Annotated in this window: 47 protein-coding genes, 3 pseudogenes and 3 riboswitches (2 of these 53 cut by a window edge); of the genes and pseudogenes, 17 read left to right on the top strand and 33 right to left on the bottom strand. The window is 34.9% G+C overall.

The window, feature by feature from the left end:
- Positions 1 to 1,369, bottom strand: partial view of a methyl-accepting chemotaxis protein gene (locus AC1Q8L_RS25365; protein ID WP_492339515.1) — the 5' portion only. 374 nt of this gene lie to the left of the window's left edge; the window shows 1,369 of its 1,743 coding nt (coding positions 1–1,369); it begins with the start codon at positions 1,367 to 1,369; the stop codon falls past the left edge of the window.
- Between the two features lie 133 nt (positions 1,370 to 1,502).
- A riboswitch (cyclic di-GMP riboswitch) is annotated at positions 1,503 to 1,587 on the bottom strand.
- Positions 1,588 to 1,869: 282 nt separating this feature from the next.
- On the opposite strand from AC1Q8L_RS25365, the gene AC1Q8L_RS25360 reads away from it, so the two are divergent.
- Entirely contained in the window at positions 1,870 to 3,183 is a 1,314-nt protein-coding gene (locus AC1Q8L_RS25360) for an anaerobic C4-dicarboxylate transporter family protein (RefSeq protein ID WP_000498703.1), read from the top strand.
- Positions 3,184 to 3,299: 116 nt separating this feature from the next.
- On the opposite strand, the gene thiE is transcribed toward AC1Q8L_RS25360, so the two are convergent.
- Both thiE and thiM read right to left on the bottom strand, forming a co-directional pair.
- A complete protein-coding gene (gene thiE / locus AC1Q8L_RS25355; protein WP_000984531.1) occupies positions 3,300 to 3,959 on the bottom strand; it encodes a thiamine phosphate synthase in 660 nt (219 codons plus the stop codon).
- A 14-nt stretch (positions 3,960 to 3,973) separates the two neighbouring features.
- Positions 3,974 to 4,783: a hydroxyethylthiazole kinase gene (thiM, locus tag AC1Q8L_RS25350; RefSeq protein ID WP_001056117.1), complete on the bottom strand. Its 810-nt coding sequence runs from the start codon at positions 4,781 to 4,783 to the stop codon at positions 3,974 to 3,976.
- Between the two features lie 72 nt (positions 4,784 to 4,855).
- A riboswitch (TPP riboswitch) is annotated at positions 4,856 to 4,968 on the bottom strand.
- A 209-nt stretch (positions 4,969 to 5,177) separates the two neighbouring features.
- On the opposite strand from thiM, the gene topB reads away from it, so the two are divergent.
- Complete coding sequence (topB, locus tag AC1Q8L_RS25345; RefSeq protein WP_000047278.1) at positions 5,178 to 7,367, top strand: DNA topoisomerase III; 2,190 nt, start codon at positions 5,178 to 5,180, stop codon at positions 7,365 to 7,367.
- A 40-nt stretch (positions 7,368 to 7,407) separates the two neighbouring features.
- Here the strand turns inward: topB and AC1Q8L_RS25340 are convergent, their stop codons facing one another.
- The 4 genes from AC1Q8L_RS25340 to AC1Q8L_RS25325 all read right to left on the bottom strand — a co-directional run bounded on the left by AC1Q8L_RS25340 (position 7,408) and on the right by AC1Q8L_RS25325 (position 14,992).
- On the bottom strand, positions 7,408 to 10,383 hold the full coding sequence (locus tag AC1Q8L_RS25340; protein WP_000810094.1) for a YhgE/Pip domain-containing protein: 2,976 nt from the start codon (positions 10,381 to 10,383) through the stop codon (positions 7,408 to 7,410).
- Between the two features lie 305 nt (positions 10,384 to 10,688).
- Positions 10,689 to 11,480 (bottom strand): endonuclease/exonuclease/phosphatase family protein, encoded by a 792-nt coding sequence (locus tag AC1Q8L_RS25335; protein ID WP_000771989.1) that lies wholly within the window; start codon positions 11,478 to 11,480, stop codon positions 10,689 to 10,691.
- Positions 11,481 to 11,484: 4 nt separating this feature from the next.
- Positions 11,485 to 13,122 (bottom strand): PTS transporter subunit IIBC, encoded by a 1,638-nt coding sequence (locus tag AC1Q8L_RS25330; RefSeq protein WP_000705568.1) that lies wholly within the window; start codon positions 13,120 to 13,122, stop codon positions 11,485 to 11,487.
- A 205-nt stretch (positions 13,123 to 13,327) separates the two neighbouring features.
- Complete coding sequence (locus AC1Q8L_RS25325; RefSeq protein ID WP_001044701.1) at positions 13,328 to 14,992, bottom strand: glycoside hydrolase family 13 protein; 1,665 nt, start codon at positions 14,990 to 14,992, stop codon at positions 13,328 to 13,330.
- Between the two features lie 243 nt (positions 14,993 to 15,235).
- On the opposite strand from AC1Q8L_RS25325, the gene AC1Q8L_RS25320 reads away from it, so the two are divergent.
- Positions 15,236 to 16,570 (top strand): FAD-binding oxidoreductase, encoded by a 1,335-nt coding sequence (locus AC1Q8L_RS25320; RefSeq protein ID WP_000814906.1) that lies wholly within the window; start codon positions 15,236 to 15,238, stop codon positions 16,568 to 16,570.
- Between the two features lie 123 nt (positions 16,571 to 16,693).
- Here the strand turns inward: AC1Q8L_RS25320 and AC1Q8L_RS25315 are convergent, their stop codons facing one another.
- The 9 genes and pseudogenes from AC1Q8L_RS25315 to AC1Q8L_RS25275 all read right to left on the bottom strand — a co-directional run.
- Complete coding sequence (locus AC1Q8L_RS25315) at positions 16,694 to 17,377, bottom strand: hypothetical protein (protein WP_000619192.1); 684 nt, start codon at positions 17,375 to 17,377, stop codon at positions 16,694 to 16,696.
- A 156-nt stretch (positions 17,378 to 17,533) separates the two neighbouring features.
- Positions 17,534 to 18,223, bottom strand: coding sequence for a Crp/Fnr family transcriptional regulator (locus AC1Q8L_RS25310; protein ID WP_001081906.1), 690 nt, complete (start codon positions 18,221 to 18,223; stop codon positions 17,534 to 17,536).
- Positions 18,224 to 18,424: 201 nt separating this feature from the next.
- A complete protein-coding gene (gene arcC / locus AC1Q8L_RS25305; RefSeq protein ID WP_000113953.1) occupies positions 18,425 to 19,387 on the bottom strand; it encodes a carbamate kinase in 963 nt (320 codons plus the stop codon).
- A gap of 37 nt (positions 19,388 to 19,424) precedes the next feature.
- Positions 19,425 to 20,840 carry an arginine-ornithine antiporter gene (gene arcD / locus AC1Q8L_RS25300; RefSeq protein WP_000503413.1) on the bottom strand — a complete coding sequence of 472 codons (1,416 nt, stop codon included), beginning with the start codon at positions 20,838 to 20,840 and terminating at the stop codon, positions 19,425 to 19,427.
- Between the two features lie 99 nt (positions 20,841 to 20,939).
- Positions 20,940 to 21,938, bottom strand: a complete 999-nt coding sequence (gene argF, locus AC1Q8L_RS25295; protein WP_000930283.1) for an ornithine carbamoyltransferase — start codon at positions 21,936 to 21,938, stop codon at positions 20,940 to 20,942.
- A 30-nt stretch (positions 21,939 to 21,968) separates the two neighbouring features.
- A complete protein-coding gene (gene arcA, locus AC1Q8L_RS25290; RefSeq protein WP_000682331.1) occupies positions 21,969 to 23,201 on the bottom strand; it encodes an arginine deiminase in 1,233 nt (410 codons plus the stop codon).
- Between the two features lie 268 nt (positions 23,202 to 23,469).
- On the bottom strand, positions 23,470 to 23,919 hold the full coding sequence (argR, locus tag AC1Q8L_RS25285) for an arginine repressor (protein ID WP_000711826.1): 450 nt from the start codon (positions 23,917 to 23,919) through the stop codon (positions 23,470 to 23,472).
- Between the two features lie 146 nt (positions 23,920 to 24,065).
- Positions 24,066 to 24,638, bottom strand: a pseudogene (locus AC1Q8L_RS25280) (methyl-accepting chemotaxis protein); the annotation flags it as partial.
- A 369-nt stretch (positions 24,639 to 25,007) separates the two neighbouring features.
- A pseudogene (locus AC1Q8L_RS25275) lies at positions 25,008 to 25,193 on the bottom strand (HAMP domain-containing protein); the annotation flags it as partial.
- A gap of 374 nt (positions 25,194 to 25,567) precedes the next feature.
- On the opposite strand from AC1Q8L_RS25275, the gene AC1Q8L_RS25270 reads away from it, so the two are divergent.
- From AC1Q8L_RS25270 to AC1Q8L_RS25260, 3 genes are all read left to right on the top strand, one after another.
- Positions 25,568 to 26,290 (top strand): amino acid ABC transporter ATP-binding protein, encoded by a 723-nt coding sequence (locus AC1Q8L_RS25270; protein ID WP_000616921.1) that lies wholly within the window; start codon positions 25,568 to 25,570, stop codon positions 26,288 to 26,290.
- Between the two features lie 122 nt (positions 26,291 to 26,412).
- The gene (locus AC1Q8L_RS25265; protein ID WP_000823727.1) at positions 26,413 to 27,207 is read left to right on the top strand and encodes an ABC transporter substrate-binding protein; all 795 of its coding nucleotides are present in this window, start codon (positions 26,413 to 26,415) and stop codon (positions 27,205 to 27,207) included.
- Between the two features lie 118 nt (positions 27,208 to 27,325).
- Positions 27,326 to 28,018: an amino acid ABC transporter permease gene (locus AC1Q8L_RS25260; protein ID WP_000461535.1), complete on the top strand. Its 693-nt coding sequence runs from the start codon at positions 27,326 to 27,328 to the stop codon at positions 28,016 to 28,018.
- Between the two features lie 53 nt (positions 28,019 to 28,071).
- Here the strand turns inward: AC1Q8L_RS25260 and desB are convergent, their stop codons facing one another.
- Positions 28,072 to 29,157 (bottom strand): Delta(10) desaturase DesB, encoded by a 1,086-nt coding sequence (desB, locus tag AC1Q8L_RS25255; RefSeq protein WP_000661219.1) that lies wholly within the window; start codon positions 29,155 to 29,157, stop codon positions 28,072 to 28,074.
- Between the two features lie 581 nt (positions 29,158 to 29,738).
- Between desB and AC1Q8L_RS25250 the strand changes: the two genes are divergently transcribed.
- Both AC1Q8L_RS25250 and AC1Q8L_RS25245 read left to right on the top strand, forming a co-directional pair.
- On the top strand, positions 29,739 to 31,265 hold the full coding sequence (locus tag AC1Q8L_RS25250; RefSeq protein WP_000199984.1) for an FAD-dependent oxidoreductase: 1,527 nt from the start codon (positions 29,739 to 29,741) through the stop codon (positions 31,263 to 31,265).
- 143 nt (positions 31,266 to 31,408) lie between these two features.
- Positions 31,409 to 32,710 carry an MFS transporter gene (locus AC1Q8L_RS25245; protein WP_001183075.1) on the top strand — a complete coding sequence of 434 codons (1,302 nt, stop codon included), beginning with the start codon at positions 31,409 to 31,411 and terminating at the stop codon, positions 32,708 to 32,710.
- 13 nt (positions 32,711 to 32,723) lie between these two features.
- Here the strand turns inward: AC1Q8L_RS25245 and AC1Q8L_RS25240 are convergent, their stop codons facing one another.
- Positions 32,724 to 33,506 (bottom strand): nucleotidyltransferase domain-containing protein, encoded by a 783-nt coding sequence (locus AC1Q8L_RS25240; protein WP_001208235.1) that lies wholly within the window; start codon positions 33,504 to 33,506, stop codon positions 32,724 to 32,726.
- Positions 33,507 to 33,618: 112 nt separating this feature from the next.
- Positions 33,619 to 34,728 carry a PRK06851 family protein gene (locus AC1Q8L_RS25235; RefSeq protein WP_000147464.1) on the bottom strand — a complete coding sequence of 370 codons (1,110 nt, stop codon included), beginning with the start codon at positions 34,726 to 34,728 and terminating at the stop codon, positions 33,619 to 33,621.
- A 149-nt stretch (positions 34,729 to 34,877) separates the two neighbouring features.
- A riboswitch (SAM riboswitch) is annotated at positions 34,878 to 34,990 on the top strand.
- An 85-nt stretch (positions 34,991 to 35,075) separates the two neighbouring features.
- Here AC1Q8L_RS25235 and AC1Q8L_RS25230 point away from each other — a divergent pair.
- The gene (locus AC1Q8L_RS25230; RefSeq protein WP_000862979.1) at positions 35,076 to 35,708 is read left to right on the top strand and encodes a cyclase family protein; all 633 of its coding nucleotides are present in this window, start codon (positions 35,076 to 35,078) and stop codon (positions 35,706 to 35,708) included.
- Positions 35,709 to 35,736: 28 nt separating this feature from the next.
- On the opposite strand, the gene AC1Q8L_RS25225 is transcribed toward AC1Q8L_RS25230, so the two are convergent.
- From AC1Q8L_RS25225 to AC1Q8L_RS25195, 7 genes are all read right to left on the bottom strand, one after another.
- Positions 35,737 to 36,117, bottom strand: coding sequence for a hypothetical protein (locus AC1Q8L_RS25225; RefSeq protein ID WP_000424116.1), 381 nt, complete (start codon positions 36,115 to 36,117; stop codon positions 35,737 to 35,739).
- A 229-nt stretch (positions 36,118 to 36,346) separates the two neighbouring features.
- The gene (locus tag AC1Q8L_RS25220) at positions 36,347 to 37,573 is read right to left on the bottom strand and encodes an ATP-binding protein (RefSeq protein WP_001046109.1); all 1,227 of its coding nucleotides are present in this window, start codon (positions 37,571 to 37,573) and stop codon (positions 36,347 to 36,349) included.
- A 137-nt stretch (positions 37,574 to 37,710) separates the two neighbouring features.
- Positions 37,711 to 38,976: a hypothetical protein gene (locus AC1Q8L_RS25215; protein ID WP_000434729.1), complete on the bottom strand. Its 1,266-nt coding sequence runs from the start codon at positions 38,974 to 38,976 to the stop codon at positions 37,711 to 37,713.
- A gap of 239 nt (positions 38,977 to 39,215) precedes the next feature.
- Positions 39,216 to 39,884, bottom strand: a complete 669-nt coding sequence (locus AC1Q8L_RS25210; protein WP_001004268.1) for an LSm family protein — start codon at positions 39,882 to 39,884, stop codon at positions 39,216 to 39,218.
- A 161-nt stretch (positions 39,885 to 40,045) separates the two neighbouring features.
- Positions 40,046 to 40,495 carry a hypothetical protein gene (locus AC1Q8L_RS25205; RefSeq protein WP_000443836.1) on the bottom strand — a complete coding sequence of 150 codons (450 nt, stop codon included), beginning with the start codon at positions 40,493 to 40,495 and terminating at the stop codon, positions 40,046 to 40,048.
- A gap of 20 nt (positions 40,496 to 40,515) precedes the next feature.
- Entirely contained in the window at positions 40,516 to 41,025 is a 510-nt protein-coding gene (locus AC1Q8L_RS25200; protein WP_000051533.1) for a hypothetical protein, read from the bottom strand.
- Positions 41,026 to 41,260: 235 nt separating this feature from the next.
- The gene (locus AC1Q8L_RS25195) at positions 41,261 to 41,500 is read right to left on the bottom strand and encodes a helix-turn-helix domain-containing protein (protein ID WP_078385229.1); all 240 of its coding nucleotides are present in this window, start codon (positions 41,498 to 41,500) and stop codon (positions 41,261 to 41,263) included.
- A gap of 186 nt (positions 41,501 to 41,686) precedes the next feature.
- Here AC1Q8L_RS25195 and AC1Q8L_RS25190 point away from each other — a divergent pair, with 186 nt between their 5' ends.
- On the top strand, positions 41,687 to 42,055 hold the full coding sequence (locus AC1Q8L_RS25190; RefSeq protein WP_000235476.1) for a hypothetical protein: 369 nt from the start codon (positions 41,687 to 41,689) through the stop codon (positions 42,053 to 42,055).
- Positions 42,056 to 42,250: 195 nt separating this feature from the next.
- Here the strand turns inward: AC1Q8L_RS25190 and AC1Q8L_RS25185 are convergent, their stop codons facing one another.
- A complete protein-coding gene (locus tag AC1Q8L_RS25185) occupies positions 42,251 to 43,300 on the bottom strand; it encodes an NAD(P)/FAD-dependent oxidoreductase (protein WP_001078268.1) in 1,050 nt (349 codons plus the stop codon).
- 333 nt (positions 43,301 to 43,633) lie between these two features.
- On the opposite strand from AC1Q8L_RS25185, the gene AC1Q8L_RS25180 reads away from it, so the two are divergent.
- The 4 genes from AC1Q8L_RS25180 (at position 43,634) to AC1Q8L_RS25165 (ending at position 46,991) form a co-directional block, all read left to right on the top strand.
- Positions 43,634 to 44,554: an iron-hydroxamate ABC transporter substrate-binding protein gene (locus tag AC1Q8L_RS25180; RefSeq protein ID WP_000732564.1), complete on the top strand. Its 921-nt coding sequence runs from the start codon at positions 43,634 to 43,636 to the stop codon at positions 44,552 to 44,554.
- Between the two features lie 48 nt (positions 44,555 to 44,602).
- A complete protein-coding gene (locus AC1Q8L_RS25175; RefSeq protein ID WP_002153558.1) occupies positions 44,603 to 45,643 on the top strand; it encodes a FecCD family ABC transporter permease in 1,041 nt (346 codons plus the stop codon).
- The gene (locus AC1Q8L_RS25170; protein ID WP_000983749.1) at positions 45,640 to 46,647 is read left to right on the top strand and encodes a FecCD family ABC transporter permease; all 1,008 of its coding nucleotides are present in this window, start codon (positions 45,640 to 45,642) and stop codon (positions 46,645 to 46,647) included. Before AC1Q8L_RS25175 ends, AC1Q8L_RS25170 begins: the two co-directional genes overlap by 4 nt.
- A gap of 173 nt (positions 46,648 to 46,820) precedes the next feature.
- Positions 46,821 to 46,991 carry a hypothetical protein gene (locus tag AC1Q8L_RS25165; RefSeq protein WP_000644466.1) on the top strand — a complete coding sequence of 57 codons (171 nt, stop codon included), beginning with the start codon at positions 46,821 to 46,823 and terminating at the stop codon, positions 46,989 to 46,991.
- Between the two features lie 84 nt (positions 46,992 to 47,075).
- Here the strand turns inward: AC1Q8L_RS25165 and AC1Q8L_RS25160 are convergent, their stop codons facing one another.
- The 3 genes and pseudogenes from AC1Q8L_RS25160 to mtnK all read right to left on the bottom strand — a co-directional run bounded on the left by AC1Q8L_RS25160 (position 47,076) and on the right by mtnK (position 50,056).
- Complete coding sequence (locus tag AC1Q8L_RS25160; protein ID WP_000926568.1) at positions 47,076 to 47,717, bottom strand: L-fuculose-phosphate aldolase; 642 nt, start codon at positions 47,715 to 47,717, stop codon at positions 47,076 to 47,078.
- A 53-nt stretch (positions 47,718 to 47,770) separates the two neighbouring features.
- Complete coding sequence (gene mtnA, locus AC1Q8L_RS25155) at positions 47,771 to 48,817, bottom strand: S-methyl-5-thioribose-1-phosphate isomerase (protein WP_080451051.1); 1,047 nt, start codon at positions 48,815 to 48,817, stop codon at positions 47,771 to 47,773.
- 9 nt (positions 48,818 to 48,826) lie between these two features.
- Positions 48,827 to 50,056: pseudogene (gene mtnK / locus AC1Q8L_RS25150) on the bottom strand (S-methyl-5-thioribose kinase).
- A gap of 590 nt (positions 50,057 to 50,646) precedes the next feature.
- On the opposite strand from mtnK, the gene ahpC reads away from it, so the two are divergent.
- Positions 50,647 to 51,210, top strand: a complete 564-nt coding sequence (gene ahpC / locus AC1Q8L_RS25145; RefSeq protein ID WP_000924420.1) for an alkyl hydroperoxide reductase subunit C — start codon at positions 50,647 to 50,649, stop codon at positions 51,208 to 51,210.
- Between the two features lie 14 nt (positions 51,211 to 51,224).
- A complete protein-coding gene (gene ahpF / locus AC1Q8L_RS25140; protein ID WP_000599499.1) occupies positions 51,225 to 52,751 on the top strand; it encodes an alkyl hydroperoxide reductase subunit F in 1,527 nt (508 codons plus the stop codon).
- Positions 52,752 to 52,784: 33 nt separating this feature from the next.
- Here ahpF and AC1Q8L_RS25135 read toward each other — a convergent pair whose 3' ends face one another.
- Positions 52,785 to 53,390 carry an SAM-dependent methyltransferase gene (locus tag AC1Q8L_RS25135; protein WP_001005626.1) on the bottom strand — a complete coding sequence of 202 codons (606 nt, stop codon included), beginning with the start codon at positions 53,388 to 53,390 and terminating at the stop codon, positions 52,785 to 52,787.
- Positions 53,391 to 53,604: 214 nt separating this feature from the next.
- A complete protein-coding gene (locus AC1Q8L_RS25130) occupies positions 53,605 to 54,720 on the bottom strand; it encodes a M20 peptidase aminoacylase family protein (RefSeq protein ID WP_000853506.1) in 1,116 nt (371 codons plus the stop codon).
- 293 nt (positions 54,721 to 55,013) lie between these two features.
- On the opposite strand from AC1Q8L_RS25130, the gene nhaC reads away from it, so the two are divergent.
- Entirely contained in the window at positions 55,014 to 56,435 is a 1,422-nt protein-coding gene (nhaC, locus tag AC1Q8L_RS25125) for a Na+/H+ antiporter NhaC (RefSeq protein WP_000711502.1), read from the top strand.
- On the opposite strand, the gene AC1Q8L_RS25120 is transcribed toward nhaC, so the two are convergent.
- A protein-coding gene (locus AC1Q8L_RS25120; RefSeq protein ID WP_025118701.1) for a hypothetical protein crosses the window boundary here: on the bottom strand, positions 56,424 to 57,671 show its 3' portion. The gene runs 24 nt beyond the window's last position; 1,248 of the gene's 1,272 nt are visible here — the last part of the coding sequence; its start codon lies off the right edge, out of view — the gene reads right to left on this strand; its stop codon occupies positions 56,424 to 56,426. The two genes, nhaC and AC1Q8L_RS25120, sit on opposite strands and share 12 nt — an antisense overlap.

Genomic DNA, 57,671 nt, shown 5'->3' with positions numbered 1-57,671 from the left:
CACCAATTAATTTCGCTATATCTTTAGCAGACGCTTCCGTTTGTTCTGCTAATTTTCGTACTTCATCAGCAACAACTGCAAACCCTCTCCCAGCTGCTCCAGCACGTGAAGCCTCAATAGAAGCATTTAAAGCTAATAAATTGGTTTGATTTGAAATACCTGTAATTACAGTTACGATATCACTAATTTCTTTTGACCTTGTTTCTAACGAATAAATGATGGAAGATAAATCTTGTACTGCATTTTGAATTAAACTCATTTGATTAATAATTTGTCCAATCACTTCATTACCTTCAATTGAATGTTGCTCCATACCTTCAGAAGCAACCGCAACTTGTTTTGCAGCCCCAGTTATTTCTTCTACCTTATCTTCCATTCCATGTACAATTCCTAAACATTGTTGTACTGAAGTTTTTTGAGACTGTGCCCCTACTCTTAAACCTTCAATAGAACTTGCAATCTCTTGAACTGCCATGCTGTTTTCCTCTGTACTCGCCGACAATTCTTGTGAAGAAGAAGAAACTTGCTCAGCAGTTTGCCTTACTTTATCTATAATCCCTTTAAATTTTTCAATCGTGTTATTGAAATAAACATTAATAATTCCAATATCATCTGGTCTTTCTTTTAATTTAATACTCAAGTCACCTTCACCAATTTTACGTAACCCTTCTCGTAAATCTTTTAATGGCGCTAACGAGTGACGCACGATAAAGAATTGAGTAATAGTCGCAATCGCTAATGAAATAATGATAAAGAGTAAGCCCTGTATCATAAACTTCTCTTTTGTAATAGGAACAATGGAAGCATCTAAGTCAGCCGCAATAATTGCAACAATATTGTTTTCTCCATCTGTAATTGGTTCTAATATTGTTACCCACGAACCTATTTCATCTTCATATACTTCTGTCATTTGGGCCTTTTTCGTATCAATGACTTTATCGTATGCCTTCATCCAATGAGCGGGTTGTTCATAATAATCTCCCGGCTTTATAGGGAACGCATTTGTTAACTCTGTAGTCAAACCAACGAGTTGTAATTCTCGCTTTTCATTCGGCTTTGCTCCTGTAACATACGTTTGTCCAACACTTTTCAATTCTTTTGACACTTCATCTAATTTCTCTGTTAACTTTTCTTTTTTCACTTTTTCGGCTGTAGGATCTTTCGCCATGTCTCTAACTAATTCTACATCCAATTTTTTCAATACTATTTCTCCTGTTTCAATAGACTGCCTTTCAAATAAAGACATCATACTATTTTGAAACATGTTGAAACTTAACGCACCCATACTTCCAACAAGTGTCAAAATAACTAATACGGTTAATAAGACGTTCTTTTGAAGGAACGATAACTTATGCCAATATTTTTTCATTAATATCCACCTTCCTTAATTAACATAACAAAAAAACAAAATATACGAATATTTTGTTTGAAAATGATTCTCAATATATTCGAGAATAAAAAAAAGCCAATGTAAAAGCATTGGCCAAGACCAACCCTATCCGTCCGGTAACTGGCTAGCATAGCCTTTCGACCTTAGCTCCTGTAGTTTTGCGTCCTCATGTTTCCATCAGTTTGCCTTTCTCGCTGAACGAGTTGAACGATATGGGAGTTCTATGAGAATTAATTTATTCTCTTTCAAAGATTACAACATATAAATCAAAATGTCTACTTATTTAGAGATATAAATACAAATTTTTAATGCATTGCTTTTTCGAAATAATTTCAAAAAGTACGTGAATGTTACTTTTTTTGTGTTATATAATAAAAAATGTATAAATAACAAGGATTTCTTCGGGTATTTATTTAATTTTCATTCAAATTAAACTATTCGAATATATCTTAACTAATGAATTTCGGAGGTAGTTTATCATGTTTTGGCTACAATTTCTTACCTTGTTACTCTGTATTTTTATTGGTGCACGCCTAGGCGGAGTTGGTTTAGGAGTAATGGGTGGAGTTGGTATGGCAATACTCGTTTTTGTCTTCCACTTACAACCAACCGCGCCTCCTATCGATGTAATGCTTATGATTTTGGCAGTAATTACAGCCGCTGGTGCTTTGCAAGCTGCTGGAGGAATGGACTATCTTGTTCATCTAGCTGAAAAAGCATTGCGAAAAAATCCAAAGCGTATTACTTTTTTTGCTCCAATTGTTACTTATTTATTCACACTATGTGCAGGTACTGGTCACGTTGCCTATTCTGTACTTCCTGTTATTGCAGAAGTCTCTCGTGAATCAGGGATTAGACCGGAACGCCCAATGTCGATTGCCGTAATCGCTTCTCAGCAAGCAATTACAGCTAGTCCAATTTCAGCTGCCACAGTTGCTCTTTTAGCAATGTTAGCTGACTATAAAATCACTTTATTAGATATTTTAAAAGTGAGTATTCCTTCTACTTTCATTGCTTGTATGTTAGCAGCATTCGTTGCTAGTAAGATGGGAAAAGAATTAAATGAAGACCCTGAATACTTGAAACGATTAAAAGAAGGAATGATTCCTAAGCTTGAAGAGAAAAAAGAATTTGTAGGTATAAAGGGCGCTAAATTATCAGTTATCCTTTTCCTAGTAGGAACCTTCCTTGTTGTACTTCTTGGTTCATTTGAAACACTTCGCCCAGGATGGATAGTTGATGGAAAGTTAGCTCGTCTTTCCATGCCGAACACAATTGAGATGGTTATGTTAACTATCGCGGCTCTTATTATTATTTTCTGTAAACCAAATGTAGAAAGCATTGTGTCTGGTAACGTCTTTAAAGCAGGAGCAACAGCAGTTGTTGCTATTTTCGGTATCGCTTGGATGGGAGATACTTTCTTTAATGGAAACTTAAATATGATTCAAGGATCTATTCAGCATTTAGTAACAAGTGCACCTTGGCTATTTGCCATCGCACTATTCATTCTATCTATTTTACTGTACAGCCAAGCAGCAACAGTACGTGCCTTAATGCCACTTGGACTATCCCTTGGTATTCCACCAGCGCTACTGATTGCGATGTTCCCTGCAGTAAATGGATATTTCTTCATTCCGAACTATGGAACAATCGTTGCTGCCATTAACTTTGACCGTACTGGTACAACAGGTATCGGTAAATACGTATTAAATCATAGCTTTATGATTCCAGGCTTAATTGCAACATTTACTTCTATCGGCATTGGAATGCTTTTAATTTCTATTATGTTTTAAAGAAAAAGCACAAACCCTTATTTAAAAAGGTTTGTGCTTTTTTAATCAAATGTTTGTTTAAATTTTTTGGGCAGTCTACTTCTCGATGTAGCACTTAAAATACTACATGTCCTTTTCTACAAACTTCTCTTTACTTCTTCAGCTAATTTTCTCGTACTTTCATACGCAGATTCAGCTAAACTAATTGCTGAAATAACTGAAACACCGTCCGCACCCGCTTCTATAACTGCCGCTGTATTTTCAATTGTAATCCCACCAATACCAACGATTGGCACTGTAATTCCTTGTTCTCTAAAATAAGCTAATCCTTTCGTTCCTTGAACCGCTTTCGTATCTTTTTTCGTACTCGTTGGAAAAATAGGTCCAACGCCTAAATAATCTGCTCCATTTTCGATTGCAAAGCGTGCTTCTTCAATTGTATGAGCAGATACGCCGATAATTTTATCTCCCATTTTTTCACGAACAGATGTAATCCCTTCATCATCTTGTCCTACATGAACACCATCTGCATCTAATTCAATGGCTAATTCTACATCATCATTTACAATGAAAGGAACACTATATTCCTTACAAAGCGTCTGCAATTCTTTTGCAAAGCGCACTCTATCTCCTCCGATTAAAGAACCTTCCCCCTTCTCGCGAAACTGAAAAAGTGTCACTCCACCATCTAACGCTTCTTTCAATACAGCTAAAGGATCCCTCGTGCAGTTATTACTTCCCATAATAAAATACACTTGCAATAGGTTAGACATTTTCTTTGTTTCAATGCGCATCATGTGTTTCATCCCCCTTACTCTAACTCCTCAATCTTCCCATATTTCTCTATATCAGCTGAAGTTGTATTCGCTAATTGATTTAAAAATTCAATTTGGAAACTACCTGGCCCTTTTTCTACTGTTTTAGCAGCTGCCAGTTCCGAAGCTACACCATAAAACGTTAATGCTGCTACAGTTGCCTTTACATAATCTTTTTCAACTGCTACAAATGCTCCTATTACTGAAGTTAGTAAACACCCTGTTCCCGTAACTTTCGTTAAAATAGGGTGACCGTTTCGAATAAGAACAGTTCGCTCTCCATCTGTAACAACATCTTCTTTTCCAGTAATGACCGCAACTGTATTCAATTCGTCTGCTGCCTGCCTTGCAATGCTTACAACATTGCCCTTTCCAGTACCAGCGTCTACCCCTTTAATTTCCCATTTTTCATTAATAACATTTGCTATTTCAGCTGCATTTCCGCGGATAATCGCTAAATCGATTTCAGCCGGAATATGTCTCGCAACTTCTGTTCGATACGAAGTTGCTCCTGCACCAACTGGATCAAACAGTACTGGCACATTGTTCGCATTTGCTGATTTACTCGCGAGTAACATCGCTTCTACTTCTTCAGAACGAAGTGTCCCCATATTTAATACTAACGCTCCAGCAATGCTCGCCATTTCTGCTACTTCTTCTTTTGCATACGCCATTACAGGCGATGCCCCAAGTGCCAACAAACCGTTAGCAGTAAAATTTGTTACAACAACATTTGTAATATTATGAACGAGTGGATTAGATTCTCTCACCAAATCCACTACTTTACTAATTTCTTTCATATTCATCCTTTTCATCTCCTAACTATAATGATGGGAGATACACAAAAAGACACTTTGCGCGTACGCAAAGTGCCTGAACATGTGCTTTTACACTCTCCCTACGCTGGCATTATCCAACAGGTTCAAATGGTCAATGACGGACTAGTAGCCATACTCTCAGTTTGTATCCACAAACTCCCATGTGTTTCTTATTCATCTACTTCAAAGTCTACTCTTATTCTAGTAAAATAACAAGTTCTTTACTTTTCTATTTAATATAGAAGCAACTGATAAAGTGAAACTTTAATCAGTTGGGATTTTGTTCACTCCATTAAAAACAGCTCAAATATGGAGCGAAACTGAATCTCAAGAAGATGTATGCTATATTTAACTTATGGAAATTTGAAAGGATGTTTTTAATATGTCAAAAAGCGTTGTAATCGCTGAAAAACCTTCCGTTGCACGAGATATCGCTCGTGTACTGAAGTGTGATAAAAAAGGAAACGGCTATCTTGAGGGTAATAAATATATTGTAACTTGGGCTTTAGGTCATCTCGTTACATTAGCAGATCCAGAAAGTTATGATGTGAAATATAAAAAGTGGAATTTAGAAGATTTACCGATGCTACCTGAGCGTTTGAAATTAACGGTTATTAAACAAACTGGTAAACAATTTAATGCTGTAAAAAGTCAGCTACTTAGAAAAGATGTAAATGAAATTATTGTAGCAACAGACGCTGGACGTGAAGGGGAATTAGTCGCACGCTGGATTATCGATAAAGTTAAGCTAAATAAACCAATCAAACGTTTATGGATTTCTTCTGTAACCGATAAAGCAATTAAAGATGGTTTTGCAAATTTAAAACCAGGTAAGGCATATGACAATTTATATGCTTCAGCAGTTGCGCGTTCAGAAGCTGACTGGTATATCGGTCTTAATGCAACTCGTGCTTTAACAACTCGCTTTAATGCTCAGTTAAATTGTGGCCGTGTACAAACGCCTACTGTCGCTATGATTGCTAGTCGTGAGGATGAAATAAAGAACTTCAAAGCTCAAACTTACTACGGCATCGAAGCTCAAACAATGGAGAAGCTCAAACTTACTTGGCAAGATGCAAATGGCAATAGCCGTAGTTTTAATAAAGAAAAAATCGATGGTATTGTAAAAAGTTTAGATAAACATAATGCTACTGTTGTGGAAATTGATAAGAAACAGAAGAAGTCATTCTCTCCTGGTCTTTACGATTTAACTGAATTGCAACGTGATGCAAATAAAAAGTTCGGTTACTCTGCTAAAGAAACATTAAATATTATGCAAAAATTGTATGAACAGCATAAAGTACTAACGTACCCTCGTACAGATTCACGCTACATTTCATCTGATATCGTTGGAACACTTCCAGAACGTCTAAAAGCATGTGGTGTTGGAGAATACCGTCCCTTCGCACATAAAGTATTACAAAAGCCTATCAAACCTAACAAATCATTTGTTGATGATAGTAAAGTAAGCGATCATCATGCGATTATTCCAACAGAAGGATACGTTAACTTCTCAGCATTCACAGATAAAGAACGCAAAATTTATGATTTAGTTGTAAAGCGTTTCTTAGCTGTTTTATTCCCAGCATTCGAATACGAGCAACTAACATTACGTACCAAAGTTGGTAGTGAAACGTTCATTGCACGTGGAAAAACGATTTTACATGCTGGTTGGAAGGAAGTATACGAAAATCGATTTGAAGACGATGATGTAACTGATGACGTAAAAGAGCAGCTTCTGCCTCACATTGAAAAGGGCGATACATTAACTGTAAAGTTACTTATGCAAACATCAGGCCAAACGAAAGCACCTGCACGCTTTAATGAAGCAACTTTACTTTCAGCAATGGAGAATCCTACAAAATATATGGATACGCAAAATAAACAACTTGCTGATACGTTAAAATCGACTGGTGGATTAGGTACTGTAGCGACACGTGCTGATATTATCGACAAGCTATTCAATTCGTTCTTAATTGAAAAACGTGGCAAAGATATTCATATTACTTCAAAAGGCCGTCAGTTACTTGATTTAGTACCAGAAGAGTTAAAATCCCCTACACTAACTGGTGAATGGGAACAAAAACTTGAGGCTATCGCAAAAGGTAAGCTGAAAAAAGAAGTATTCATTTCTGAAATGAAGAACTATACGAAAGAAATTGTTTCTGAAATTAAATCGAGTGATAAAAAATATAAACATGACAACATTTCAACGAAGTCTTGTCCAGATTGCGGTAAACCAATGCTAGAAGTAAACGGCAAAAAGGGAAAAATGCTCGTATGCCAAGATCGTGAATGTGGTCATCGTAAAAATGTATCTCGTACAACAAACGCTCGCTGTCCACAATGTAAGAAGAAACTAGAATTACGTGGTGAAGGTGCAGGCCAAATTTTCGCATGTAAATGTGGCTATCGTGAGAAATTATCAACATTCCAAGAGCGACGTAAAAAAGAATCTGGAAACAAAGCCGATAAACGCGACGTTCAAAAATATATGAAACAACAGAAAAAAGAAGAAGAACCATTAAATAACCCGTTCGCAGACGCATTAAAAAAATTAAAATTTGATTAAACAAAAAGGTTCCTACCTCTATCGGTAGGAACCTTTTATTTTAGTGAATAATTTTACTTCCTTTTGCATTCTCAACAAATTTTTCACTTGATTTGTTAATTGGTGTTTTCAGTAATAACGCAGCAACAATCATAACTACTACGAAAGCACTTAACACAAGTAAATCTCGCGTTACGATATCCCATAGCATTCCGCCTACTGTTTCACGAATTGCACTAATTGCATATGTGAACGGTAAGAACGGATAAATTGCTTGGAAGAACGCTGGTGTCATTTGGATTGGGAATGTTCCGCCCGATCCTGCTACTTGTAGTACAAGTAAAATGATCGCCATCGATTTCCCAACGTTTCCGAAAATAGAAACGAGTGAGTATACGATACAAACGAAGACTCCACCAATAAATAAACTAAATAACACAAACCAGAACTTATCGACTACGTACGTACCGAGTAAGAATATATCTCCCATCGATACGATAAACGCTTGTGAAAGACCTATCGTTAAGAACGTTAATAAACGTCCGAAGTAAATTTCATGGCTCTTATAATTCGCGCCCTCTTCGTGTACTTCTACTGTTAATAATGAAACCATTAATAATGCGCCTACCCATAATGCAAGCACTGTATAGAATGGTGACATTGCTGAACCGTAGTTCGGCATCGCAAATAATTTATTCTCTTTTAAATTTACTGGATTCGCAAAGTAATCACTTTGCTTCTCAACATCGTTTTTCAATAAGCGTATAATGTCTTTTAAATCCTCTTCAGATTCAAAATCACGAATTTTATCTGCTAATTCTTTAATCTTTTTCTCAGTAGCTGGCATTTCAGCTTTAATATCTGCTAATTTCTTTTTCCCGTCTACTAAGCCTTTTGATGAATCTTCTAGTAATTTTTTAACATCTGGAAGCTTTTTGTCTGCTTCTTTTAAAATTTGAGATGTGTTTTTAGACATCTCTTTTGTGCGAGCAATTGCTGCATTGAAATTTGGAGTGATTTCTGAGTCATATTTAGCTAAAATGTCACCAATTTGGCCCGAAACACTTTTAGACACTTGATTAATACTTTCAATAACATCTGCTGCTGGTTTTTGACCTTTATTAATAGCGTCAATTCCTTTATCAGTTAAATCCATTCCTTTTTGCAAACCATCTTTTGCTTTATTTAACTTAGAAATTGTACCATTAAGGTTTTTATCACTATTCACATCAGCTAACACTTTATTTGTACTTTCCAGAACTGGAATCATGTCATTAACTAAATTCCAACTTGCTTTGAACTGCCCATTCAAATCATTTAAGGCTACTTTTGTAGAATCTAATCCATTAACACCTTTGTTACTTAAGTCTTCTCTGGCTTTTTCAAGCTCTGTTTTTAATCTGCTGTAATCATTTACAGCCTTATCATATTTTTCTCTACCATTGTCTAACGCTTCATTTGTTTGATTTACTAACTCATTTGCTTTTTTTATATCTTGATTTAAATTACCTCTTAGTTGCTGAGCATCTTCTTTTACATTCTCAGCTTTGTTTTTCAATTGTTCAGCTGTGCTTACTGCTTTTTCGAAATCTGCTACAAAATTTGTATTATAATCTTTTTCTGCTTGATTTACTAAATTATTTACTGCATCTAACTTTTGATTTACAGCATCTCGCACATCTTGTTTAACTTCTTGGCCAGAACTAATTAAATCTCCTACATGCTTAACTCTATTGTTAGCATCCACCATAGAATTTTTAAGCACTGTTAAACTTTCCACTCTGTTTCCAAAGAACTGTTTACCGAAGTCCGTTGAAGCTGCTTCCTTAAACGTTGTAAAGAAATCAATCAAATATGAAACGCTATCGATACGCTCTTGGAGCAATTTCGAAGCATCTTGCACATTTTTCTGTGCTACAGCTGGATCCACACCTTTATTTTGAAGACCATCCATAACACTTTTTACATATGCGGTTCCAACACGAGTAGAATTGAAAACATTATTTACAGTTTGATCAATATTTTTAGCAACATTTTTATACCCCTCACCATTCACCTGCGGTAACGCTGGAATCTCTGGTATTTGCGGTATTTGTGGAAGAGTTATATTAGGTAACACTGGGAATTTAGCCGGATCTGGAAGTGCCAGATTGAAATCCAATGATGGATTCTTTAAGAAATCCGTAATTGCCGCGGCACCATCTAAACCTTTTTGCATTACCATTAAATTATTCTTAATAGTTCCTGGAGCACGTTGCAATGTTTCATCATTTCTCGCAAAGAATTTATCTAAATTCCCTAACGCTTCTTGCCCATCATTCATAACACTCTCTACAACCGGCAACTCTTTTTGCGCTACTTTTACAACATCTTCTGCTCGAGTTGCATCATCTAATGCCTTATCCATGAGTGTATTCATTTCTGGGAACTGCGCTTCTAACTTAAATACAAGATCTTTTACTTTTTCGATACTTGGTAAATTTGTTTCTAAATCGATTCCAAGATCATTGAAAATTTTAAAAATCTCACCGTTTGCTGTTTTAACAAAGTTTTTACTAATTTCTTCTGTAATACCTGATGCACCTTTTGCTGTAATCTTCGGTGCAATTGCGTTTACTTTTTCATTCACATAGTAATCCAGTTCTGGTTTTTTAGGATTTTCATCCAGAACAGTTGCAATTTTTTCAGAGAAGTCTTTTGGAATCGTAATACTTGCATAATAATCCCCACGCTCAACTCCGTAAATTGCTTGTTTCTCATCTACAAATTTCCAGCCAAGATTTTTGTTTTTCTTAAGGGAGTCTACAATCTCTTTCCCGATATTAATATCTTTCCCTCTTAAATTAGAACCTGCATCTTGGTTAGAAACTGCAATGGGAACCTCTTTTGTATTTCCATACGGATCCCAAGAAGCTTTAATGTTAAACCATGCATATAACGATGGTAAAATCATTAATCCTAAAACAATAACAATTGCAGCCCAATGTTTGGCTACATTCCGTAAATCTGTCTTATAAATACGCCAAATCTGTTTCATAGAAGTTATCACCTAATTATATATTTTTCCTTCTTTAGAAAATGATACATACATTTTGCAATTATATCACTTTCTACATCGTGTATTAACCAAAAACGTACTATTTTTTCCCATTAACTTTCACTTACTTCATTATATAACGAAGTGAGTGAAAGTATGAATACAAAATGACCAAATCGGTTTTACATTCAATAATAACAAATATATATGAAATGTCATAAAAAATACAAGTATTTTCTCTTGGAAATACTTGTATTCCTAAAAAAAATCCTCACAGCTTTTATTCTCTGTGAGGATTTCTTCTATTATATATCCAATTGAACCTCTACACCGAAATGATCTGAAATTACATTTCTGTTTGTACCATTAAAAATAACTTTTGAAGAATGAACTTTTTTACTTTGGTTACACAATATTAGATCGATTCGCAAATTATGTTTATTTTCATCCCAACCAGCAATCTCGCCTTGGACAGTCGTTCCTTCATCCTTCTCTATTGCTAATTCATATGTGTCATACAACCCTTTTTGCATCATATACTCATAACCTTCGCCTTCCAAGCGAGCATTGTTATTAAAATCTCCCATTAAGAAGGCGAGCTTATTACTATCTACACGCCCCATCAAACGATCAACTTGACCTTTGAATGACTCTTCTTCATCATTCCACCAACCGAGATGGCAAGAGTAAAACGTTATATCTTTACCATTATAAGCAATTGTTGTACTTACAATTTTACGCGTTTTCCAATACGTTGTATCCTCGTTTTCTGAAATAAAGAACGTATCTTCTTTTATAATATTATGCTTCGTTATAATCGCTAACCCTTCTTCATACACGTCATAACCAATATGAGAGAAATCCCAAGTAATATTGTAATCTTTTACATGTAGCGCTTTTAACTCTTCTAATAGTAAAAGTCCAAAATTATCTTCTTTCTTGTTACCGCATACATTTTCAGCTTGTATGGACTGACTTACTTCTTGCAATGCGATGACATCGTACTCTTCTTCTTGAATTACTTTAGCAAGGTATTGTATCTTTTCTATTTGATTCTCTTCTTGCCAAGAATGACAGTTTAAAGTTAGCAATTTCATATTATTACGCACCTAACATATCTTGAATGTCTGACTTTAATACGTCAGCTTTCGGACCATATACCGCTTGTACACCTTTATCTTTTACAATAAGCCCTAAAGCACCATTTTGTTTCCACTGTGCTTCTGGTGCAACAACATCTAAGTCTTTTACTGTTACACGTAAGCGTGTCATACAAGCATCTACGTCAGCAATATTTTCTTTTCCACCTAATAAATCGATAACTTTTGTTGCTAATGAACCATCTTGTACATTTTCTGTTCCTTCTGATGCCTCATCTTCATTATCAATATAGTTACCTGCACGCCCTGGTGTTGGTAAGTTGAATTTTTTAATTAAGAAATTAAATAGTGTAAAGTTAAGACCGAAGAACACTAATGAAACAATAACAAAGTTGATTAAGTCTCTTGTTAAACCCGCGTTAACCATCATTGGTGTACGAGTAATTAACTCAATAAATCCAAATGCATGAACACGTAAGTTAATTAAATCAGCTAACGCGAATGCAAGTCCTGTTGTAATAGCATATACAACATATAATACTGGAGCAATAAACATGAACATGAATTCAATTGGTTCTGTTACACCTGTTAAGAATACTGCTAATGCTGCTGATAAAAACATTGGTTTATATTTTGCACGCTTTTCTTTATCAACGTTACGGAACATTGCAAATGCAATCCCCATTAACGCTGCTGTTGAGCCGATAACTTGTCCAGCTTTGAAACGAGCTGGTACAACGTTATTTAATAAATCGTTATATGCCTTCGTATCTCCATTTGCCAATAAATTATTTAAATCTGTAATCCATGCAAGCCATAATGGATCTTGTCCTGCTACAACTTGTCCAACTTTTGAACCAGTTAGCATCGTATATGTTCCGCCTAGCTCTGTATAGTTCATCGGAATCGTTAACATATGGTGTAAACCAAATGGTAATAATAAACGCTCTAACGTTCCATATACAAACGGTGCAACAACTGGTGCACTATCTTTTGAAGCTGCAATCCAGCGACCAAATTCATTTAACCCACTTTGGATGAATGGCCATAGAAGTGATAATACAATCGCAGTAACTGTAGACCAAAGAATTACAACGAATGGTACAAATCGTTTTCCATTAAAGAATGCTAATGCCTGTGGCAGTTTATTATAGTTATAATATTTGTTATATAGATTAGCTCCTAAGAAACCTGTGATAATCCCAACGAAAACTCCCATGTTTAATGCTGGTGCACCAAGTACAGAAGTAAAGTAATCTTTTACAAGTAAATCTCCTGCTATTACTGAAGAAACTGTCGCTTTTGAATCCGCTAACATTTGAGCGTTTACGCCAAATATAGCTCCTGTAATTCGGTTTGTTAAGACGAATGCTAATAGCGCTGCAAATGCACCACCTGCACGATCCTTCGCCCAAGATCCCCCAATTGCTACTGCGAATAAGATGTGTAGATTTGTAATGATTGCCCAACCGATGTCTTCCATTACGCGAGCGATTGTATGAACTGCGTTAACATCCCCAGCAGACATACCAATTAACTTACCGATGGAAATCATTAAACCAGCTGCTGGCATTACGGCTACAACAACTAATAACGCTTTCCCGAACTTTTGCCAAAAATCAAAAGACGTAATTTTCATCTGTTCTTCCTCCCCTTTATTTATAACAACATAATGATTTAAATTATAATTTCTGTTCCCTTTATGAAAACGATTCCTTTTGTTACTTTATTTTTATCTTTACGCAACCGTTTTCATAAATCTATTTTAATAAAAGCGTTTTCACTTTGCAATAGAAATTTATTTTTTTTCATAAAAAAAGATGCTCAAAGAGCATCCTTTTTTATTATGAAATGCGATAAACCCTTGTTTCATAAGGTTTTAAAGCAATTGTTGTTACTTCTTCATGTTCCGCAACTTCATAGTTATTTAAAAGCAAACGTTTGCGTTCTAGTGCAAATAAATCCTCATTATACACTGCTTCCTCTTTTGAGATATTACTAATTACAATGACTTTTTCATCCTGTAACGTACGTGTATATGCATAAATTTGTGGATCGTCTTCTAAAAGTAAATCGTACGTACCATAGTTCAGTACATCGTGCTCTTTTTTCAGGGCAATCATTTTCTTATAGAAATTGAAAATAGACTTTTCTTCATTTTTTTGCTTTTCAACATTAATTTCTTTGTAATTTGGATTCATGCTAAACCAAGGTGTACTTGTTGTGAAACCAGCATTCATCTCATCATTCCACTGCATAGGTGTACGTGAATTATCGCGGCAAGAAGCCCATATAATCTCCATCATATCTTGATGTGGTACGCCCTCTGCGATTTTCTCGCGATATAAATTTTTAATTGCAACATCATCGTAATCTTCAATATTTGGTAACTGAACATTTGTCATACCAATTTCTTGTCCTTGATAAATAAACGGTGTACCGTGCATAAAGAAATACATCGCTCCTAGAGCTGTTGCACTTTCACGCCAATATTGTTTATCATCTCCCCATGTTGAAACGATACGTGGTTTATCGTGATTTTCAATATATAAAGCGTTCCATCCTTTATTCTCTAATCCTTTTTGCCATTTCGTTAATACTTTTTTCAATCCTACAACATCAAGGTCTTTCTTCTTCTCTGCATCCCATAAACTTAAATGTTCAAACTGGAATACCATATTGAACTTACCTTGCTCTTCTCCAACCCAAAGCTCAGCATCTTCAATCTTAACGCCATTTGCTTCACCAACAGTCATAATATCGTACTTAGAGAATGTATTTTCTTTTAGCTCTTCTAATAAAGGTTGAATACCTTTCACATTCATATGTTTATCAAAAGATGGCACATATTTTAACTCTTTTGGATTTGGCATATCCTTAAGGCCTTCTTCTTTTTTAATATGACTGATCGCATCAACGCGGAAACCATCAATACCTTTATCAAGCCACCAATTAACCGTATCATATAGTACTTCGCGAACTTCTTTATTCTCCCAGTTCAAATCTGGTTGTTTACGTGAGAATAGATGTAAATAATATTGTTCTGTTTCTTCATCATATTCCCATGCCGAACCATTAAAAATACTTTCCCAGTTGTTTGGCTCCGCACCATCTTTACCATCATGCCAAATATACCAATCACGCTTCGGATTATCTTTAGATGAACGTGATTCAATAAACCATGGATGTTCATCACTCGTATGATTAATAACTAAATCAATAATAAGCTTCATATCACGCTTATGAACTTCATCTAGTAAAGCATCAAAGTCTGCCATTGTACCAAACTCATCCATAATATCTTGATAATCACTAATATCATAACCATTATCATCATTAGGCGACTTATACATTGGACAAATCCAAATTACATCTATACCTAAGTCTTTTAAATAATCCAGTTTTGCAATAATACCTTGTAAATCTCCAATACCATCACCATTTGAATCCATAAAGCTTCGTGGATAAATTTGATAAGCAACTGCTTCTTTCCACCATGTCTTATTCATAGTCCTTCTCTCCTTTTGCATCCCATCAGAATTTTATGCAAACGTTTTCGTAACACTATCATAACAAAATATGAACAGTTTGCAACTGTTTTCATTGAACTCTATGTAGATTCTTTATTCTTATGCTTTATTTATTTCTCACAAAGGTAAATCTCATTCTCCACCTCTCCTTGTCCACGCGTATTACAGACATTTTTCATATATTAATAAAAAGCTCTGATTATTTTGGAAAGGAGTAAGAAATTGAAGCAAACAAAATTAACAGGTCGTATCGTTGTTCCCACAGATCCTGACTACAATGTAGCCCGAATGAATTTAAATTTAAGTATTCCAAAACTCCCTTGTATTATTGTTTTTTGTCAAAATAACAAGGATATCTGTAACGCCTTAAAATGGGCACGTGAACGTCATATACCATTTCGGTTAAGAAGTGGACGTCATAGCTATGAAAATTTTTCTCTTTTAAATAGAGGACTTATTATTGATGTGAGTGAAATGCATCGCATTACTGTTAATACAGAGAAATTAACAGCAACAATTGAGGCTGGTGCAAATCTTGGCACTGTTTATAAAGAACTTTGGAATTACGGTGTTACAATTCCTGCTGGTACAAGTGCAAGCGTTGGAATTGTTGGATTAGCACTTGGCGGTGGTATTGGTATGCTTTCACGCTTATTTGGATTAACATGTGATCAATTAATGGAAGTGGAAATGGTACAAGCGTGTGGAAAATTTGGTGCAAAACTCATTCGTGCAAATGAACAAGAAAACTCTAACCTTTTTTGGGCATGCCGTGGTGGCGGTGGTGGAAACTTCGGAATTATCACTTCCTTAACTTTTCGAGTCCACCCCGTAAAAAATGTATCAATTTTCTCAATTACATGGGAATGGGAAGACTTTATTGCTGCATTTCAAGCGTGGCAAAACTGGGCACCTTATATAGATGAACGTCTCACTTCATCGATCGAATTATTCGCCAAGCAACGAAATAAAATCGAAGCACAAGGCGAGTTTGTCGGTTCTCCCTCTGAACTCCATTCCCTATTATCCCCTCTTCTTGAAACTGGCAGCCCCTCTCTCTTTATAGAAGAAGTTCCTTATATAAAGGCTGTCGAATTTTTTAATGGCGGTAACATCCCTGAAAATTTCAAGCGCTCTGGTTCCTATGTCTATAAACCTATTCCCCTTAAAGGCATTCAACTCATGCAATACTTTCTTTCTCATGCCCCAAATAAAGATGCTAGTATTTGGCATCAATCGCTCATAGGTGCTGTTGAAAATATTTCGCCGAATGAAACGGCTTATTTTCATCGTAAAGCAATTATTGCCCAAGAATACATTACCTCTTGGAAATGCGATGATGAAGAAAATCGAAATATACGCTGGGTTAAAGATTTACGAGAAAGCTTAGATCCTTATACACTAGGTGACTATGTGAACTGGCCCGATATCGACATTAAAAATTGGCAAACTAGTTATTATGGCTCTAACTTTCACAGATTGCGTAAAGTAAAAACTATGTATGATCCTTGTGATGTTTTTCATTTCCAACAAAGTATTCCTCCTTTTCATACGTGAAAAAGAGGATAACATAAAAAAATCATCCAATATACCGTTACCTCACAGTATGTTGGATGATTCAAGTTGATTTTCTATATCGTTTCAAATTCTTGCTCCTACTCATAAACTTTTACTTACAGATTAATTGTATTTCGTATCATTTTCATGCAATGAATGTAATTTAATATTTGGTACTTTATCTTTTTCCATACCTCTATTATAAGAAACAGGAACTTGAAATTCGAATTGCTTTGTCTCATGTTTTTGTAAATAGACTGGTTTCGGTACTGGATAGCTTTTTGAATTCTCGTTTGCATTATCATATAAAACAACTTTTAATGCTTGTGAATGATTACGATAATTTTTTAAAGTAACAATGCACTTCGGTTGGATATTATCTCCATTTTTCTCCATTCTACACTGGCTATCTTCTTTTTTATATTCTATTGCTTCTACCCCTGTTTTTCCTGCATAGTACCATGTTTTATTCAATGTCTGGAGGATTGTATTTAAAATAAACGGCATCATTACAATCAAAATACTAATGCCTACTACTTTTATCTTATTCATTTTTCTAAATGTACTAGACTCCTTTTTTCCTAGCCATTTTAAAAATAATATAAATGCAATTACATGTAGTATGAAAGAAACAATCAATATATTTGAGACTTTATAATCCATATAAACATACGTATGTATCGGAACCTTATAGACATTGAATAGTTTTTCCCCAATTAATTCATTATCATTTGGAATTTTTAATAATAACAAAACCCCTATACTGTAACAAATAGCTACTAATCGATCATACTCAATACGAATCATTCTTTCTCCCCTTCACTTTGTTTTTTATTATCGATTTTAGCTATTATTACCATACTATACAATCTTTTTATAGAGGATAACGTAAAAAAGTTCCTTATAAATATATAAAGAACCTTATTAATATACATTATGAATTAAAAAATCAATATACAATTTTCACATTGAGATTTCTTCAAAATATGTTGGATTGTGTATTGTAATTTTTTTATCTAAAATTGTAACAATGCTATCATTTTTTAATTGTTTTAATACGCTGCTAACTGTCTCTCGAGATGTTCCAGATATTTTGGATATTTCAATTGTTGTAAGTGGACATGAAATTACAATCTTTTCCCCACTCTGTTCTCCTAAATCCTGCATTAAATAATTTAACGTTTGGATAACACGATCTTGTGCATTAGGAATTGTAATATTTTGCACTCGATTTTCATTCAATTTTAATATAGATGATAATTGCTGAACAACGTACATCAATTGCGTTCTGCTGGATTTTACCATATCTTCAAAGATTACCGTTGGAATATAATATACCTCCACATCCGTCATTGCTTCTGCTGTATAGTTATATCCTCTGTCTGTAAACATACCACCATAAGGAAAAATAGAATACCGCTTTACATAGTCATCGTATAATAAGTTCCCATTTTGATTAACCCGCTCTAACTTTACAAAACCATCTAACATGAAGTAAATTCTTTCCCTTGAATCCCCTTCTAAAAATAAAAATTGACCTTTTTTATAAGTTCGCCAATAAACAAACTCTGTTAAGCCTTTCAATTTTTTTTCTGTTAAATGAGCAAATAATTCGAACTGCTTTAAGTCTTTCACTACGTTCCGTCTATTCATAAAATTCCCTCTCTCTTGCTGTATGTTGGAGCGAAAAATCAAGAAAGCGTATTCAATTTGAATTTTATCATAATTAACTTATATATTCAGATTTCATCATGAAAACTTTATGAACAATGAGTACAAAAAATATTAATAAATAAAAAGAATGAAGTTATTAACCTCATTCTTTTTTTACTACTAAGTAGCGTACATAATAATTTAAACATACATGCATACATTCTGTTTTGAAATAATAGTACCAGCTTTTTCTTCTAGTGCTTCATATACTTTTTCTAAAGACGTAATAATTGTTTTTCTTTTTGGATTTGTATTAACAAAATTAATAGCAGCTTCAATTTTTGGAAGCATGCTTCCCGCAGCAAATTGTTGTTCTTCAATATATTCTTCTAATTGATTCACTGTGACATGCTCTAATTTTTTTTGATTCGGTTGATTATAATTTACATACACATGATCAACTGCAGTTAAAATAACGAGCGTATCGGCATCTACTAATTCTGCTAATTTCTGCGCAGCGAAATCTTTATCGATAACCGCTTCAGTTCCTTTTAACCCTTCTTCGGAATCAATTACTGGAATTCCACCCCCGCCAACAGCTATCACTATGTTTCCATCTTCCACCAAAGAATTAATCACTTTATGTTCATGAATACTTACAGGCTTCGGTGATGGAACAACACGTCTCCATCCTCTACCAGCATCTTCTTTAAACACTGCTTTTGTTTCATCCATTAATCTTCTGGCCTCTTCTTCTGTATAAAAAGGACCAATTGGTTTAGTTGGATTTTTAAATGCCTCATCTTTTTTGTCCACAACAACGCGCGTTATAACCGTTGCTACATCTTTTTGTATATTCCGTTTTTTTAATGCCTTTTCAATCGCATTTTCCATCCAATATCCAATCATCCCTTGGCTCATTGCCCCACAAGTATCTAATGGCATTGCAGGTGTCTTTTCCGTTTCTGCAGCTTTTTGCTGTAATAAAATATTCCCCACTTGTGGGCCATTTCCATGCGCAATTACTATATCCACATCATTTTCCATTATTTTCACAAGTTGTTCCGCCGTTTTTTCCAACGCTTCTTGCTGCGCTCCCGCAGTAGCTTCTCCAGACTGTATCGCATTTCCCCCTAGTGCAACTACAATTTTTCTTCGTGCCATATTTCAGCCCTCCAGTTCATTTCGCTTTCACAGCGCTTTATAAAGTAATACTGCCTGTAATTAATCCATAAATCGCAAAGAATGCTAAAGCACCAATTGCTACGGATGATGCTAATTCCACTCGAGTAAATATTTGCTTCGAACTCTTTTGCTTTTGAACATTGTAAAAAATAAAAATACCTGGCGCATATAAAGTCATTGTTAATAATAAATACTCTAAACCAGCTGCATAAACTAACCACACACCATAAATACTTGCTATCAAACCAATTATTATATTTTTATTTCGATCTACTTCTTCAGATTTTAAGCTATGCTTCAGTTGATAAAATGCTGAAAAAGCATATGGAATTAAAATGGCTGAAGATGCTAAAGAGAATGCAAAGTTATACGCCTGATCAGAAACGACGAATGTTAACAAGAATATTTGAATTAAACCATTTGTTATCCATAATGAATTTACTGGAGCCTTATTTTTATTTTCTTTTGCGAACCATTTTGGAAATACTCCATCTTTAGCCGCTAAATATGGAATTTCAGAAGCGAGCAAAGTCCAACCTAACCAAGCACCTAATACAGAGATGACCAAACCTAAATTTATAAAGATAGCACCCCATTTTCCAACAACACTTTCAAATAAATAAGCCATAGCTGGATTTTTCAAACCAGCAATATCTGCTTGCTGCATAAGTCCAAGAGACAATAATGTGATTAAAATGTAAATGATGAGTGTACCAATTAAGCCAATAACCGTTGCTTTCCCTACATCACTTCTATTTTTTGCTCGACTGGATAAAACAACCGCCCCTTCTACCCCAATAAATACCCATAGAGTTACAAGCATTGTACTTTTAACTTGGCTGCCAACTGCTCCCCATGAAAAAGAACCAGTTTGCCCCCAAAATCCATCTAAGAATGTATCAATATGAAACGCGAAGATTCCTATGACAATAAATACAAATACAGGTACTAATTTTGCGATTGTAGTTACTAAATTCACAAGTGCTGCTGATTGAACTCCACGTAAAATTAACATGTGAACACACCACAATAATACGCTTGCACCAATAATGGATTCTACATTTTGACCGCCTTCAAAGATCGGGAAGAAATATCCTAATGAAGAAAATAATAATGTACCGTAAGCTACATTCCCAAGCCAAGCAGATAGCCAGTATCCCCACGCACTATTAAATCCCATAAAATTACCAAATCCTGCTTTTGCATAGCTAAAAATACCACCATCTAAATCTGGCCGTTTTACAGTTAGATTTTGAAAAGATAATCCAAGTGCAATCATCCCAATTCCTGTTATAACCCAGCCAATAATAATGGCTCCAGCACCAGCACCTTTTGCCATATCACTCGCTAAATTAAAGGCTCCACCGCCAATCATAGACCCAACTACAAGAGCCGTTAGTGTAAACAACCCTAATTTCTTATCTTCACCCATTCCACTCACCTCTCTTTAATTGCAATAACAATACAAAAGCAATAGTGAATGATAGTGTCTAAAGGAGGAGAAAGAAGAAAGGAAGACTCCCTTTCTTCTTTACTCCATGTTTCCTAAAGTAGCTGCCATAACCGCTTTAATTGTATGCATTCTATTTTCAGCTTGATCAAATACTTTTGAATGTTTACTGCGGAATACTTCGTCAGTTACCTCCATTTCTTTCAACCCATATTTCTCGTAAACTTCTTCGCCATACATCGTTTCAACATCATGAAATGCAGGTAAACAATGTAAGAAAATCACGTTTTCATTCCCTGTTTCTTTAATCATTTTCATATTTACTTGATAAGGTCTCAATAACTCGACACGTTCAGCAAATTTTTCTTCTTCCCCCATAGACACCCATACATCTGTATAAATTACATCTGCATTCGCAACAGCTTCTTCCACATTACTTGTTATCATTACCTGTTCATTATATTTTTTTGCTAAATCAATTACTTCTTGTGCAGGCCATAAAGATTCTGGTGTGCAAATACGTACATCCATTCCAACGATTGCTCCACCAACTAGTAAGCTATTAGCAACATTATTTCGTCCATCTCCAACGTAAACGAGCTTCACATTTTTCAACTTCCCTACATGTTCTCTAATTGTTAATAAATCTGCTAGTGTTTGTGTTGGATGCCACATGTCTGTTAATCCATTCCAAACTGGCACACCAGAATTTTGTGCTAAAGATTCTACAGTCTCATGATTAAATCCACGAAACTCAATTCCGTCAAACATACGCCCTAACACTTTTGCTGTATCCTCTACGGATTCTTTTTTCCCAAGCTGAATATCACCTTTCCCTAAATATTCAGGATTCGCCCCTAAATCTGTACATGCTACTGTAAATGCACAGCGCGTACGAGTGGAGGTTTTTTCAAATAAGAGCGCTACATTCTTATCTTCTAAATAATGATGCGGGATACCATTTTTCTTTTTCTCTTTTAATTCTGCTGCCAAATCTAGAAAATATAACAATTCTTCTTGTGTAAAATCTTTTTCTGCTAGAAAGCTTCTTCCTTTTAAATTTGGTCTAGTCATTAACATACTTCATCCCTACTTTCTCCGTTATTTATACTAAATATCTTTACGAACAATTGGCATACTCATGCAACGTGGACCCCCACGACCACGAGATAATTCCGAACTTAGCACTTCAATTACTTCTATACCGTGCTCCCGTAATAACGTATTGGATACATAGTTGCGATCATATGTAACAACTACACCTGGTGCGATTGCTAATGTGTTCGAGCCATCATTCCATTGTTCACGAGCAGAAGCAATTACATCTCCTCCTCCACATGGAATAAGAACTAATTCACTTAAGCCTAATACCTCTTTTAATGCTTCCATTAAAGAAGTACGATGTGTAATTTTAAGAGTTTCCTCATCTGATCCTTTTTCTAAAATATAAATATTCATATTCCCTTTTGGCCCTTGAATGGCTGGATGAATTGTAAACTTGTCATAATCAACCATTGTAAATACTGTATCTAAATGCATAAATGCTCGGCATTTTGGAATTTCTATTGCTAACACTTTCTTAATTTTATTTTGTCGGCTAAAGAGATTTTTAGCTAAACGTTCAATTGCTTTAGCTGAAGTACGAGCAGACACTCCAATCGCAATTGTTTCTTCATTTAAAATTAGCTCGTCGCCACCTTCAATTGGAAATTTATAATCACGATCTAACCAGATTGGTACATTATGTTTTGCAAATCTTGGGTGATATTTAATGATGTACTCCATGAATAATGATTCACGTCTACGCGCTGGTTCTCTCATCTTATTTATCGTTAAGCCATCGCCCACGCTAGCTGCTGGATCACGAGTAAAATATAAATTAGGCATTGGATCTAAGTAAAACGGATAATGATCTTCCATTAATTCATATAAATGTGTCTTCTTACTTGTTTCAATTTCGTTTTTCCGTACACCGCCCATAATTTTTTGAATTAATTCTTCATTTGAAAAGGAAAGTAAATATTCTTTTAAAGTTTGATGTGCAACATTTACGTCAGCCTGTCCTTCTTTTAAAATACGATCAACAAATTCTTCTCGAAGTTTTTTATCTACTAACGCCTCAGCGGCTAGTTTTTCTAAATAAAGAACTTCAACACCCCGATTGCGTAACGTTTGTGCAAAATAATCATGCTCTTTTTGAATAATTGGTAAGTATGGAATATCATCAAATAATAATTGCTGCAAATAATCTGGCGTCAAGTTTTCCACTTCTTTACCCGGTCGTTTTAATAAAACCGTTTGTAATTCCCCAATTTCTGAAGTAACATGTATCGGATGTTTCATTTGTTGTACCTCCTTTTAAATATGTTTGATGTCTTACAAGTACATAATAAATGCTCTGCACTTTCATCTTTGTGAAAGCATCCACATTATCATTGTGAAATATTAAACAAGTTATTTTTTTAAAATCATACGAATTTGTATTTTTATAACAAACTCTCTCGCTTTTTCAATAAAAAACACATATATTACGCATATATGTTGAATATTCAACTTCCGTATTTAAACAAAAATCCTGTTTTTAATTTTATTAAAAACAGGATTTTTACATCTAAATAATTAAATTTAATCTTTCTTCTATAATCTCCCTATCTGATTTCGACTGTGAAATTATAAGGCATGTATCATTTCCACATATACATCCTATTTTTTCTTTCCAATCTAACTCATCAAATAAAACACCAATAACATGTGCATTACCAGGTAATGTTTTAATAACCATTAATTGATCTACACAATCAATTTTCACAACAACTTCTCGTAATTTTTTCTTTAACTTTATATCAGTTTGTAAATGCTCTTCTGAGAAAACTTTATATATCATTAATCCTTCTTGAGAAGGTACCTTCGTTAAGTTTAACTCACGAATATCGCGAGAAACCGTAGCTTGTGTTACTAATACATCTTTTTTTGCTAACAATTCTACTAATCTTTCTTGCTTATCTATTTCATACTCCTTTACAAATTGTTTAATTAACCGTTGTCTTTTTTCTTTTTTCATAAAAGACACCCCTTTTAATATTATAGCTCGCTATAATTTTCATCCGAAAGGGAGAGAAAAGAATGTTGCGGAAACGTTCATAGTTTAACTGTAAATATTAAATCAAACTAAATAAAAAAGAGAAGAACAGCATTCTGTTCTTCCTTTTACATTGAAAATCGTTCAATTGTTTGTTTCAAATCAGTTGCTTGCTTCTCTAAATCTTTTAATAATTGATCGATTACTATCATATTTTTAGACTGTTGTAGCGTCACACGCGCCACTTCTTGCGAACCAGCTGACGTTTCTTCAGCAATTGCTGCTACAGCTTTTGTTTGTGCTCCTGTTTGATGAATGTGGCTCACTTGTTCATTCATATAACTACTAATTTGCTGAGTTGCATCGGCTACTTCCATAACACTTGATGACATTTCTTTTAAAATTAATTCCGTAGCTTCCCCACGTTTCGCCTCTTCTTTAGCTATTTTCACTTGTTCTGTCATTTTCATTGCAACTTGTTGTACTTCATCTTGCATATTCCGTAATAACTGAGATATGTTTCTTGCAGAATGATCACTTTCATCAGCAAGTTTACGTACTTCTTCCGCAACAACCGCAAAACCTCTTCCATGCTCTCCTGCGCGAGCTGCCTCAATAGAAGCATTTAGTGCTAATAAATTCGTTTGGCTAGCAATCGCACTCACAACAGACACAATATGTTCTACTTGTTTCATTCGTTCTTCTAACTTCTGTACATTTTGCATTGAATCTTCATTTTCTTTTGCCAATGTTTGAATACCTTGAATTAAAGACGTAAAGACACGAGTACTATGCCCTAAAGCTTGAACCATTTCTGAAGACAACGTATCAGACTGCTTCGCTTTTTCTTCTACTTCACTTGCAATAGACGTCGTTGTATCAACAGCAGAAACAATTGCTTGAATTGATGCTGCTGATTGCTCAGCGCCTGAAGAAATCTCTGCAAGAGTCTCAGATACACCTTGCGCTTGTCTCGTTGCTTCTCCTGTTTGTTTTCTAATCTGCTGTACTTGATTGTTTGTATAAGAAAATGTTGTATCAATATTTTTTACCATGCCCCTTAAGTTTCCTAACATCATATTAAATGCAACACTTAAAGATTTAATTTCATCATCTGTCTTCGGTAATGGAACATCTTCACGAATATCACCATCAGCTGCTTTTCTTGCCGCCTCCTCTAACTTTCGAAGCGGTTTAATTAAAAATACGGCTGCTCCATATGCTAAAATCCCAGACCATACTACCCCTAATAACATAACAAGAATATTATATACAGTTTGACTTACATAACTTTGAAAATAATCGTATATCACGTAAATAAAAAATATACTTGTTGAATATGTAATGAAAGCTAAAACTGTAGTGAATAGCATAAGTTGTGTACGTAATCCAAAAGAAAATGTTTTCCTTTCTTTTTCCATCTTCCCTTTCCCCCTTTTTATAAGCAATATAAATACTACCTATATATTATTATCCATATTTTCATTATAGAAGGATATAGGGATTTTAAAAATTATTATTTCTTTGAATATCAAATTGCACGAAAAAATAAAGGATTCTGACAATTTATGACTAATAACAGAAATAAGGGGCAACATTTGTAAAATATATTTTTAACTGGGGGTTTTGTATGATTCAAGTTCGAAATCTAGTAAAATCATTCGGTTCACTTGATGTGTTAAAAGGAATTGATTTAGAAGTAAAAGAAAAAGAAGTTGTTGTTTTAATTGGTGCCAGTGGTTCTGGTAAAAGTACATTACTTCGCTGTCTTAACTTTTTAGAAATGTACGATGAAGGCGAAATTCACTTACAAGGTGAGCGAATTGATCCAAAGCATTCAAATTTAAATAAAGTCCGTGAAAATGTCGGTATGGTTTTTCAGCACTTTAACCTCTTTCCTCATATGACCTCACTAGAAAACATCATAGAAGCACCTATTCACGTAAAAAAATTAGAGAAAGCAAATGCAAAGGATATTGGAAATCAACTTCTCCAAAAAGTCGGCCTTCAAGATAAAGCGGATGTAACTCCTCATCTTCTTTCAGGTGGTCAAAAACAGCGCATTGCCATTGCACGAGCTCTTGCAATGAGCCCTAAGATTATGCTATTTGATGAGCCTACCTCAGCTTTAGACCCTGAACTTGTTGGAGAAGTATTGCAAGTTATGAAAGAACTTGCTGAAGAAGGGATGACAATGGTTATTGTTACTCATGAAATGAATTTCGCAAGAGATGTAGCTGATCGCGTCATCTTTATGGATGATGGAAAGATTGTAGAAGATGCTCCGCCAGCACAATTCTTTTCAGCTCCATCACATGAACGGGCAAAACAATTTTTACGCAACGTTTTATAATGTAACTTCTGTTTCAAACGAAAAGGAATACATTCATACGGTGCACAACTAATCATCCAAATAAAATATTTCAATAACATACTAAAAAACCATCCGTATGATCAATATATAGGAGGGGTTTTATGAAAAGGAAACTATTAACCATTGTTGCTAGCATTACACTATGTACATTTTTCATACTAGGAGCTTGTAGCAAAGAAAGCTCTACTACTTCATCAAATGGTGAAAAAGAATTTCGCTATGCGATGAGTGGATTATACAAACCTTTTAACTATAAAGAAAATGACGGCAAACTTGTCGGCTTTGATGTAGAAATCGGTGAAGCTCTTGCTAAAAAGATGAACATGAAGGCTACGCCAGTTACAAACCCATGGGAAACGCTAATTCAAGGTCTTCAAGCGAAGAAATATGATGTAATACTGGGTAGTATGGCAATTACAGAGGAGCGCTTAAAAGCTGTTAGTTTCTCAAATCCGTACTATCGGTCTGGCGCACAAATTTTTGTGGCTAAAAAGAATACCGCTATCTCTTCTCCAGAAGATTTAAAAGGTAAGAAAATTGGTGTTGTAAAAGCTAGTACCTTTAAAAATCTTGTTGCAAAATATACAGATCAAATCACAGAATATGACAGTGATATTACTGCTCTTATGGATTTAGAGCCTGGGCGTGTTGATGCAGTAATTACGGATCAAATGGTTGGTCTACGTATGATAAAAGAAGGAAAATCGAATATAAAAGAAGCCGGAAAACCATTAAATCTTGATGAAATGGGAATTGCTATTCGCAAAGATGATAAAGAAATGGTTGAGAAAGTAAATAAAGCGTTAGATGAAATCATTAAAGATGGTACGTATGAAAAGATCAGTAAAAAATGGTTCGGGCGTAATATTCTTGGTGAAGAGGAAAAAACGAAGTAAGTAAGTTAGTAAGTTAGCCATTCAAAAGATTCATAAACAGTGCCCCACTGATTAAGTATTCATTTTATGTGGGGCATTTCATTCTCTACTAAAATCTATACAATATGAGGTGAAACGCATGTTTGAAATTTTTATCTCTTCCTATCCCACACTCTTAAAAGCTACTATTGTCACATTACAATTAACATTAACTTCCCTAGTACTCGGTTCATTAATTGGATTATTATTCGCTTTCTTTCGAATCTCTAACAATAAAGTTTTAAATAGTATCGCTCATGTCTACATTGCTATTATTCGTGGTACACCTTTAATTGTTCAAATTGCCATTCTCTATTTTGGAATTACATCCGTTGTTGTTTTCACCCCTTTTTGGGCAGGAGCAATCGCTTTAGCAATTCATAACGGTGCATATATTACGGAAATTTTCCGTGGATCTATTCAATCCGTTGACCGGGGACAATTAGAAGCAGCTCGCTCTTTAGGCATGCCTTATCCTTTAGCTATGCGACGAATTATATTACCACAAGCATTTCGTCTGTCTCTTCCTCCTCTAGGAAACCAATTTATTATCGGATTAAAAGATTCTTCACTTGTTGCTTATGTAGGAATGTCCGAATTATGGGGATCAGGTTTATCAATTGCAGCAGGTAACTTCCAACAATTAGATACTTACATAATCGTTGGTGCATACTATCTCGTACTTGTTCTTCTATTTACTTATTTTGTTAATCTTTTAGAAAAACGATTACAACGAAAAGAAACTAACTCCGTCCAAGTCCATAAAAAGAACAAAAAGGAAGTTTCTTTATAAGAAAAAGCAAGCCTGAGATGGCTTGCTTTTTCACTGCAAAAATATATTAATTTTTACTGATTTACTTTTTTAATACTCTCGTCTTCCTCTATATGTTCCTCACGATATGAAATATTATGAGGATCTAGTCCATTTCCTAAAGAACCATAGAAATGCTCTCTATGCGGATCCACTAATTCACTTCCGTGATAATACACACGTGGTGTATTCCATAGGGCTGCTAATGCTTTTGTCATCGGCATTTCGTGATAACGTTCCGGCCACATTTCTTTAATCTTCTCTTTTACTAACGGATAGTATTTAGAGCTCATAGCAGGAAACAGATGGTGTTCTGTATGATATGAGAAATTGAAATGTAAAACGTCTACCCAGCGCGGCACTGTTACTGATAAACAGTTTGCTAACGGATCATTTACTGGAACAATTGGATTTAAGCGGTGATTTGTTGCGATATATGCCATTACAATAAAGTTAGCAATTAACAACGGAATGACATATGCAAATAACCATTTTCCAGGTCCCATAATAAACAATAAACTAATCCAAACTGTCCAAGGCAAAAGAAGTTGAAGCCATACAGATTTTTGATTGGATGACTTGAACTCTTTTATAAAATGAAAGAACATTCGAGTCGAATGCAATGTAAATTGAATTGTTAGTGACAGAAAACTAAAGAATGAACGTACATGTAGAGGCATACGATATACCCAACTCAAAAACTTACTCTTCTTAAGTTTCTCAAGTGTCGGCCATGCATCCGGATCATTTTCTTCATGCTGTGTATGAACATGATGCGTTGCATTATGCCACTTTCTCCAAAGCTTTGGCCCTGTTGATAATGGCATAAATGCAATCGCGCCTAAGAAGTCACGAAGCCATGCCTTTCTTACAACAGTTCCATGTAAAATTTCATGCCCTAAAAATCCTAGTGAAGCAAAACATAATCCAAGAACAATCGCAATTCCTAGATTCGCCCACACATTCAATTCAAATACACCAATCGATATTAATCCCGCCAATGCCACAAGCAAATAAGCCAGTCCACCAAATAAACGAGTAGGCACTGGTTTAAATGCTTTTTTCGGCAAATGTGGTGATACACGTGCTGCATACCACCCAAACGTATGAAGCTCCTTCATCCTTTTGCCCCTTTCTTATGCCGCGCCTTGCGCAACTTACATATATCAATTCTTGCTTCCAGATTGATTTTACTAGATGATCCAAAAAGCATCTATTATAAGGAAAATATACTCACTCTATCGTCACTTATTTTTCGCTTTTATTATCAATGAAAAACATTTCTCTTTTTACCCTCTATCAACCTTTCCACATGATGAATCATAACAATAGAATTTCTATATTGTCAACAACTTTTATGACCTAGTAATAAAAGTTGGTTATATTTTTATAATCATACTTTATTTCACTAAAGAAAATGTATAGATTTCATAAGGATTTACCCACTATATTTAGACATTTTCTTAAACGGCATAGACTCTATCTCATTCAATAACTCTCTATGTAATCAACAAACAGAATCATTTGAATTTAGTTTTATATAAATCCTACTTCTTCATAATGCCCCACCTCATTAATTATATTAAAATAATTTATACCCTCTTTTAATAAAAATAGACTTCCTCTAAAACAACACACATGAATTTCATATAATATGGAAATATTAAAAGGAAAATTGTTCTAAAATCAGGAGGTTTCCGCAATGACAAGTGATACATTTCCACAACTGCCACTATCTTATTGGATTGAATCTACTCAGTTTCCTACTTTCCCTCGTTTATCCGAAAATATAAAGACGAAAGTTGCTATTATCGGTGCTGGTATTACAGGTATTACTACTGCCTATTTACTTGCAAAAGAAGGCATCGATGTTGTTTTAATTGATTCTGGTCGTATTTTAAACGGAACGACTGGGCATACAACAGCGAAAGTAACAGCACAACATGATCTTATTTATGATGAATTAATAAATCATTTCGGTGTAGAAAAGGCCCGGCTTTACTATGAATCAAATAATAAGGCTCTACAATTCATAAATAAAACTGTTCAAACATATAAAATCGACTGTAATTTCTCAAATGAAGATTCATATTTATATACAACTACTGATAACGGATTAAGAAATTTATCGAAAGAATATGAAGCTTATCAAAAATTAAATATACCTTGTGACTATGTTCAATCTCTATCGATTCCTATTCCAGTACAATCTGCGCTTGTAATGAAAAATCAAGCACAATTCCATCCCCTTCTTTATTTAAAAACACTTTTAGAAAAGTTTGTGGAGATGGGCGGAAAGGTCTACGAACAAACAACAGCTATGGATGTGGAAAAGGGCGATTATCCACAAATAATTACAAAAGAGGGCCATCATATCACTTGTGAATATGTCGTCTCTTGTTCACATTTCCCTTTTTATGATGCGAATAGCTTTTTCTTTACGCGAATGTACGCAGAACGCTCCTACGCTCTTGCAATAAAAGCAAAAACGGAGTATCCAGGTGGCATGTATTTAAGTATTGATGATCCAAAGCGCTCCTTACGCTATATAACAAACAATGGAGAAAAATTAATTTTGATTGGCGGAGAGAGTCATAAAACAGGTCAGGGAATAAATACGATGCTTCATTATGAAGCACTCTATTCTTTTGCTGAAGCCACTTTTGGAATAGATGAAGTTCCTTATAGATGGTCAGCACAAGATTTAATTACTCTAGATAAGCTTCCTTATATCGGACATATTAACGAAAGAAATCCAAATATATTTGTTGCAACTGGATATCGCAAATGGGGAATGACAACTGGAACTGCTGCCGCTCACCTACTGAAGGACTCCATCCTAAAAGTTCACAGTCCCTATAAAGAACTGTATGCACCATCACGCTTCCATGCAAATCCAGATATAAAAACGTTCCTCTCCCAAAACATTGATGTTGCGAAACATTTAATTGCAGGAAAGATTGAAACCGCATTACGTAAGCCAGAAGATCTCGAAGTTGGTGAAGGATCTGTCGTACATGTTAACGGTAAACGAGCAGGTGCTTATAAGGACAAAGAAGGAAAATTACATATCGTCGATACAACTTGTACACATCTAGGCTGTGAAGTTGAATGGAATAATGGTGATTGTACTTGGGATTGCCCTTGCCATGGTTCTCGTTTTTCAATTGAGGGAGACGTTCTTGAAGGCCCAGCAGATCAACCGTTAAAACGAGTTGATAATGAGTAAACAAATAAAGAAGTTCAACAGAATTACTGTTGAACTTCTTTATTTGCTATAAACCCTTTTCAGATAAAATTCGACACAAGGAGGAAAATATTAACATTAAATAAAATAATATATTCATCTACAAATTAAAAGGGGTGAATATTATGCAACCTTCAGCTCCACCTCATCTAGAATCTACAGAAACTATCTTTCCAAGCTCTATTACAAAACTTGTTGTTTTTATTTGTTGGCTAGCCATTTTAGCTGATGGATATGATTTAGGTATTTACGGTGCCGTTCTACCAAAGCTCCTAGAAGACAAAAGCTGGGCGCTATCACCAGCGCACGCTGGTACAATTGCAAGCTATGCTTTATTTGGAATGTTTATTGGGGCTATTCTAGTTGGAACGATTACAGATCTAATTGGGCGTAAATGGACGCTTATATGCTGTTTAGCACTTTTTTCTATCACAATGGGTTTAGCGGCTATCGCTCCTTCTCCTGAGTTATTTGGATTACCTCGATTTATAGGCGGAATCGGATTAGGCGGTGTTATCCCTACAGCTTCAGCACTCACTGTTGAATATTCACCCCCAAAAAGGCAATCTTTTATTTATGCTCTTATGTTTACTGGCTATCCTTTAGGTATCGTGTTAGGTGCTATTTTGTCCATGCTTATGTTAGAAGATTTCGGATGGAGAATTATGTTTGGTATCGGAATGATTCCACTACTCTTCATTCCTTTCATTATTCGCTATTTACCTGAGTCCATTCAATTTTTATTATCACGTAATCGCCAAGAAGAAGTGAACCAAATTCTTAATCGTTTTCAAATTGAATTTCATGTAAAAGATAAAACTCATCAAGACCCATCTACTATACGAAAGAAAAATGGATTTTTTACTTTATTCTCAAAAGAATACATAAAAGCAACGCTACTTTTTTGGATCACTTATATAATGGGAATGTTTTTAATATACGGTTTAAACACTTGGTTACCACAGATGATGCGCCAGGCAGGATATCCTCTTGGGTCTAGTCTGTCATTTCTACTTATGCTAAATATTACCGCAGCTATCGGCGCATTATTCGCTGGAGCAATTGCTGATCGTATAGGAGCAAAAATTGTTATTAGCATCTCTTATCTTATGGCAGCCATATGTATCGGACTATTAACAATCAAACCATCTGTTACAATCATTTATCTTTTAATTGGCCTTGCTGGTATTGGATCAGTCGGTATTACTCAAATATTAAATGCATATGTAACACAATACTTCCCATCACATATCCGAGCTACCTCCTTAGGCTGGGGACTGGGGCTTGGCCGAGTTGGTGCAATTGCTGGCCCAATTCTCGTCGGTATTATTATGACAATGCAATATGACTTAGCATGGAATTTTTACTTATTCTCCTTTGCAGGTCTTATCGCAGCTATATCTGTTTTCTTCATTCCTACAAAATAAAAAGGGCACAAACTTACTTGTGCTCTTTTTCATATGCTTCAAACAACATATCTCGAAACAATGTATTTAAACTCTCAATATCGATTCCTGATCCCTTTTCAATTCCTTTTACATATTCCTGATAGTAATGAATTTGTTCTTCTAAAAATTGATTTAGCACCTTAATTTTCAATCCAACATCTAATTCAGTACCTGCTTTTTTCTTTATTAACAACTTTTCAATTTCATCTAATACGCTACGTTCTAATGATAATTCTGTAATCAATCGGTCAAATTCTACAGGAGGTAAAGTCGTTTTCTCTTCTAGCCACTTACAAGCTAAAATGGGACGTAATACATAAAAGTACTTTTTCAGCTTTACATTCTCACCTTGCAAAAATTCACGATAATTTTTCGACGCCATATGTAAATAATGATATATCGTTGCTTTTGGATCAAAATTCTTCTCACTCATCTGTTGAAGTAGTTCTGGAAAATTAGAGTTTTTCGAATAAAAAATTGGTGATCGAATCCACTCAAGTAAAGCAGGATTCGACTTCGCGAATAGTTGCAACGCCTTTTTAATATCCCAACCACTTATATCTAAATCATCACTAATTGGATATTCAATTACATCTCGTTTGTCATGAATTGATAAATACCATTCTACCGGATGTATATAAACAAACCTAACATCATAATCGCTATCTTTCGATGGAAAACCCCAAGCACGACTCCCTGATTCTACCGCAAATAAAATTTTCACATCATTCTCTTTTTCAATTCTTTCTAACTCCAACTCGATTTTCTCTCTCATTGCATAACACCTCCATTTTTTGATTATTTCCTTGGAAATTCGACAAATACAATACTAATTTTACTACATACCAAAAAAACTGTCAGAAATTACTGACAGCCTAATGAAACGTCTATTGTTGCTTTTCGATTACAGTAGTAGCAATTCGTTCAAACTCTTTTTGAATCTCCTCTTTATATGCATCTACTATTGAAAAATCCATAGCAGCAATATAAATTCGTTCTAATTTATCACGAACCGATTTTGCTTTCGCTAAGAAAGACATCGCCTCATTCATTTTTGCTTTATATTGAATGGAGACATCACGAATTTCCTTCGCATATTTCTCATCCGTCCCTGGCGTAACAATAAGGGCATACATATCAATAATTTCATCACCCTCGCGACTTGGAAAATATTCATGTGGTGCGGTGCTATCAAAAATTGCAAATCCTAATTCTCTTACGATAACCATATCAAGACTATTCGGGTCAAATCCGCAATGATATACTTCAACTTCAAACCCTTTTTCTTCAGCTGCCTTAGCTAACTTTTTGAGCATCGTTGATTTTCCAGAGCCTGGGCGCCCTTTTATAAAATAACGATGTGGTAACCCTTCTGTTAAATTAGGAACAAAATCAACTGCTCCTTTCGGTGTAGCAGCTCCTAAAAAACGATGTTTTACAAGCGATTGTCTCCCGCTTTTATCTGCAAATAATTTCTGGATTAGCTGATTGGTTAGTTCATTTGCTTTATTAAAATCTATATTATCAATATATATCTTCTCCCACTCATCATGTATAACCAATGCCTCTTTAAAACGTACGTAAGCAGACTGAAAAGCTTTGCTTGCTTCTGAAACAAATCTTTCAATTTCTAACTTCTGCTTTCTTAGTTTATCTGAGTCCCAAGCAATTCCTAAATTTATATACTCTTCAACAACTCCTGGCATTTTTGGCTCAATAACATGCGGCGATGTCCCATCAACAATTCCTACTTTTAATTTTGGGATAATTACACCATCAACCGATTTATTATCAGAAGAACAATGTAAAAATTCAATATCATATCCTTTTTCAATCCATTCACGACCTATTGCCTTTATTAAAGAAGATTTTCCCGTTCCTGGGCCACCCTTTAAGATAAATAATCTGTCTAATCCTTTTAAATTCTCTTCGTATAAATTGTGAAATCCCCTAGCTGTATTACCACCAGCATAATAATTTAATACATTTCCTGTCACTGCACTCACTCCTTCGCAGCATTCTATTTACATAAGCTACAATATGCGAGCAGCTTTATTTGGGTGAATACCTATTTTGTATTGCACGAAAAAAGGAAATGAATTACAATTTAACTATCGGAAAATTCCGATTTTAAAAACTGAATACTTCTTTATCAAGAGAGGCAGAGGGACCGGCCCTTTGAAGCCCAGCAACCTCAGTTTATACAAACTGAATAGGTGCTAATTCCTGCAAAATGCATTGCATTTTGGAAGATAAAACTCAACTAGCATGTAAAGCTCATCTTTCTTGATACTGAAGGATGAGCTTTTTATTATTTGAAAAACATATATTGGAGGTATGTAAAATGAAAGTAATTGATCTATCGCAAACATTTGAAAATAATATGTCTCAATTTCCTGGAACACCTAAAATACAACTAGAAGCTGTTACAAGTGTTGAAGAATCAGGCTATCAAGTTACAGATTTTCATTCTGTCGTTCATGTTGGCACGCATTGTGATGCTCCTGCGCATTTTATTTCAGGCGCAACGACCATCGATCAATTACCGCTGGATCAATTTGTAGGTGAAGCTGTTCTTATAGATGTAACACATATTCAAGAGCGAAAATTACCTAAGGCAGTATTGCATAATACTGACATAAAAGAAGGTGATATTGTTATTTTTCATTCTAATCTATCCACAAAATGGAATACAGAGGCTTATGAGAAGGAAGCATTTTATCTTTCTGAAGAATTAGCTAAAGAACTAGTGCGATTAAAAGTAAAATCTATCGGTTTAGATTTCATTTCTCCTGATGAAGTCACAACAGAAACATCACCGATTCATCACATATTACTAGGGAATAATATTTACTTAATTGAAAACTTAACAAATCTAGATGCTATCGAAACAAAACGTTTCTTTTTCTCAGCAGCACCTTTAAAAATTAAAAATAGTGACGGTGCTTTCGCAAGAGCATTTGCTGTTATTTTTTAAACACAGCCTATAAAAAAAGCAAAGGCCACTATTGGTCTTTGCTTCTATATTTTCTATTTAAATTAAGAAAGAATTGTTCCACACGAGGACGCACCCAAGCTAAACAATCTATCTCTTTCTTCTTTGTGCAAGCTATCTCTTCTCCATCTACCATTTCAACAAGTTCTAGTTCTAACAGTTGCCTCGTGAATGCTAACATATTCACTTCTTCGGATGGATACTCTTCTTTTAATTTCTCCTCAATTTCTCCCAATAAAAAACCGTCACGCATCATTGCCAATGCATCAATCCAAAGTGGCGGCATTTCATATTTTTCTCCTGTAATTGTATCTTTTACAATATAATTCTTTTGCTCTTTTCGAAATTGAATCGTGTGTAAACATACAGTCGAATTTAATGTTAATTCCATCATACCACCTCTTTCATAATATCTGCATAGAAAAAAGGATGCGCGTGCACCCCTTCTTATCTTTTCATAACACTACTGAACCGTTACATGAGCAATCAATCTCATGTCGATATTTTCCTCCATTATAAACGAAGTATTTTATAAAAAAAACCCTTCTTGAAACATTTTATAAAATGTTTATATTTACACAACAAGAACACTTTTCTGAAAAATCTTTTCTCCCAATACATTAAACGGTCGGCAGAAAAATTTCTACTTTCGTTCCTACTCCTAGACTACTTTGGATCGTGATACTCCCTTGATGTTCCTTAATAATTTTATATGTAATCATTAACCCAAGTCCTGTGCCAGTCTCCTTTGTTGTGTAAAACGCCTTGCCGATTTTTTCTAACTTCTCATTCTCTATACCAAATCCTTGGTCTTCAACAGAAATACACAAATGTCCTTGCGTTTTTTGATATGCACGAATATGAATTTCTCCACCCTCTGGCATTGATTCTATTCCATTTTTAATGATATTTAATAACACTTGTTTTAATTGCTTGTCATCACCGTTTATAGCCGGTAAATTCCCATCTACTTGTAAATGACATTTAACTCTATATTGCGTTGCATAACTTTCCATTAGATGCACAACATATAGAAGGATGTCTCGTATATTACACCTTTCATAATTTGTTGGCTTTGGTTTTCCTAACAACATCAATTCACTAACAAATCCATTAACCCTTTCAATTTCTTGTAGCATAATGTCGTAGCTCATCGTATCAGTTGGATTTCTTTCTTTTTGCATTTGCGTAAACCCTTTTAACGCTGTTAGCGGATTTCGAATTTCATGGGCAATTGTTGTAGACATAGTCCCAATCACAGCTAAATTTTCCGTCTCTTTCATATTGTTCATCATTTCAACCACTGTTCTTACATAAGATTGAAATCGTTTTAATAAAGAATGTGAAATAATGAAATAGAATATACATAAAACAAGTGGAATTACCACTTTTAAATCTTGTAATAGCAATGTGAAAAATACGTACTTTCCAATTACACTAAAGGACACTAAATAAAAGTATTTTCTATTCACGAAAACTGGGGCAAATAAAATTAATAACATTTCTACCATACTACCATGTTCAAAAGGTCTATCCGTTCGCAAATAAATCATTAAATTATTCACAAGATTGATAAACATGTACCCAAATAAAAATAAATATTTTACAGAATATACATACCCTCTTTTTTGAAGATATATAGAAATAGGAAATAATGCTATTACAAATATAGGCACACCTATCCCAAGACTACCTTCTGGCCAACCTACCGCTGTTCCACTAATATTCATAGCAGGATATACAAAATAATATATAGCGTCATATAAAAAGAATATAATATAAAATAATAATATAAATACCTTTAAGGCTCTTCTTTCTTCATAAATCAAGCTCTTGTATTTATTCATATAAAAACTCCCCTTGATCGATACAAAAAACTTTCATTGTTATCTCCTTAAAGTATAAGTATGAAATTGCTTTCAGGGCAATATTTAACCTTATAATAATGAAAGGAAGGAGATCTCTCCTTCCTTTTGGTAACAACTTACATCCATCTTACCCTGTCATGTAACAATCCATCCGTAAAATTATTATGCCCTATTACAAAATCCTTCATATATAAATTTAAATACTCACCGTACTTACTTTCTGTATTTAATAACAACTCCTCAACATAATAAGCACCTTGTTCAAATTGATCTAAAAGTAAACTGGACAAGCCCGCATAAATCCCGCACCCTACTTGAAAATACGTTGCATTCGTTTTATATTTACGAAAAACTTGGCTACTATTCATCACATTATACATATATGTCTCACTATTTTCATAAACGAGTAACACACCGACCAAGTCCTCTCCAGCAACCTCTTCTTCCGCTGGATTAAACACTTTACGATTCCAGTTCCATAAATCTTCTACTTGATCTAAGTTCTGTCTAATTATATTTGTTGTATACTCATTAATTCGGTAAAGAAAACCAACTTCCATATTAAAGTTTTTCCCTAAAATTAATACTTCCTCATGTGGCATTAAACAACCATAGAATTCTTTTTCTCCTAACTTCACTTTATACTCTGAAGCATATACATCTTCATAAAAGTAAAGAGGACGATGATGACTCATATACATCGGATAACTCCAGATTGCTTCATCTAAAAATCGCTCTACTGCCCATGAAGCATAAAGTGTATGTGGCTTTATAAGTGCTGTATCATTCAAAAACGATGTGTCATGTTCTACAATATAACATGCTCTTGGCCTTTCACTTGGTCGTTCCTTCATAAGCTCAACAACCATCCATTGAACAACACCTGGATTCATACCTGAACCTATAATCGCTTTTGTATTTGTAAATTTCTCTTTCTCCTTCTCAAACCTTGTATATCTTTCCGTAAGCTGAAAGCCGATTAAGCTATCGTCCTGATCTACTGCCTCATTTTCCAAGGCTGAGTTAATATAACAAATTCCTAGTTCATTACAGCAGCTTAATACTCTAATTGTATCTGCCCCTGAAACATCAATCACAACACTCGTTCTTTTTTCTTTTAAATGTTGTTTAAATTCCACTACATTTTGAAGGTTTATTTCATATAAATATAATTGACTTTTCAAATTCGAAAACAACTCATCATAATAAGTCCTATCTTTTTGTTTTATATCCACCAAATGAAATTTGGCATTCTTTAATACTTCATAAATTGGATCTTTTTCATTTGCTATCGCTTGATTTAAAATTGCTAAAACTGCTTTTGCTGCTCCACCAGCACTACCAAGCAATGTAATTGATAACGAATTCGGAAACTGCTCCACAAACAAAACCCCTTTAATAAATTAGTTGAGCAGCTCCTCCTCAAAAAATAAATTGAATACATAAAAAGATAGCTCGTACACAATTTTTATAAGTTAGTGTAAAGTTACCTTTTAAAAAATCACACTATACTATGTTTATATTCAATTCATTTTTCCCCTCATCTTCAAATTAAACTAAAACAAATAGGCTCGACCTTTTCTTCTGCATATAAAAGAAAAAGTCAGCCCTTCCAACTAATCTACGGACAATGGACGGATTTTACATGTTGAATATTCACATACATTTTTGCATCACGTGCTTTTGATATTTCAATATGACCTTCATCAATTTTCGCCATTTTTCCAATTTTATTGGACTCCTCACCTAAATCAAACACCATAATTTTCCCAGTCATTTTAATAAGCTGTTCTTCAAATGTTCTAGCTAATGTAATATTTAACGGATTTACGGGGAGTTCATTTTTATTGAGGGCATACGGTACTTGGTTTTCTTTATACGGAATTAACCATTTTAAATGTTTTAAAGATATATATACCGTTTTATAAACCGGACTATAAAAAACAATATAGTCGTTCATCACACTTGTAACATAACCATGTATTGGAGCATTTCCTGCTACATAAACTTCTGTAAAAATCCCTTTAGAAGTACTTAATACTTTTCTCAAAGAAATTGAAGGGGATTCCCTCTTAATTACAGAATCAACATCTGGTTTTAGTATGTCTTCGTCATGTGGTCTTAAAAATTTATAGTATTGTACATGATATAAAGATATATATACATAGTCTTGTCCATTGTAAAGAACAATAATGTCATTTCCTACGTCTATTAATATACCTTTAAACCTTTTTTCACCGATTAATTTAACATATATATTTTCCCCAATACTTTTGTTTAACTCATTCATCTATATCCTCCTTCCTATGAATTTCAGCTTCCCTATCTTCCTTTTCAAAAAAATAATCAGGGCAATGTTCTGTCTTAATAGTAAGTAATTCCTTTTCATACTATCGAAATAAGAAATTGTTCTTCTCTTTCCCTCATAATGCCCCTCTTATTTATTAAACATTATTCATCTTCATTCTTTTTACATTTCACTACTTGACTCACACTCTTAATATGATAATTAATGATATAAATAACTTCATCACCGTTTACTAGCGTAATACATTCTTCATGCACTTCACTTAATAGGCCTTCTACACACTCTGGGCCGCCACGGTTAATCTTTACCCACTTATACTTCAAGTCACGTAATACATCGACGAAAGTATCATCATCAGAGCAGAAACATGAAACATAGCCATCGCCACATTTACTTTCTTTCACTTTCTTAACTAGACTCTTCACATGTTTCAATTGGTAATATACTAATTCACCAAGAGGAAGTTGTAATGTAAGGTAATCTCTTCCTAACGATACAAGTACCCCCACTCGACTCTCTGGTCCACGAAGATTTACTTTTACAGTCTCACCGACTAAGCCTTTAATTTGTTCACAGCATAATATACTTTCCAAATTTGTATCCTCCTTTCTTATTATCTTCCTCTTCTTGACTGTCTTTGTGCGCGAGCTCGACCTGAATCATTACTTTCACTTTCGCTTTCACTTTCGCTTTCTTCGCTCTCTCTACAAGGTACTGTTACACTCTTAATATGAGATACTGCAACTAATATAACTTCTTCTTTTACAATTAGTGTCACAAATTCACAAGAAACATCTTGTAAAATACCTTCAACTTTCTCTGGGCCACCACGATTAATTTTCACCCAGCAATATTTGAAGCTTTGAAGTAACTTTTCAAAGTCATCTTCACATTCACATTCCAACCATCTGCAATCATCTGCTTTACAATCTTTCGCATTTTTTGTAATACTTTTCAGATGACGAATCTGATAGTAATAGAGCTCTCCTTTTTCATTCTTTAATACAAAGTAATCCGAACATACAGCGACTATTGTCCCTTTTTGAGATTCTGGACCACCCCTGTTTACTCTCACAAAAGATCCAATTAAGTCTTTCAGAAAATCACAATGAAATAAACTCACGAGAAAACCCCTTCCATTAATTTATAAGCTTTTGCACTGATAGTATATGTATCTGTACAGGTTACGTTCTCTATGTTTGTCCTAGCTAGAAAAAAATATGCTTTTAACATGGTAGACTACTACCTATCAAAATTTGAAGAAAGGCTAAGAACTCCTTATGTTTTTGATATCTTCAAACAAAAAATCCCTTATGAATATACATTTCTGCATATCTTCATAAGGGATTTTCCATAGTTTAATCTTCGTCTTTAACATCCATATCTTCTGGAATTGGTTCGTTCAATATTTCTTCCACTAATTGCTTATATTTCTCCATTTGTTCTAAATGTGTATTAAATTGTTCTTTATTTACTAAATATTGCTCTCCATCGAATAGCGCACGAATTTTCTTTTGCTGAATTAACTCTTCAATATACGATTTTGGTAAATTCAAATACTCCGCAGTCTCTTCTATTGTTATATACAATGCCTTCATTCCTTTATTATTTTTTCATCTATACTGTATCTTACTTTACTTTATTTTTGTAAACAAATAAAAAAGATTTTGTAAATGCAGTTCAAAAAGCAGGTAGATGCATTCCATATATTGTATAGTATTATATAGTAAGAATTTTTTAAATATAGAATGGTATTACCCATTTACACAAAGGAGAGTTAACATATGGCTACTCGTCACATCATTACAATGTTAGAAAAAACACTACAAGTTGAAACAGAAAACACAATTTCTCATTTGAATGTATCTTTATCTGATCGTTTTCTTTCTCAAAGCACAGCAATACATGAAAACAATTGTTATCATACAATTGGTGAATGGTACAAAAATCATTTCTTATTCCAACAAGATGATTTCCTTTGGGCTAAATATGCCTTCTATGACGCATATTGTGAAGCCATCCAAAAACAAGGTCATCTTACAAAACGCGTCCGTCAAATATTAGAATCATTGGCTCGAAAACACGGAAAACAGTATATTGCTTCTATACTAAATATGCCATTTCCTAATAAACGCGCTAAAGGGACAGCGTAATTTAGCCATGTTCTGTGTAAGCAAAACATAGCTAAATTGTTTTCTAGGATGCTTTACCAATAAAATGTTCATATCATATGAACTGATGAAACCGGTGTCATTATAATGATAGAAAATATAGTAAACAGGAAAACCCCCACGTACATCTCTCATTCACTTGAATAGAGAAATACGTGGGGGGATACTTGTTCCTTATTATTTCATCATCTGCTTAATCAGTTCGCGATTTCTCTTCTTAAATACTTCATTATGAGAAGAAACCATTCCGTACTCACTTGCATCTGGTTGGATAAATTGTTTTGCTTTATTCACAGCATTTCCAGCATCTTGAAATGCACCTGCAATTAAGTGTAGTTTCCCTTCGTGCTTTAAAATATCTCCAGCAGCATATAATCCATCTACTGAAGACTCACTATTTGCATTACCTGCAATATAATAATTATCTATAATTGCAACGTCTAACTCACTATTTTCTAATAATGTAATGTCGCGTTCATATCCATGATTAATAATAACTTCATCAATAGGTAAATGAGAAACCTCACCTGTTTCATGATTTGTTAATTCTACATATTCGATCGCTTCATGATTATCACCAGCAATTAATTTTGTAATCGATGTATTAAAGAAACACTCCGCTGAGCTGTTCATAAGTTGTTTTACTTGTGCTTCATGACCAGATAATTCTTCTTTTCTATAGGTTACATACACTTTTTTCGCAATTGGTTCCAATTCATTTGCCCAATCAACAGCAGAATTGCCTCCACCGGAAATAATAACTGTTTTACCTTTGAAACGCTTTAAAGATTTAACTGTATAATTTAAATTCGATACTTCAAATCGCTCAGCACCTTCAATAGATAACTTTTGCGGTTTCAATATACCACTTCCTGTTGCGACGATAACTGTTTTTGAAAAGTGTTCTTCGCCAGTACTTGTTTTTAATGTAAAAGTACCATCTTGATTACGAATAATCGATTCTACTTTTGTATCTAATACAACTTCCGGCTTAAATGTTAACCCTTGCTGTACAAGTTGTTCAATTAACTTATCACCTGTAACTGGCAATAGTCCTCCTACATCCCAAATCATTTTTTCCGGATACACATGTATTTTTCCACCTAAATGTGGTTGAAATTCTATTATTTTTGTTTTCATTTCTCTGAGTCCACTATAAAAAGCTGAATAAAGCCCTGCAGGTCCTCCGCCTATCACGGTTACATCAAACAATTCTTCTCGATTCATTCGTGCTCACTCCTCAGCTATTAATCATTGATTATCATTCTCAATAAAATATAACCTGTTTCCGCAAAATTTACAATCAAAATTACTATTGACAATACACCTATATAAAATTATATTATTTAAAGAATCAATAGTGATAATCATTATCATTTTGTTAATAATTAGCAAATTTGAGATTACATCTTCTTTCATTAATATGGTTAATACTATATTATAAAATCTCATATTCAAGATTTTTAATAAATCATTTTGCTTTACCACTACTCTTTCAAAAAGATTGCAGTTAAACAAATTATTGTATACACATATCATCTATGTTAAAGGAGAAAGACGATGAAAAAGTTATTTATTTCACTAACAGTTCTTTTCGTTCTTGTTATGAGTGCTTGTAGCAATGGCTCTACAGACAAAAAGAACGATGCAAAAGGTAGCAAATCAGAAACAATTACATACCAATCTGAAGATGGTAAAAAAGTAGAAGTTCCTGCAAATCCAAAACGCGTTGTTGTACTATCGTCATTCGCTGGTAACGTAATGTCATTAGGTGTAAATCTTGTTGGGGTAGATTCATGGTCTAAACAAAACCCACGTTTTGATAGTAAACTTAAAGATGTTGCTGAAGTATCAGATGAAAATGTTGAAAAAATCGCTGAACTAAATCCAGATTTAATCATTGGTTTATCAAATGTTAAAAATGTCGATAAGTTAAAGAAAATCGCTCCTACTGTAACATACACTTACGGAAAAGTTGATTACTTAACACAGCATTTAGAAATTGGTAAGTTATTAAACAAAGAAAAAGAAGCAAAAACTTGGGTTGATGACTTCAAGAAACGTGCACAAGAAGCTGGTAAAGAAATTAAAGCAAAAATCGGTGAAGATGCAACAGTTTCTGTTGTAGAAAACTTCAACAAACAGCTTTATGTATACGGCGAGAACTGGGGCCGCGGAACAGAAATTCTGTACCAAGAAATGAAATTAAAAATGCCTGAAAAAGTAAAAGAAAAAGCATTAAAAGAAGGTTATTACGCATTATCTACTGAGGTATTACCTGAATTTGCTGGTGATTACTTAATCGTAAGTAAAAACAAAGATACTGATAACTCATTCCAAGAGACAGAATCATATAAAAACATCCCAGCAGTAAAAAATAATCGTGTATATGAAGCAAACATGATGGAATTCTATTTCAATGATCCACTTACATTAGATTTCCAACTAGACTTCTTCAAGAAGAGCTTTCTTGGTAAATAATACAAACATGAGGAATTCTTAATTTAAGAATTCCTCTTCCTTTATTCTATGAACAGAAAAGATGTGAAACGAATGACAAAAGATCATGAAAATCCACGTTCTATAGCTTTTACATACAAACTAATTTTAAGCTTAATTGCATTCTTTCTTATTTTTATGGTTGCAATGGTATTAGGTGCTGCAGATACTTCGATAAAAGATGTATGGTTAGCACTCACTTCCTCCGCTAAAGGAGACAAAATATCTATTATTCGAGAAATACGTTTACCACGTGAAGTTGCTGCTATTTTTGTAGGAGCTGGATTAGCCGTTTCTGGAGCAATTATGCAAGGATTAACACGAAATCCACTTGCGGACCCTGGATTATTAGGGCTATCTGGTGGCGCAAATGCTGCGCTTGCACTAACACTTGCTTTCAATCCTTCCATCAGCTATCTTTACTTAACGTTAGCTTGCTTTATCGGTGCTGCAATTGGCGCAATTATGGTATTTGGAATTGGTATGGTGAAAAAAGGCGGCCTTTCTCCTCTTCGAATTGTATTAGCGGGCGCTGCAGTTTCAGCATTTCTACTCGCAATTTCAGAAGGAATTGGCATTTACTTTAAAATTTCACAAGATGTATCACTTTGGACTGCTGGGGGCGTAATTGGAACAACTTGGAGCCAATTAAAAATTATTATTCCAGTCATTTCAATTAGTATCTTTATCGCTATCTTACTAGCAAAAAAATTGACAGTTCTTAGTTTCAGTGAGGAAGTGGCTATTGGACTAGGTCAAAAAATTATTGTTATTAAAACTATTTTATTTATCATTATTATCTTACTTGCAGGTGCATCTGTAGCGCTTGTTGGAAATATGGCATTTATCGGTTTAATGGTACCTCACATGGTACGCCCAATTGTCGGTCCAGATTACCGATTTGTTATACCGATGTCAGCAATTGCTGGAGCTTCCTTTATGCTACTTGCAGATACAATTGGACGTACTATTAACGCTCCGTACGAAACACCAGTTGCGGCAATTGTCGCGATTGTAGGATTACCATTCTTCCTATTCATTGTACGTAAAGGAGGAAAAACATTCTCATGATGCAATCTATTTTAAGAAAACAGCGTCTCATTATACTCGCTTTACTTATAGTAATCATCACAACCATTGTAATTGGAATGGGACTTGGTTCAGCATCTTTATCTTATGATCGACTACTCCCAACATTAATGGGGCAAGGGACTTTTAAAGAGGAGTTCGTTTTATACTCTTTAAGACTACCTAGAATTGTCATTACATTATTAGCTGGTATGGCTCTCGCTTTATCAGGGGCTATTCTGCAAGGAATTACCCGAAATGATTTAGCTGAACCTGGTATTCTTGGTATTAACTCTGGAGCTGGTGTTGCTGTTGCTATTTTCTTTTTATACTTTCCAATAGACGTAGGTTCATTTCTTTACTTACTACCTGTCGTTGGATTTATTGGGGCATTTCTGACAGCTGTTCTAATTTACGTATTTTCATATAGTAAATCAACTGGACTTCAGCCGGTGCGATTAACATTAACCGGTATCGGTTTTGCATTTGCACTATCTGGAACGATGATTGTCCTTATTTCATCCGCGGATCGTATGAAAGTAGACTTTATTTCAAAATGGATTGCCGGAAATATTTGGGGAGATGACTGGATCTTCGTTTTAGCAATGCTCCCATGGTTAATCGTATTCATTCCATTTATTTTCTATAAAGCAAATCGATTAAACATCTTAGCATTAAACGAACCAGTCGCAATCGGCGTTGGAATTGAAATTGAAAAAGAACGTAGGTACTTATTAGTTGCAGCCGTTGCACTTGCAGCTGCAGCTGTTTCCGTAACAGGAGGAATTAGCTTTATCGGATTAATGGCTCCTCATATCGCGAAATCTTTAGTAGGTCCAAGACATCAAATCTTCATGCCTATCGCCCTTTTAATCGGCGGATGGCTATTATTATTAGCAGATACAATTGGACGAAATATCGTTGATCCTAATGGCATTCCAGCAGGTATTGTCGTTGCTTTAATTGGGGCTCCTTACTTTATGTATTTGTTGCTTAAGAAAGCGTAAAAACATCCTCAATTTTGAGGACGTTTTTTCCTTTCGTTTCCTTCTCCTAACCCTTTATTCACCATTCATATTTCCTACCTCAATACAATTCCTGAACAAAATATTTTTGATTATAAACTCTATTAATGTTATATTATCACATATAACTTTTACGTTTTAAGGAGTATCGTATAATGAAAGCTATTTCTATTATTCTTATCTTAATTGGAATTTTTGGTATCTTAATGGGCGGAATGATGTTCGGAGATATCGGTATTGCTGCAATTATTGGTTCATTAGCAGCACTATTCTCAGGAATCGGTTTTTGGAAATTAGATTCGCAACTCAAAAATATATCTAAATAATTAAAATCCTAAAATGGCCATGGAAGAATATATATTCTTTCACGGCCATTTTAATACACATTGAATAACATTTCCGTTAGATTTCTACTGTTGCCCATACCCTTCAAACTTCTTCGCCAAATTCTCCATCTCATCTTCTGGCAAAAGCTTCGGTTCTCCGACGCTTTTCGTTTGATAATAAATTTGAGCACAAAACTCAATCTCTTCTGCAACAGTAAACGCCATTTTTATATTATTTGCACCAGCAATTAAACCGTGATTTGCAAGTAGCACAGCACGACGATCAATCATGCCTTCAAAAGCAGCATCCGCTAATTGCTTCGTACCAAATGTTTCATACGGCGCACAGCGTACATTCGGGCCTGCAAAAGCAATTAAATATGACACAGCAGGAAGCTCCCATCCTAATGATGCAATCGTCTTCGCGTAAGGAGAATGTGTATGCACAAGCGCATTTATATCTTCACGCTTCCTATAGTAAATAAGGTGCATATCTAATTCACTTGATGGTTTTCTCTCTCCTTCTACTACTTCACCATCTAAGTTTAATATAACTACATCTTCAGGCTTTGTTTCATAATACTCTAAACCACTTGGGCTAATCGCAACAAGACCTTGTTCGCGATTAAAGATACTAACATTACCGCCCGTTCCCTTTGTTAAACCACTAGAAATCATTTTCTTTCCATACGCTACAATTTCTTCTCTTTCTTTTTGTAATAACATATACATCCCCCTAAGTATGAAGCTTATGATGACTGACTTTTATATTTATCTACTTATTGAAATAACTTTTTTAAATTCTCCGTAAACGGTGCCTTTACAATCCCTTTTTCTGTAATAATCGCTGTTACATTTTCATGTGGAGTAACATCAAATGCTGGATTATATACTTTACTTTCTTTCGGAGCTGAATATTGTCCAAAGCGATTAATCACTTCAGAAGCATCTCTTTCTTCAATCGGAATTTCTTTTCCTGTCGATGTCTTTAAATCAATTGTCGGTGTTGGCGCTGCTACATAAAACGGAATGTTGTAGTACTTAGCTAAAATAGATACGCCTAATGTGCCAATTTTATTTGCTACATCACCATTTGCTGCCACACGGTCGCATCCAACGATTACTGCATCAATCTTCCCTTGTGACATGACCATAGCTGCCATATTATCCGTAATAACAGTAACGTCAATACCCGCTCGCTGCAGTTCTAATGCTGTTAACGTTGAACCTTGTAATCTAGGACGCGTTTCATCCGAATAAATTTTTAAATTCCATCCTTTTTCTTTCGCTAAATACATTGGAGCCGTCGCAGTACCATACTTAGTCGTCGCTAAAGCACCTGCATTACAATGCGTTAATACTCCCATTTCATCATGGAATAATGTTAATGCATGCTCTCCAATTTGATGATTAATTTCTTCATCTTCTCTATGAATTTCTTTTGCCTCTTCTAGTAATCTATTTTTCAGCTGTGAGATTGATAAGTGAGCATTATCTGTCGCTACACTTTCCATTCTTTCAAGCGCCCAAAATAAATTTACTGCAGTCGGTCTTGATGTCGCCAAGTATGTACATACCTTTCTTACTTCATCCATAAATCCTTCTTCCGTACTTTCAGCAAATTCCTTTATCCCTAAATACACTCCATAAGCAGCTGAAACACCAATCGCGGGTGCACCTCGTACTTTCATTACTTGTATTGCATCCCACACACTTTCAGCTGTTTTAAAAGATTCATAGACAATTTCATTTGGTAATAACGTTTGATCTAACAAAACTAAAGCATCATCTTTCCACTGAATTGGTATTAATTGCTCTTCCATCATATTCTCCCCTTACTTCGCGTAGTGCGTTGACTGTTCTTTTAACGTTTCTACAAAACTTGTGCCCGTTCTATATTGATTCGCTCGTAAAATAAAACTCTTCGCTACTTGAAGACAAATTCGCTCCGCTCTAGCACGTGCTTCCTCATTCCCAATACAAGTAATATCTTTTACTTTCGCTAATCCAACAATACGGCGAATTAATTCCAGACCTGTCACTGCAGCTGTATCCTCTAATACAGATTGCAAATAGACTTCGCTAAAGCCTTCTTCCTTCGCCATAATCTCGGTCACATGAATATCCCAAGCACCTAAAAACTTCTGCTTAAATAAATCAATTACCTCTACCATCGTAGTTTATAACCAATCCATATACGTATCTTTCTCAGCTCCAGGTGACATCGTTGCATCTGCATTCACCCAAGCAAACATTAAATTCGCCATTACATTCCCAACGTCATATCCCATAGGTCCATAAAAAGCAAACTCAGGATCAATAACCTTTGTAGAATCATCTCTTACAAAAACAGAGCCAGTATGTAAATCACCATGAAGTAATGCCTGTGCATTCGTCATAAAAGAAAATTTACGTTTCGCTACTTCCATACGAAGCTCTTTATCACTATAAATATGTTCCCTAATCCATCCCTCATTTAACGGAAATAACTCATTACGCTTATTATGATTGGTAAATGGTTCTGAATATACGAGGTCCTCTGTAATCTCACATAATTCAGGATTTATATAATTCTTCACAAGTTCCTTCTTCTCTTTATGATTCATTACAACATCCGATGTTAACAAAAGTGTATTTACCATAAAAGTAGTTAGATCATCCGCAAACCTCGGAAATATTTGATGATTTATAAGTGCTGTACGTAATATTGTGTGATCCGATAAATCTTCCATTACGCAACAATTCATCACACTATCAAATAAATACACCTTAGGAACAAGTCCAGGTGCTAACTCATCCTCTAACTGCAAAACATCTGATTCTATACGAATACGATTCGTCGACAACTTAAACTCATCTGAAATGCGAGCTGTATCCCCAGCTTGCTTTACGATGACAGACATGTTCTCTTTTTCATCCCAAACGCGGAACACATAATTTAAATTGCCATCACCTATTTCTTTACACTGTAACCCCTTTGCATTTTCAAACTTAGATAATTTCTCTTTCACATATGCAATCACATCTTTAGCTTCCATTAAAAAATACTTCGTGAACTTAGACATGGTTTCCCCTCCACACTAATTGTAAGCGTTTTCTAAAAGCTATAAAAAATAATAGGTTGAATTTTTTCATCCTATAAATATGTATTCTTCTTTTTGAAAGGTATATCTAGGTTTTATTATATCTTGTTAGCACTTTGAGTCAATGTTTCTAACTATCATCGTAATATACTTCCTAATTATATATTTGAGATGACAAAAATTGTTCAAAAAATTTCCGATTCATTTTATTTTATTTATCACAAAATTCTTTGTAAAATAGAAGTAAGCAGTTCCTTTTCAAAACCACAACTTCTAAGAAATATTTCCTTCCTAAGAAATTAAACTTATACACACTCTCTAACATACACAATAAACTTTCAACCACTCATCTAAAGTTTATAGACTTAAAATTACCTTTCCGTTCCCTGTTAGTCTTAATTGAGAATAAATATTAATTAAATTGGTATAAAGTTGGTTTATTCTCTTGACAAAATAACCACTTCTATATGATAATTAATATCGAATTAGAATTATTATAGTTAATTAAAAAATATATTTTATGAGCACACTATTTTTTGATGCTCAAACCAACATTTAGGAGGAATTTTAACATGTTATTAATCGGCACAGAAGTAAAACCGTTTAAAGCTAATGCTTACCATAATGGAGAATTTATCCAAGTTACTGACGAAAGTTTAAAAGGAAAATGGAGTGTAGTTTGTTTCTACCCAGCTGACTTCACATTCGTTTGCCCAACTGAACTTGAAGACTTACAAAACCAATATGCAACTCTAAAAGACTTAGGCGTTGAAGTATACTCTGTATCTACAGACACTCACTTCACTCACAAAGCATGGCATGATAGCTCAGAAACTATCGGCAAAATCGAGTACATCATGATTGGTGACCCAACTCGCACAATCACTACAAACTTCAACGTTTTAATGGAAGAAGAAGGTCTTGCTGCTCGTGGTACATTCATCATCGATCCAGACGGCGTTATCCAATCTATGGAAATCAATGCTGACGGTATCGGCCGTGACGCAAGCATTCTTGTTAACAAAATTAAAGCTGCTCAATACGTACGTAACAACCCAGGTGAAGTTTGCCCAGCTAAATGGCAAGAGGGTTCTGCAACACTTAAACCAAGCCTTGACCTTGTAGGCAAAATCTAAGGAGTTCGATCAAAATGATACTAGATGCAGATATAAAAACACAACTATCCCAATACCTTCAGTTAATGGAGAACGATATTTTACTTAAAGTAAGCGCAGGAGACGATAACGTATCTAAAGATATGTTAGCTCTAGTAGACGAATTAGCTACTATGTCATCTAAGATTACAGTAGAAAAAGTTGAATTAGAGAGAACACCAAGTTTTAGCGTAAACCGCCCTGGTGAAGACACTGGTGTCGTATTCGCTGGTATTCCATTAGGACACGAATTTACATCATTAGTGTTAGCTTTACTACAAGTAAGTGGACGCGCTCCAAAAATTGAACAAAAATTAATCGATCAAATTAAAAACATTCAAGGCGAATATCATTTTGAATCTTATATCAGCCTAAGTTGTCATAACTGTCCTGATGTTGTACAAGCTCTTAACGTAATGAGCGTTCTTAACTCTAGTATTACACATACTATGATTGACGGCGCTGCATTCAAAGAGGAAGTAGAAAGCAAAGACATCATGGCAGTACCAACTGTTTACCTAAACGGCGAATCTTTCGGAAGCGGTCGTATGACACTTGAAGAAATTTTAGCTAAAATGGGTAACGGTCCAGATGCATCAGAGCTTTCTGATAAAGATCCATACGATGTTCTTGTTGTTGGTGGCGGCCCTGCTGGTGCAAGTGCAGCAATTTACGCAGCACGTAAAGGCATCCGCACTGGTATCGTTGCTGAGCGCTTCGGTGGTCAAGTAATGGATACTATGGGCATTGAGAACTTCATCAGCGTGAAAAAGACTGAAGGTCCTAAGCTAGTAGCAAGCCTTGAAGAGCACGTAAAAGAATACGACATCGATGTAATGAATCTACAACGTGCGAAACGTTTAGAGAAAAAAGAACTTATTGAAGTGGAACTTGAAAACGGCGCCATTCTGAAAAGTAAGAGCGTAATCGTTTCTACAGGTGCTCGCTGGCGTAATGTTGGCGTACCAGGTGAAGCTGAGTTCAAAAATAAAGGTGTAGCATACTGCCCACACTGTGACGGTCCATTATTCACTGGAAAAGACGTAGCAGTTATCGGCGGAGGTAACTCTGGTATTGAAGCGGCTATCGACTTAGCAGGTATCGTTAAGCACGTAACTGTTCTTGAATTCATGCCAGAATTAAAAGCTGATGCTGTATTACAAGAGCGTCTTAACAGCTTACCAAACGTAACTGTTCTGAAAAACGTTCAAACGAAAGAAATCACTGGTACTGACAAAGTAAACGGTATTTCTTACATCGATCGTGAAACTGAAGAAGTTCATCACGTTGAATTACAAGGTGTATTCGTACAAATCGGTCTTGTTCCAAACACAGACTGGTTAGGCGAAACAGTTGAACGCGCTCGCGGTGAAATCGTAACAGACAAGCACGGCGCTACAAACGTACCAGGAGTGTTTGCTGCAGGTGACTGTACAAATAATCCGTACAAACAAATCATCATCTCTATGGGTTCAGGTGCAAACGCAGCTTTAGGTGCATTTGATTACTTAATCCGTAACTAATAAAAAAACAGGTGCCTTGGCACCTGTTTTTTATTACCCTAATGTATAAACTAAAAACCTCTCATTCCCATTCTTCTCATAAGCACCTGGCAATCTAACTTCTTTCTTCAGCTCAAACGCAGTCTGATTTTCTAAGAAGAAAATATAGTCCTCAGAAGGATAATATAAAATAATATCTACTTCTCTCCCCGTTTCTTCTACTGAAAGCAAAATGTTATTTACTACATTCATAAACACTTGTACAGAAAATGGATTAAAGAAATAAAACCTATTATCATGTGGATCAATCTCATATTCCTGCGCTAAACAACATTGGAATTGAATTTTCCCCTTACTGTTTCGTGCCTTTCGTGCATAACGATCTCGATTATCCATTGCTTCTTTATAAAACTCTTCATTCATTTCAATTCCAACTGCTGAAGCACCACATTTATGATGCATATAAAAGTTTAATCGCCCTTTTCCGCACCCAAAGTCTACAATTCGGTCGCTACTTCGTATCTCATATTGATTCAATAACTCATCTAACCCGCTATACGGCGTCGGTTCATAGCGGTGATAATGCATAGACTTGTTAAACCCTTTTTGCTCACCGACTGTTTTTATATGTAAAACTGCATCGTAATATTGTTCGTTCATTCGTTTTCTCCTATTAAAAAATGGTACTTATTATTATACACCATGTACTGGAGGCTCATTTTTCATCAAATTAATAGGTATGTGAAATTATATTAACGATTTTCTTAATATATCTATCGTAACTTCAAATATATCAACGATTTTCTCAATATATCTATCATAACTCAAAATATATCGATTTGCTGACAATTCACGACAAAAAAACAGGAGCTCTCTAGCCCCTGTCTTCTAACACTTTCAATACAGTTTGTTTCAATATTTCTACCCCATCCATAATACAACTATGATCGAACCTCATATACGGATGGTGTAATCCAGGTTGTAGATCTGCTCCTAGTCCAAGCATGACAGCTTTTAAATGTGGTCTTTTCACTGTATAGTAATGGAAATCATCACTTCCCGTCGTATAGAGAGGTCCCGTACATCTCTCTTCCCCATACGCTTCGAGAATACCTTTACGCATAAAGCGCTCTGCTTCTTCAGAAACCTCCGCTCCCGGTGCAAGATCCATCCATTCGTATGAAGTTTTTGATCCCATCGATGCAGCTGATTCTATTACATGCTCAATCTTTTTCTTTAATTCTTCTAATAGTATATTACTCTCTGCTCTTACATCTAAACTGAAATGACCATTTCCCGGAATAATATTTAAATTATCACCACCAGCTTGGCATCTCGTCATTTTTACTGAATAAGAACTTTGCGGTGACAGCCAAATATTTTTCAAACCGATATTAATCATGGAAATGACATCAATTGCATTCACACCTTGGTGTGGTCTTGCCCCGTGTGCATCCTCCCCATGAATCATACCCTCTAAAAATCCTGCTGCTCCATGGCGAATAGATGAGGCTGCTTGTTTCAAAGTTAGTTCTTCAATCGGTCTTAGATGGACACCAAATAAGAAATCAGCATCATCTACAGCACCTTTCTCCACCATCTTCAAAGCACCATTCCCCTTCTCTTCTGCCGGCTGAAAAATAAATCTAACCGTACCACTTTTCCATCTCATATTTTTCAATTGTAAAATAAGTCCCATTACAATAGTCATATGAGCATCATGACCACATGAATGGTTCGCTTTAAATTCTCCATCTACTTCTTGCCAAAGTGCATCCATATCAGCACGAATCGCAATAACTGGATTCCCGCCTCCAATCTCAGCAATTACACCTGGACAATCATCAAATGTTCTATATGAAATTCCTTCTTCTTTTAAAAAGTCAGTAATATACGCTGTCGTTTCATATTCTTTCCAACTTACTTCAGGGTTTTCGTGTAAATGCTGAAAAATCTCCGTTAAGCGCTCTTGTAGTTCTAATGTTTTCAACGTTCCAGTCTCCTTCCCACATTACAAACGATTCGGGTTAATTATACTTATGAAAAACAGATGTTTTTATGAACATATTGAATTTTAAGAAAAAAGTCAATTGTTTATTTTTAAATACTTAAAAAGCTTACTACTCACCTATATTACAAACTAAACAAACAACTAGAACATTCCTTATTTTCTGTTTTTTATGTTGACGCTTACATAAACTTTTAGTTATCATAACCTAATAAACGTCTATTTTACGACAATTCTAAAAATACAAACAAACATACGTAACAAGGAGGAACTTTATGAAAAAAGAAATACCTTTTGGAATAGCGATTATCCCTATTATCATTACCGTTGCAGTTATGATGATTACAATTGTTGTATTAAAACAAACCCCTCACGTTCCACTTATTATCGGTACAACCGTTGCTTCTATTGTCGCTTGGCGTTACGGTTACAAATGGAATGATCTTGAAGAAGCAATGTATAAAGGGATTCGTCTTGCATTACCTGCTATCGTCATTATTATTCTTGTTGGCTTAACAATTGGTGCTTGGATTGGCGGTGGAATCGTCGCAACGATGATTTATTACGGTTTAAAACTTTTAACTCCATCACTATTTTTAGTTTCCATTACCGTCATTTGTTCTATCGTTGCATTAGCAATTGGTAGCTCTTGGTCTACAATGGGAACAATTGGCGTTGCTGGAATGGGAATTGGCCTAAGTATGGGAATCCCAGCTCCAATGGTTGCTGGTGCCATTATTTCAGGCTCTTATTTTGGCGATAAAATGTCACCGCTTTCAGATACAACTAACTTAGCCGCAGGATTAACAAATACAGATTTATTCGCACACATTCGTCATATGTTATTTACTACAGTTCCAGGTTTAATTATTACTCTTATCGTCTACGCAGTCTTAGGAAGAAGCTTCGGCGCTAACAATATTGATGCGAAAAGCATCGATCAAACGTTACAAGTATTGCAACAAAACTTTGTTATCTCGCCTTTCCTACTCATTATACCCGTAGTCGTTATGGTATTGGTCGCTAAAAAAGTCCCTGCTATACCAGCGATTCTCGTCGGTATTATTTTAGGATTCTTATCACAAGTCTTTATTCAAGGTGGTTCTGTCTCAGCATCTGTCGGTGCACTCCAAGCTGGATTTGTTATAGACACTGGAAACAAGCTAGTAGACGAACTATTTAACCGCGGTGGCTTAGATTCGATGATGAATACAGTCTCTATGACAATTGTCGCTATGACTTTCGGAGGAGTATTAGAACATACAGGTATTCTTCGCTCAATTGTAAATCAAATTTTAAAGTTAGCGAAATCAGCAAAAGGGCTTATCGCTTCTACTATCGCATCTTGTTTTGCAACAAACCTTACTTGCTCTGAACAATATATTTCAATTGTTGTCCCTTCAAGAATGTACGCAAATGCATACACGGAAAAAGGACTACATTCAAAAAACTTATCCAGAGCATTAGAAGATGGTGGAACATTAACTTCTGTCTTCGTTCCTTGGAATACGTGCGGTGTATTTATTCTCGCAACACTTGGCGTAGGTGCATTTGAATATGCTCCTTATGCTATTTTGAATTTCATCGTACCTATTATCTCAATCATTTATGGTATAACAGGCTTCACAATTGTAAAACTATCAGACATTGAAAAAGCAGAACTACTAAAGAAACAAAAAGCTCAACTAGAAGCTTAAAAATAGCGGTAAATTCAGTTCATATAGTGCGCGAGGTCGCCCTTGTTGATAGGGCATTTCCTCCCCACAAATATGAGCATACCCGTAATCAACTAATTTCTTTAACAACCTTTCTGTCGATCTTCGAGTCACTTGTAAGTACTCAGAAAGGTCAGCTGCTGTAAACTTCAATGACGGGTGCGATTGACTAAATTGAATGATTTTTGACAAGTTGGCCGGACTAAGTTTTGTTTCCTTCGCTATTTTCATTAGTTCCGGATTATCATTTTTCAAACTTTGTACTCTCTGTTCTTTCGGGAACGGACCAAACAAATCTTTATCACTTGTTAGTATATAAAAACAACGATCTATTGGATTGTTCTTTGCAAAACTTTGAGCAATTTTTGCATTTTGCTCCGCTTCTTTCACGTTTTTCCCATAACCAAATCCAATAGCTATCGTTCCTTCTACGCTCGCAGACAAGTTATCTATCGCATTTGTTTTAATAATTGATTCGATATCACCACGAGTTGTATACAAAATGCATGTCAGTTCATCCACTTGTTTAAATGAACCACGTAGTTCTTTTGAAATCACATCTAGTTTTTCAAGCAAACTCGCTCGTAATTCTAAGGAAGAAATAATACAAGCACCAACAGTAGCTGAATAGCTTTTTGCTAACTCAGCTTTTATTTTTGCATCTTTTAGCCCATGTATAATGGATTGTGTTGGATCAATCATGCGCTCTGAAGGAACACCTATTTTTTGAAGCTCGTCGTAAACAGCGTGAATACTAGTTAAAGCTAAATGAGCTTCTCCACATTGATATTTAGCTACATGAAAATCGATAACTCTATTTATCTCATCTTTACTCCACAGCATATTTTCATAATCCAACACTTGTGGACTTTCTTTTATACCGATATCATGGAACACATTTGTAATAAACGAGCGGTCTACTAAATCGATGGAAATGTTATGTGGTTGAATACTTTGATGATACATGATAGAAAGAATTGAAGATGCGACAGTTGTCTCGTCTTGCTGTAAGTATGTACTTGGAATTCGTAATTGTTCTCTTATTTCTTTTGCCATATAATAAGGTAAAGCACCTGAGAAAAAGATGACATCACAAGGCTTTAGACACTTTAATAGTTCAGAAGATTCCGCCGGATGAAGGTAAATATATGGATCAATTTCTATTCCTTCTAATTTTTGAGCAATAGGAAAAAGGTTGTCCATAAATTCCTTTGAACC

This window comes from Bacillus sp. GW823-FHT06A11, assembly GCF_058795355.1.
The sequence above is the reverse complement of the archived record's forward strand: the minus strand, read 5'-3'. Positions and strand labels throughout refer to the sequence as shown.

Excerpts from the sequence above, each read along its gene's own strand:
- arcD (WP_000503413.1), bottom strand. The coding sequence starts at position 20,840 with ATGGGTGAAGATAAGAAATTAGGGTTGTTTACACTAACGGCTCTTGTA.
- AC1Q8L_RS25330 (WP_000705568.1), bottom strand. The coding sequence starts at position 13,122 with ATGAAAATTACGTCTTTTGATTTTTGGCAAAAGTTCGGGAAAGCGTTA.
- desB (WP_000661219.1), bottom strand. The coding sequence starts at position 29,157 with ATGAAGGAGCTTCATACGTTTGGGTGGTATGCAGCACGTGTATCACCA.
- AC1Q8L_RS25225 (WP_000424116.1), bottom strand. The coding sequence starts at position 36,117 with ATGGAATTAACATTAAATTCGACTGTATGTTTACACACGATTCAATTT.
- AC1Q8L_RS25210 (WP_001004268.1), bottom strand. The coding sequence starts at position 39,884 with ATGAATGAGTTAAACAAAAGTATTGGGGAAAATATATATGTTAAATTA.
- AC1Q8L_RS25230 (WP_000862979.1), top strand. The coding sequence starts at position 35,076 with ATGAAAGTAATTGATCTATCGCAAACATTTGAAAATAATATGTCTCAA.
- AC1Q8L_RS25325 (WP_001044701.1), bottom strand. The coding sequence starts at position 14,992 with ATGAATAAGACATGGTGGAAAGAAGCAGTTGCTTATCAAATTTATCCA.
- AC1Q8L_RS25260 (WP_000461535.1), top strand. The coding sequence starts at position 27,326 with ATGTTTGAAATTTTTATCTCTTCCTATCCCACACTCTTAAAAGCTACT.
- nhaC (WP_000711502.1), top strand. The coding sequence starts at position 55,014 with ATGAAAAAAGAAATACCTTTTGGAATAGCGATTATCCCTATTATCATT.
- AC1Q8L_RS25220 (WP_001046109.1), bottom strand. The coding sequence starts at position 37,573 with ATGAATAAATACAAGAGCTTGATTTATGAAGAAAGAAGAGCCTTAAAG.
- ahpC (WP_000924420.1), top strand. The coding sequence starts at position 50,647 with ATGTTATTAATCGGCACAGAAGTAAAACCGTTTAAAGCTAATGCTTAC.
- thiE (WP_000984531.1), bottom strand. The coding sequence starts at position 3,959 with ATGATGCGCATTGAAACAAAGAAAATGTCTAACCTATTGCAAGTGTAT.
- argF (WP_000930283.1), bottom strand. The coding sequence starts at position 21,938 with ATGTTAATGACTAGACCAAATTTAAAAGGAAGAAGCTTTCTAGCAGAA.
- AC1Q8L_RS25240 (WP_001208235.1), bottom strand. The coding sequence starts at position 33,506 with ATGAGAGAGAAAATCGAGTTGGAGTTAGAAAGAATTGAAAAAGAGAAT.
- AC1Q8L_RS25335 (WP_000771989.1), bottom strand. The coding sequence starts at position 11,480 with ATGAAATTGCTAACTTTAAACTGTCATTCTTGGCAAGAAGAGAATCAA.
- AC1Q8L_RS25195 (WP_078385229.1), bottom strand. The coding sequence starts at position 41,500 with ATGAAGGCATTGTATATAACAATAGAAGAGACTGCGGAGTATTTGAAT.
- AC1Q8L_RS25190 (WP_000235476.1), top strand. The coding sequence starts at position 41,687 with ATGGCTACTCGTCACATCATTACAATGTTAGAAAAAACACTACAAGTT.
- AC1Q8L_RS25340 (WP_000810094.1), bottom strand. The coding sequence starts at position 10,383 with ATGAAACAGATTTGGCGTATTTATAAGACAGATTTACGGAATGTAGCC.
- AC1Q8L_RS25360 (WP_000498703.1), top strand. The coding sequence starts at position 1,870 with ATGTTTTGGCTACAATTTCTTACCTTGTTACTCTGTATTTTTATTGGT.
- arcC (WP_000113953.1), bottom strand. The coding sequence starts at position 19,387 with ATGGCACGAAGAAAAATTGTAGTTGCACTAGGGGGAAATGCGATACAG.
- AC1Q8L_RS25180 (WP_000732564.1), top strand. The coding sequence starts at position 43,634 with ATGAAAAAGTTATTTATTTCACTAACAGTTCTTTTCGTTCTTGTTATG.
- AC1Q8L_RS25310 (WP_001081906.1), bottom strand. The coding sequence starts at position 18,223 with ATGAATAGACGGAACGTAGTGAAAGACTTAAAGCAGTTCGAATTATTT.
- AC1Q8L_RS25315 (WP_000619192.1), bottom strand. The coding sequence starts at position 17,377 with ATGATTCGTATTGAGTATGATCGATTAGTAGCTATTTGTTACAGTATA.
- topB (WP_000047278.1), top strand. The coding sequence starts at position 5,178 with ATGTCAAAAAGCGTTGTAATCGCTGAAAAACCTTCCGTTGCACGAGAT.
- thiM (WP_001056117.1), bottom strand. The coding sequence starts at position 4,783 with ATGAATATGAAAGAAATTAGTAAAGTAGTGGATTTGGTGAGAGAATCT.
- AC1Q8L_RS25185 (WP_001078268.1), bottom strand. The coding sequence starts at position 43,300 with ATGAATCGAGAAGAATTGTTTGATGTAACCGTGATAGGCGGAGGACCT.
- AC1Q8L_RS25270 (WP_000616921.1), top strand. The coding sequence starts at position 25,568 with ATGATTCAAGTTCGAAATCTAGTAAAATCATTCGGTTCACTTGATGTG.
- AC1Q8L_RS25170 (WP_000983749.1), top strand. The coding sequence starts at position 45,640 with ATGATGCAATCTATTTTAAGAAAACAGCGTCTCATTATACTCGCTTTA.
- AC1Q8L_RS25175 (WP_002153558.1), top strand. The coding sequence starts at position 44,603 with ATGAACAGAAAAGATGTGAAACGAATGACAAAAGATCATGAAAATCCA.
- AC1Q8L_RS25245 (WP_001183075.1), top strand. The coding sequence starts at position 31,409 with ATGCAACCTTCAGCTCCACCTCATCTAGAATCTACAGAAACTATCTTT.
- AC1Q8L_RS25135 (WP_001005626.1), bottom strand. The coding sequence starts at position 53,390 with ATGAACGAACAATATTACGATGCAGTTTTACATATAAAAACAGTCGGT.
- arcA (WP_000682331.1), bottom strand. The coding sequence starts at position 23,201 with ATGAAACATCCGATACATGTTACTTCAGAAATTGGGGAATTACAAACG.
- AC1Q8L_RS25165 (WP_000644466.1), top strand. The coding sequence starts at position 46,821 with ATGAAAGCTATTTCTATTATTCTTATCTTAATTGGAATTTTTGGTATC.
- AC1Q8L_RS25265 (WP_000823727.1), top strand. The coding sequence starts at position 26,413 with ATGAAAAGGAAACTATTAACCATTGTTGCTAGCATTACACTATGTACA.
- AC1Q8L_RS25250 (WP_000199984.1), top strand. The coding sequence starts at position 29,739 with ATGACAAGTGATACATTTCCACAACTGCCACTATCTTATTGGATTGAA.
- argR (WP_000711826.1), bottom strand. The coding sequence starts at position 23,919 with ATGAAAAAAGAAAAAAGACAACGGTTAATTAAACAATTTGTAAAGGAG.
- AC1Q8L_RS25160 (WP_000926568.1), bottom strand. The coding sequence starts at position 47,717 with ATGTTATTACAAAAAGAAAGAGAAGAAATTGTAGCGTATGGAAAGAAA.
- ahpF (WP_000599499.1), top strand. The coding sequence starts at position 51,225 with ATGATACTAGATGCAGATATAAAAACACAACTATCCCAATACCTTCAG.
- mtnA (WP_080451051.1), bottom strand. The coding sequence starts at position 48,817 with ATGATGGAAGAGCAATTAATACCAATTCAGTGGAAAGATGATGCTTTA.